The sequence below is a fragment of the Natrialba sp. INN-245 genome, from assembly GCF_009807105.1.
GTDB lineage: Archaea > Halobacteriota > Halobacteria > Halobacteriales > Natrialbaceae > Natrarchaeobius > Natrarchaeobius swarupiae.
Genome location: NZ_WUBV01000026.1, coordinates 114,467 through 172,137, shown reverse-complemented (window position 1 = coordinate 172,137; position 57,671 = coordinate 114,467). Strand labels below are relative to the sequence as shown.

Sequence of the window (57,671 nt, the reverse complement as noted above, 5' to 3'; positions counted from 1 at the left end):
GAACCACTGTGGTTTCCGCCGCTCGGGGAGTGTCGCAAACTGCTGTGATCGATACGATCAGGCGTGGTTCGACAGCCAGCCGTCGAATCGGCTCTCGAACTCCATCTTCCGGTGCATCCGCCACTGGACGAGTATCATCGGCAGCGGGAGTACAGTAAGCGCTGGAAACAGCCACACCGACGGCATTCCGCTCGTGAAAACCCACACGAAAACGGCGATTCCGACCGCGCTCTCGAGCAGCGAACCGGTGAAGTAGGCGATCCAGAGCCGCCGCGCTCGCGTTCGCTGTTCTTCCGTGTAGATGCGACACCCGTTCAGCCCGCCCAGAACACCGCTGATGGAGAACACGAGCGCCAGAAAGAGCGTCCCCGTTTCGATCATGTGAACGAAAATTGTGAGTGGGATGACGAAAGTGTTGTGTGACGACCGCCATGGGTCTCGAGTGACGGCGGTTGGATCACCCCGAGAGATCCTCGAGAACGGCCTTCGCCGCCTGGCGACCGCTCTCCATCGCACCCTGGATCGACGACCAGCGGGTGTAGTCACCGGCGAGGTAGACCGCCCCGTCGGGGTCGCACACGTCGGGAAGTCCGGCGTGGAAGCCGGGTGGCTGTACGAACTGCGCGAACGGAATCCGGTCGGTGTGCTCCAAGGAGAACCCGTCGAACGCCCGTTCGGGATACCACGACTCGAGGGTATCTCGGGTGGTCTCGGCGAGTTCCTCGTCCGTTTCGGTTCGGTCGCCAAGATACGTCGCGCTTATCAGCGTCACGTCCTCGGGTGCGTACTCGGGTGCGACCTCGCTCGTCGGAACGACGTGATTCGGCCCCGCGGAGTCGGGATCGGCGTTCAACACGATCCGTCTGGCGCTTCCGATTCCGGAGTCGGCCGGGAGCGCGTAGTACTGGGTCACACAGCCTCGCGCGTCCGTGGGGATCGAGTCGACACCAGTAATCGATCGTGCCGTGGGCGGATCGGTCGCGACGACGGCGGCGTCGGCGTTGTACGTCCCGTCGGTGGTTTCGACGACGACCGTCTCATCAGCGGGGTCACTCGCATCGACATCCGTCCCAGACCTCGAGGCGACGTCGGTCGAAACCGACTCGACTGCCGCGTCGGTCTCGATCGTCGCACCCTCGGCCTCGGCGAAATCAGCCAACTGACCTGGAATCGCCTCCATTCCCGCCGCGGGGACCGCAGTGTCGCCCGCCGACAGCGCTTTGAACGTGTACTCGAAGATCCGCTTGGACGTCGACAGCGATCGGTCGAGCGTGATCCCGCCGTAGAACGGAGCGGCGAAACGCTCGAGAAATCGGTCCGAGAATCCCATCCCACGGAGATACGCGTCGATCGAGCTATCGCCGGGAGACTCGAGGAGTTCGTCGAACGTGCGGTTCCGGAGCGCCCACCTGAGCTTCGCCACGCGGAGTTTGTCCCCGAACGTGACGTCGGGGGTGAACAGCGCGGCCGGGAACGCCCTCGGTGCACGGAGCGGATCGACCAGCGGCGATCGGTGGCCGCCCCGAGCGATCGTTGCACCCGGCGCGAACGGACGAAGATCGAGCGCCTCGAGATCTAACTCTCGACGAACCGCGGGATAGGCAGTAAAGAGGACCTGAAAACCGTCGTCGAACCGATAGCCGTCCCTGACCGTCGTCCGTACTCGTCCGCCGAGCGACGGCCTGCGCTCTGTGAGCGTGACGTCGACGCCACCGCCAGCGAGGTGACGCGCAGCGACGAGACCGGCGAGCCCGCCGCCGACGACGACCACTCTCGGAGTCGATTTCATACCCGTGTATCGGTCGACGAACGGATAAACGCTCGACCTACCGTAGTTACCCACAGCCCGGAACACATCGGTCCCGGCGAGTCCACGATCAGCCTTCGGGGTCACGACCGCCAGGATACAGATCCGTGAGACGGATTGCTGTCCCGGTCTCCCGGCGAACCCGCCCCAGGAGTCGCGAGCCTACCGACACTGACGGACCATAGATTGCATCACATCCCGGCAACCACCCTGAGCACGACGCCGGTGAGAATAACCAGCACGCCGAGGATGGTCGCGATCGGTGGAATCGGAACGAAAAGCAACACGATGCCGGCGAGGATGACGCCCGTCGAGAGCCGAACCATACACGTCCATCCACGACGGGACGGGTATCGGTGAGCCATGCATACCCAGACGGCATATATACCGGTCGTGTTGTCGTCCCGGCTCGTCGCTCCGCCGACAGAGACTCGAGATCAGTGGCTCGAGGAAACGATCTCACCGATATCGGCGTCGGGATCGATCAGGTGATACTCGTCATCTTCGAGCGTCACGACGCCTTCGTGGCGCAAGTGGTCGAGATGAGCGTACGCCTCGCCGGGGCCGTGGAGGATGTGAATTCCCTCGAGGTCGCCAAACAGGTGGTCGCTGACCGTCCAGGCGTCGGCCGGGCCGTGTTCCGTGAGTACCTCGAGGACGTTTTCGGTCCGCTCGCGGTGGTGGTCACGGATCGTCAGGGCCCGCGCGGCCGGATCGTCGATTGGATCGCGATGTCCCGGCCAGAGGCGAGCGTACCCCCGGTCGACGATCGTTCGGAGCGACGCCAGGTACGTCTCGAGCGGTCGCTCGACGCGGATATCCGCGCCGCCGACGTTCGGGGTGTAGACCGGAAGGATCGCATCGCCGACGAACGCCTCGGTCCCAGCGTGGGCGGCGTCGTCGCTCCCCGAACGCGTTTCCGACGCGCCGTCGATCTCGAAACAACAGAGGCCAGCGGTGTGGCCGGGCGCGTGAACCGCCTCGAGCGTTCGCCCGCCGACCGCGACGACGTCACCGTCCTCGATCGGCGTCGCGTCGACCGGTTCGCCGTCGACCCCGCTCGTCGCCTCGAGAAACGCGAGCAGTTCCTCCCTCGCCTCGGCCGGAACGCCCCACTCTGAGAGGGACTCGCGACGCAACTCCTTGAGGGCCGTCACCGCGTCGGGATCAGCCTCGACGAGGGGCGCGTCGGCCTCGTGGACGTAGACCGTCGCGTCGCTTTCGGCCTGGATTTCGCCGGCCAACCCTGCGTGGTCGGGATGGTGGTGCGTGAGAACGATGTCGTCGACGTCCGCGAACTCGTATCCGCGTTCGGCCAGCTCTTCCCGAAGTTGTACGCGACAGTCCGGCGTCGCGACGCCGGTGTCGACGAGCGCGAGGCCGTCGTCCTCATCCGCGAGTACGTACGCGTTGTTCCGTCCCTCGAACTCGTCGTTTCCCAGCGAGATCCGATCCATATCTGTACCAGAGTCGCCGATCGCTCATAATTTGCCGGGTCACGGAACCGTTCTCGCCGACGTCGACGCGCCGTCCCGACTCACGGGTACGCGTCTCAGTCCTCGAGTTCCGCCCGCAACAGCTGGTTTACGTCGCCCGGATCCGCGCTACCGCCGGTCTTTTGCATGACCTGACCGACGAGGAAGTTGATCGCGCCGTCGTCGCCCGATTCGTAGTCCTCGACGGCCCCCTGATTCTCGTCGATCGCTTCGACGACGGCCTGTCGAACCTCGTCCTCGCCAGTCTTGCCCAGCCCCTCCTCGGCGACGACCTCGTCCGGCGTCCGCCCGTCGTCGAGCATCGAGCGCAGCACGGTCTCGCGGGCGTTTTTCGCCGTGATCTCGTCCTCGTCGACGAGCGCAACGAGTCGTTTGACCTCCTCGAGTCGCCCTTCGATTTCGGTGATCTCGATGTCGCGGTAGTTGAGTTCGCCCAGCAGGTTGTCGGCGACCCAGGTCGCCGCCAGGTCTGGGTCGAACTCGCCGGCGACGTCCTCGTAGAAGTCCGCAACCTGCTTCGTCGAGGTGAGCTTGGAGGCAGCCTCCTCGTCGAGACCGTACTCGTCGCCGAATCGCTCCCGTCGGGCCGAGGGCAGTTCCGGGATCGCGATCTCCTCCTTCCAGTCCGAGACGCGAAGCGGCGGGAGGTCGGCCTCCTCGAAGTACCGGTAATCTTTCTCCTCTTCTTTCGACCGCATCGAGACCGTGATACCCCGAGCCTCGTCCCAGTGGCGCGTCTCCTGTTCGACCGCGCGACCGCGCTGGATGGCGTTCTTTTGTCGGGTCTCCTCGTAGGCCAGCGCCTTCTGTGCGCCCTTGTGACTCGAGATGTTCTTGACCTCGGTGCGGTTGGCTGCCTCGAGTGCGTCCGCGCCGATCTCGTCTGCATCGTCGCCGTCGATCTCCGCTTCGGGGATGATCGAGAGGTTGGCGTCGATCCGCAGACTGCCGTCGCGTTCGGCGTCGAAGACGCCCAGATACTCGAGTACTTCCTCGAGTTCGGCGAGAAACGCCCGCACTTCGTCGGGACTGCGGAAGTCCGGCGCGGTGACGATCTCCATCAGCGGCGTGCCGGCACGGTTGTAGTCGACGAGCGTGTAGTCGGCAGTGTCGATCCCGCCGCCGACGTGCTGGAGGCTTCCCGGGTCCTCCTCTAAGTGCGCCCGTTCGATCGTTACCGAGCGGCGGGTGCCCTCGACGCTCACCTCGAGTTCGCCGTCGGCACAGATCGGCTCGTCGTACTGCGTGATCTGGAAGTTCTTGGGGAGGTCGGGGTAGTAGTAGTTCTTGCGGTGAAAACGGGTCTCCTCGGGGATGTCGGCGTCGATCGCCTTCCCGATTTTCACCGCCGCCTCGACGGCACCCTCGTTCAACACCGGCAACGCACCCGGGAGGCCGAGACAGACCGGACAGACGTTCTCGTTGGGCTCGTCGGTCTGCTCGGTCGAACAGCCACAGAAGATCTTCGTGTCGGTCTCCAGCTGGACGTGGACCTCGAGGCCGATGACGGTCACGAGGTCGCCCTGCTGGACGGTTTGTGCGGTCATTGCGCCCCGATTCGGGGCGGGTAGGGTAAAACGTAACGGGACAGAGTTGCGCGTCGGATCGGATTCAGAACGATGTACGTATTGCTCGCACTCGAGGGCCAACGTTGGCTGTGCTCACCGCTGGTTCGCAAGCTGGAGTGCGATGAAGTTTTCACCGACGACGAGAGACCTCGAGACGTAGAGGATGGACTTCGACTGCTGACCGGTCGGCCGCCACCGACGGTACGTCGGAGGACGTTCTCGGTCGAACGATCCACTCGAAGACGACCGATCAGAATACGTCCGGGAAGAGCACGTAGACGAAAATCAGCGTCAAGAGACCGACGAAAGCGGTGTAGTACACCAGCGGAATGAGGTTCAACCGAATGACGCGCCCCTCTTTGCCGACGAGGCCGACGGTCGCCAGCGCGGCGACGACGTTGTGGATCGCCACGAGGTTGCCGATCGCGCCGCCGACGGCCTGAGCGCCGACCACGAGTTCTCGTGAAATGCCGAGCCGTTCGGCGGCGATGAACTGGAACGGACCGAAGGTGATGTTGCTAACCGTGTTCGACCCGACCAGCGCCGCACCGAGGGCACCGATGAGCGCCGCAACCATCGGATAGACCGGACCGAACACGTTGGCCGTGGCCGTCCCGAGTACGACGATCATACTCTCGGTACCGGACGCGTGCGATCCGGACTGGAGCATGACGTGAGCCATCGCCAGGACGAACACGAGCGCGATCAGCGGCGAGGCGAGTTTCGACGTGGCACCGAGCCAGGCTTCCGACACTTGCTGGCGAGACATACCGAAGATAGCGATCGCCGCGACGGCGCTGACGAGCAACCACATCCCAGGCACGTAGGTCAAGTTGATCCCGTTGCCGAGGGTGGTTCCGAGGATGTTCGTCCACTCGAACAGAAATACCCCGACGGTTATCTCGCCGATTCTCGTCGCGAACGTGCCGAGAGTCAGCGAAACCTGTGTCCCGAGGAGCGTAATCGACTCGCCCTGCAACAGCGCGGGTAGCGGTTCGACGACGCGGGTGATGAGCAAGAGGACGACCAACAGTAGATACGGCGACCAGGCCCGCAGGATCGAAATATCGTGGGCGGCGTCTACCATCGGACTGACGTCGCTTGGTTCGATCGAGCCGAGCCAGTGATCCGGCCACTCCGACTGCTCCGGAAAGGTCCACTCGTCTTCCGGCAGGAAATACCCCGCTCGGAGCGCGCTGATCACGATGGCTGCGCCGACCATCGAGCCAATCAGCGCCGGGAACTCGGCACTGATGTACCACGCCGACAGCCAGTAAGGGATCGCGAACGCGAACCCCGCAAACAGACAGAGCGGCCACACCTCGAGCGCCGGCGCGATCGACCGGTCCGCCGGATCGTCGAAGAAGTAGACGATCATTCCCACGACGAAAAGCGGCATGATGAATCCCACGAGGAGATGGTACGTGGCGGCCCACGCGGCCACGTTGATAGCGAATTCGGTCGCGGTCATGCCCTCGGCTTCGATCGCCGTTCGTATGCGCGAGACGCCTGCCATCGGCTCTCTGATCCCGACCATGATCGGCGTCCCGACCGCGCCGTAGGTGACGGCGATGATGTGGCCGATCAGTGCAGCAACGACTGCCGCGAGCGCAGGGAAGCCGAGTCCGAGCAACAGCGGTGCCACGACCGCGGCTGGCGCGCCGAATCCGGCCGCGCCTTCGATGAACGTCGAGAGGAAAAACGCGACCAGAACGATCTGTACGCGTCGGTCTTCGCTGATCGTCGCGAATCCGCTGTTGAGAACGTCGAACGCCCCGGCCCGGAGCATCGTATACAACAACACGAGCGCCCCGAAAACGATGAAAAGAATCTGGACCGCCGTGAGCAGGCCTTCGATCGTCGCCGCGATAATCCACGAGGGAGGCATTCCCCAAACGAAAAAGCCGACGAGAACTGCCGACACCCACGCGATTGGCATCGCTCGAGTCGCAGGCCAGAGGAGACCGACGAGGAGCACGCCAACGACGATCAACGGTGTCGCTGCCAGCACGACTGCGACCGCATCAGCAAGCATCGCTGCTCCGATCGTCCCTCCGTCCACTCCACGTAGTCCGCCGTGGATCACTCATCACACACATTATTTTGTGGAGATATCCGATTTATAAGTTTGGATGGGTGTTGGTATCTGGCTTCTCGACGGAACTGGCCGGCGTCGATCCGACGAAAGGATGTGGCACCATCTGGAACGTCCTCCACGAAACCGTCGTATCCCCACGCTCGGATAACAGCCACCGCTGTTCGTGCTGGCGGCCGATTCGCGAGCGGGAGTACGATGCTGGTCACCGACTCTCATCGCTCTCCGAGACCTCGTCCGCTCGAGAGAGTTCACCCACTTTCTCCTGTAACTCGACGACGGTCCGTTGTTGAGTCGTCGTCTCGTCGATGATCTCGCTGGCGGCGTCGGTGACTTCTCGAGAGTGAGTTTCGGCGGTTTCGACCATCGCGAGTACTTCTTCGACGCTCGAGGCCTGATCGTCGTTCGCCTTCGCGACCTCGTCGATCTGTTCGGATGCGGAGCTGACCGATTCTTCGATATGTTCGAACGAGTCGACGACGTCTTCGATCGAGCCGTCCATCGATTCGATCTGTCCGTGTGCCTGCTCGACAGCGGTGACGGTCTCGTGGGACATTGACTGGAGCTCGCGGATGTAGTCGGTGATCTCGTCGGTGTGTGACTGCGTTTCCTCGGCCAACGATTTGATCTCGTCGGCGACGACGGCGAATCCGGCTCCGTCATCGCCTGCGGTGGCGGCTTCGATCGAGGCGTTCAACGCGAGCAGGTTGGTCTGGTCGGCGACGCCGTCGATGATTTCGACGACCTGTTCGATCTCTTCGAGGTTGTCGGAGAGGACGGTGATGGTGTCGACGAGTTCTTCGCTTACGTCCGCGACGTCGCCGCCGACGCGTTTGGCCTCGCTACTCGCGTCGACGCCAGTTTCGACGCGCTCCTGTGCGCGCTGGGCGGCGTCGGCGACTTCCTTCGACGTTGCGGCGATCTCTTCCATCGTCGCACTGTAGGACTCGACCTCGTTTTTCGTCTCCCGGAGCGCGTCGTTCTGTTCGTCGAGTGTCTCCTCGACAGTGTCGGCCGACGCCGCAGCGTCGTGGATCGAATCCGCGAGCTGATCGGTCGTTTCGTTTACGTCGTCGACGAGCGTCTGGAAGCTGCTGGCCATCTCGTTGACTTCGTTGACGATGTCGAGCAGTTCTTCGCCGACGACGTCGTGTTCGTCCTCGTAGTCGACGCGAGCTGCCAGTTCGCCGTCGCCGATCCGCTGGAGGACGTCGGTCACGTTCTCGACGAGGTCGGTCATCGCCTCGTCACGTCGAACTTCCTCGGTCTGATCCCGGATGATCTCGAAGACGGCCTGGAACTCGCCGTTCTCGTCGAAGATGGGGACGGCCCAGAACTCGACTTCGATCGTCTCGTCGCCGAGCGTCGTCGCGGTACTCGTATCGTAGAAGACCGGTTTTTCGGAGTAAGGAGTGTCGTAACGCTCGACGCCGTACTCCTCGTCAGCGCTGCGAGGATGTTTCACGACCTTGTCTGCTAACGTGAGCTTTCGGGCACCCTCGCTGTAGGTCGCTTTCACGACGCTGTTTTGTGCGGTCTTCCCCATCGCCTCCTCCCGTTCCATACCGACGAACGCCGTGTGGCCGTAATTCCAGCCGACGACGCGGTGGTCCGCATCGAGCATGTAGACGGGAAACGGAATCGCCTCCAGAACCGCTTCGATCGTCAGATACGAATCGGCGTATTCGTCCGTCCGTTGCGCTCCGAACCCCTCGACAGCCGTCGCGACGTCGCCGAGCATCGTTCCCAATCCCGCTCGAAGTTCGGATTTCACCGCCTCAGCACGACCGCCCTCGAGACGGTCGAACGCCTCCTCGAGCAGCGAATCGACGATCACCTCGTAGGAACGGACGAACTCCTCCGGCGAACACCCCTGTTTCATGTACCGCTCGCTTTCGGCCGTAACGGTATCGGCGTCCCACTCGGAGTCGTCGGATATCACCGTCGAAAGGCGGTTCGCTCGATCCTCCTGTATCGCTGTCGGAACCTCTGTGTCGTGAACGCCGTCTAGCTCGTCAGGTGAGACGTCGATGCTGAGATCGAGAGCCCCGTGATCGCCTTCCGGCGGTGATGGCGACGTATTCGAATCCGACGGTTCCAGCTGTGGGTCCGACTCGCCGCTCGATCGGGAACTCTTGTTTCGTATATTGAAATCCACCATGCCAAAATATACCAAGGAACCGCCCGATAAAATACGTTATCGCCGACCGAACGGGCAGCCGATTCGGACTGCGTGGTCGAAGCTGGTTCGTCCCTTCCTGGCTGGTGTCGCGAAGCCATCTGGAGGCGATTCCCCACTCGTCTACCCGACATCGATTCGGTCGACTTTCCGGAACCCCCGACAGTCAAGGCAAAAGCATTTGCAGTCGACTGTACTGGTGGGATACATGGGGAGCGACCGAGAACGAAACGATCACGGGCAGTACGCCGATCGAATCCTGCCGGAAGCCGCCCTCGAGCCCTTCGAGAAACGAGAGGATCACGGCCGACCGCTCACCGCGAGCGACGTCATGGAGGCACTCGATTGTTCCAGGCGCACTGCCCACAACAAACTCAACGACCTGGTCGAACGGGGTGAACTCGAGACGCGAAAGGTCGGCGCCCGCGGCCGCGTCTGGTGGATTCCAATCGAGGCGACACCCGACGCTGTTCGTGCCGGTTTCGAAACCGACCACGAACCGGACGGAACCGAGCGAGACGAGACGACGCCGTCCGTAGAAGAGGCGATTCGGACGGCCGACCTTCCCGGCTCCGGCGCGACACTCGAGGCGCGACGCGACGCGTTGCGGGCGGCCTACGAGTACATCGTCGACAATCCGAGTGCGACGAAATCTGACTTCCTCGAGCACGTCTACCCCGATTACCCCGCCGATTTCGAGACCGAGGAAGGCTGGTGGAACGCAATCCAACCGGCCTTAAAGGAGTTGCCTGCGGTCGATCCGCCCGAGGAACGGGGTCACATCTGGAACTTTCTCGGCGACGATCGGTTCACGCCGACGCTCGGCTGAACGTCGTCACACTGGACCGTCTCTCGGTCGATCTCGGCTCGCTACTCGCACACTCGGATCCGTATTCGGCCGGCGTTCGACACCGTGACGTGATAGTCGTCGATCGCGACCGAGACGACGACGTCGCCGTCACCGTCGGACACGATTCGATCGAGCGCCTCGGGGTCGACGTGCTCGTAGAGCACGAACCCGACCTCGTCCGGCGTCAGATCGGTCCCCTCGAGTGTACTGAGTTCGTCGACGATCGCGACGCTCGCTGGCGTCCCAGGATCGTACTCTCGCTCGATTATCATCGTTTCTTGATTTTCTCGCAGTAGCTGTCTGGTCGACGCACGAAGCGATCGAAACCGGGTCCTAGAAGAGACCCGGGAAGACGACGTAGCTGAACACCGTCGCGACCAGCCCCACCCCGATCGCGTAGTAGGCGAGTGGGATCAGGTTCAATCGCATCACACGACCCTCCTGTCCGACGAGGCCGACGGTCGCCAGCGCGGCGACGATGTTGTGGATCGCCACGAGGTTCCCGATTGCACCGCCGACGGCCTGTGCGCCGACGATGAGCTGGGTTGGTAACTCGAGCTGTGAGGCGGCTTCGAACTGGAACCCGCCGAAGGTGATGTTCGACACCGTGTTCGAGCCAGCCATCGCAGCCCCGAGCGCGCCGATGAGTGCGGCGACGAACGGATAGGCAGGACCGATGGCGTCTGCGGTCGCCTGTGCAAGGACGAAGATCATGCTCTCGACGCCCTCGGCGTGTGCGCCGGACTGGAGCATCACCTGCACCATCGCGATGACGAACACCAGTGCGATGAACGGTGCGACGAGCTTCTCGCCTGCTTCAGCCCAGGCGGCTTTCACCTGCGTGCCGGACATTCCGTAGAGCGGAATCGCGATCAGCGCACAGAGGATCAACCAGAAGCCAGGGACGTAGACCCATTCGATACCGCCGGAGAGGCCGGTTCCGAAAATCCCTTCCCAGGTCGTCGTAAACAGCATCTGGTGGGCCGTGATCGTGGTTCCGGCGACCTCGACCGGTTCTCCCTGCAGGAACGCCGGGAGCGGGTCGACGACTCGCGTGATCACGAGCAAGGCGACCAGAAGAATGTACGGCGTCCAAGCCCGAAGCAGCGACATCTGGGAGCCAACGCCGCCGTCGGTAGTCGCCGCCCCGTCGCCGGTCGTCTGCTCGACGCCCGGAGCGCTGGCCTGTCCGGGTTCGATCGTGCCGACCCAGTGGTCGGGCCACTCCTCCCGGTCCGGGAACTCCCACTCCTCCTCGGGGACGAGGTAGCCCGCTTTGAGCACACCGACGACGATCGCACCGCCGACCATCGCGCCAATCAAGGCGGGGAACTCGGCGCTGATCTGTGCGGACAGCCAGTAGGGAACCACGAACGCGACCCCGGAGAACAACGCCAGCGGCGCGACGTCCCACGCCGGCTGGAGGCTACGCTCGTCACGGTCGCCAAAGAAGTAGACGACCATGCCGACGGCGAAAAGCGGCATGACGAATCCGACGAGGGCGTGGTAGGTCGCCGCCCAGACCGCGACTTCGATCGAGTACGCCTGGACGGTAAATCCGGCGTCCGTGATCGCCGTATTCGTCGATTCGGTCGTCGCAAGTGGATCCTCGATCCCGATGATGATCGGCGTCCCGACCGCGCCGTAGGTGACGGCGATGATGTGCCCGATCAGTGCCGCGATCACCGCCGCCAGTGCCGGGAAGCCGAGTGCGAGCAACAGCGGGGCGACGACCGCCGCTGGCGTCCCGAACCCGGCTGCCCCCTCGATGAACGTCGCGAGGAAGAACCCGACCAGGATCACCTGCACGCGGCGATCGTCGCTGATCTTCGCGAATCCTTCGTTGATTCGATCGAACGCGCCGGCCTGCATGAGCGTGTACAGGAGTAACAGCGCGCCGAAGACGATCCAGAGGATCTGGATCGCAGTCATCACCCCGACGATCGACGCTGCCCCGACGTAGTCGCCTGGCATGCCCCAGAAACCCCACGCGATCAGCGCCGCCACAACCCACGCGATCGGCATCGCCCGCGTTGCGGGCCACAGCAATCCGACGAGCAAGACACCCACGAGTACGAGTGGCGTGGCTGCGAACAGTATCTCGAGCGCGCTAACCATCGACCTCACCTCGACAGTTCTCCCGGCCAGTCAGTGCCGGGTGGTCAGTACCGATGCCATGTGGAATCACATCTGGCATGGACGCAGAACTGTCTAAACAATATTTATAATCTTCGACCGTTCGAGTCGTACGTCTCTCTGAAACGGTGATGGAGACGCCTACTCGGATAATTTCTACCACTTACTGGGTAATAAATAGGGGAATCGCCAGACTGCACCGGGTTCGAGAGGGACGGGTACGATGAGAACCGCTGGTTCGATAGCTCGGTAAACCTATACAGTTGTGTATCCCGGTTCTGTCTGCTGGTTATCGGAACAGTGTACACGCACACTCGCTCGAGGAGCCACCGAAATCCACTGTTTCAGAGGGCGAGCGGGAGTCGACGATATCCTATACATTCGTGTATATAGGGAATGCATACGTGTATAGAGGCCAGTGCAGTTGAGTACGGCGGCCGGGGCGGCTGGCACGCGCTTACAAGACACACGTGTCGCCGCCGAACCTATCGGAAAGAAAGGTATCTCGAGCCTGATCTCGCTATGATCGCTGTCGGCAATAGCGGGCTGTAGATCCTCGTTTCTGTCCGTGTCTACCGGCGGTCGTTCTACGACGTGTCGGTGGATCGGTGTGAACGAACAGAACAATCAAATAGGCACAGTCGAAGGTCCGTGTCATGAGCGTCGACACAGGGTCTACCACCCAGCGGTTCGAAGCCGCTCTCGCGGACCTCGAGGTTCCGGTCACGTCTACCGACCCGTCGAAGTTCGAACACACACTGGAACGCATCGCGGGCGAACCCGCGATCGGAACGTCCCTCCCGTTCCCGTCGGTTTCACTTCCCGACTGGGTCGACGACGAGCCGACACCCCCGGACCTGGAGTCTGCGACGACCGGGATTACGGCCGCCTCGATCGGCATCGCCGACTACGGGAGCGTCGTCCTCCCAGCGACGCCCTCGGGAGCCGAACAGGTGAGTCTCTTTCCGGATTTGCACGTTCCGGTTCTCTGCGAGTCGGACCTCGTCGCGGACATGCCGACCGCGATCGAGCGACTCGGGCCCCAACTGCGCGAAGGCCACAGCGCGATCGTCGCGACCGGACCAAGCGCGACGGCGGATATGGGATCTCTCGTAAAGGGCGCACACGGGCCAAGGGACGTCCACGTCCTCTTGCTCGAGGAAGCCGGTGAGGACGATGAGTAGCGACGCCGACCGCGAGGCGAAAGCCGACCACATCCGTCACTTACTCGAGACCGAAGGCGAGGCCGTCGAGACGAACACCCTCGGATTCAACCAGGGACGGTACGACTCGGTCGCCGGCCTCGAGGACTACGATGCGCTGAAACGAACAGCCCGCGCGATCAAAGAGGACGCCATCGAGCGACTGCCCGAGTTGCTCGAGGAGCTTCGCGAGATGGTCGAAGCAAACGGTGGGACGCTCTACCTCGCCGACGACGCCGCAGACGCAAACCGGTACATCCGCGAGGTCGCGAGCGAGAACGAGGCCGACCGCGTCGTCAAGTCCAAGTCGATGACCACCGAAGAACTCGAGGTCAACGAGGCCCTCGAGGGAGACGGCGTCGACGTCGTCGAGACGGACCTCGGTGAGTGGGTGCTCCAGGTCGCCGACGAGGCACCGTCACACATCGTCGCGCCGGCGATCCACAAGTCCGAAGACGAGATCGCCCGCCTGTTCAACGCCGAGTTCGATCCAGAGAGACCACTCGAGACCGCCGAGGAGCTGACGATGTTCGCCCGCGAACAACTGGGCGAGTTGATCCGCGAAGCCGACATCGGGATGACCGGCGCGAACTTCGTTACCGCTGACTCCGGCTCGATCATGCTGGTGACGAGCGAAGGGAATGCCCGGAAAGTAGCGGTCGTGCCGGACACCCACGTCGCTGTCGCCGGCGTCGAGAAGATCGTCCCGTCGGTCGAGGATCTGGCGCCGTTTATCGAGCTGATCGGGCGCTCGGGGACGGGTCAGGATATCACCTCCTACGTCTCGCTGTTGACGCCACCCGTCGACTCACCCGTCGTCGATTTCGACGAGCCCGACGTCGCGTTCGCCGACCGCGATGACGACCGGGAGTTTCACCTCGTGTTGATCGACAACGGCCGCCTCGAGATGCGCGAGGACGACCAGCTTCGCGAGACGCTTTATTGCATCCGGTGTTCGGCGTGTGCGAACACGTGTGGAAACTTCCAGTCGGTTGGCGGCCACGCCTTCGGCGGCGAGACGTACTCCGGCGGCATCGCCACCGGCTGGGAAGCCGGCGTCCACGGCTACGAAAGTGCCGCCGAGTTCAACGACCTCTGTACCGGCTGTAGTCGCTGCGTCGAGGCCTGTCCCGTAGAGATCGACATTCCGTGGATCAACACCGTCGTCCGCGACCGACTCAACCGGGCGGGCGACGACGGCCAGTTCGAGTTCCTCTACGACGAACTCGTTCCCGACGCGGAACCCAGCGGTCTCGACCTCCAAAAGCGGCTGTTCGGCAACTACGAGACGCTCGCGAAACTCGGCTCTGCGACCGCGCCCGTCTCGAACTGGGTTGCGGGACTCGGGCCCGTCAGGACGCTCATGGAACGAACCGTGGGCGTCGACAGCCGACGCTCGCTGCCAGCGTTCCAGCGCGAGACACTTCAGGACTGGTACGTCCGGCGCGGCCCACGCCGCCCCGCATCCGACGCAGACCGGGAGGTCGTGCTCTATCCCGACACCTACACGAACTACATCGACGTCGAGCGCGGAAAGGCGGCGATCCGGGTCCTCGAGGCGCTGGACGTTCACGTCCGGCTGCTCGACGTTCCCGGCAGCGGCCGTGCCCCGCTCTCACAGGGGATGATCGAGACGGCGGATCGAAAGGCGAGTCGCGTCTACGCGACCCTCGACGAGCATCTCGATGCCGGCCGTGACGTCGTCGTAATCGAGCCGAGTGACCTCGCGATGTTTCGCAACGAGTACGAGAAGCTCTTGCCCGAGCGATCGTTCGAACGCCTCCGTGACGGGAGCTACGAGGTCCTCGAGTACGTCTACGGGCTGCTCGAGAACGGGGCCGACGCCTCGGAACTCCGATCCGGCAACGGCGGACCCGACGTCGCCTATCACTCTCACTGCCAGCAACGCACCCTCGGCCTCGACGTCTACACGCGAGCGGTCTTCGAGGACCTCGAGTACGACGTCCTCGAGAGCGAGGTAGAGTGTTGCGGGATGGCCGGCAGCTTCGGCTACAAAGAACAGTACTTCGAACTGAGTATGGACGTCGGGGACCGACTCGCCGAGCAGTTCACGACGCCTGAGGCGTCCGACCGTCAGGTCGTCGCGAGCGGAACATCGTGTGAGGACCAACTCGAAGACCTGCTCGGCCGCGACGCCGTCCACCCCGTCGAACTGCTCGATCCACGCTCTCGACATCACTGAGCGCCGTCTTCGGGTCGTGATCACACCGGAAATAACGCGGCCAAGAGATCTCCCGTGCTGTCGACCGGTCGGCGGCGGGTTAGCGGGCGTCCTCGAGTGCCTCGAGTGCCGCCGGGTTCTCGATGCTGCTCATATCTCCGAGCTCCTCGCCGGTGTAGGTCGCCTCGATGGCCCGGCGGATGATCTTGCCCGACTGCGTTTTGGGGAACTCGTCGACGAACAGTACCTCGCGCGGCCGGAACGGTTTGCCCAACTCCGCGCCGACCTGCTCGCGCAACGCCTCGCGGAGGTCGTCGGTCTCCTCGTAATCGGGCTCGAGGACGACGTAGGTGACGACCGCCGTCCCCGTGGTCTCGTCGGGTGCGCCGACCGCGGCGGCCTGGTTGACCGCCTCGTGGTCGATGAGCGCCCCCTCGACTTCGGCGGGACCGACCTTGCGCCCGGCGACGTTGAGCGCGTCGTCGGCGCGGCCGTGGAGGAACCAAAAGCCATCGGCGTCTTTCTGGGCCCAGTCGCCGTGATCCCACAGCGGCGGATCCTCGAACGTCGACCAGTACTCCGTTACGTAGCGCTCGTCGCCCGACCAGAGCGATTTCGTCATCGACGGACAGGAGTCACGAGCGACCAGGAACCCGCGCTCGTTGTCCTCGCTGATCGAATTCCCGTCCCGGTCGACGATGTCGACGTCCATCCCGAGTCCCGGTCCGCCGAGGGAACAGGGTTTCAGCGGCTGGTTGGGCATCGGCATCAGGAAACAGCCACAGATCTCGGTTCCCCCGGAGATGTTGATTATCGGGCACTCGCCGTCGCCGACGTTCTCGTAGAACCACCGCCAGGATTCGGGATCCCACGGCTCGCCCGTCGAGCCCAGGATTCGAAGCGAGGTGAGATCGTGGTCCTCGAGCCACTCATCCCCGTGCTTTCGCAACGCACGGATGGCGGTCGGCGAGATGCCAAACTGGGTGAGTTCGTGACGGTCGATCATCTCCCAGAACCGGTCGGGTCCCGGATAGTCGGGCGCGCCCTCGTACATGAAGACGGTGCCGCCGAAGGTGTGGACGCCGATCAACGTCCACGGGCCCATCATCCAGCCGATGTCGGAGACCCAGAAGAACCGATCCGCGGGCTTCAGGTCGAATCCGAAGTAGAGTTCCTTGGCACACTGAATCTGAACACCCGCGTGGGTGTGGACGATCCCCTTCGGTTTCCCCGTCGTCCCCGACGAGTACAGCAGCATCGATTCCTGACTCGAGTCGAGGGATTTCGTCCCGTAGGCGTCGTCCTGTGGTTCGACGGCGTCGGCCCACCACTCGTCGCGGTCGTCGGTCCAGGGGATCTCGCGTTCGCTGTGTGTGTTACTCGAGCCGAGTCGATCGAAGACGATCACGTCCTCGACGTGATCCGCCTGCTCGATCGCCTCGTCGGCCGACGATTTGAGGAAGACCGGATCGCCCCGGCGGTAGAAGCCGTCGCCGGTAAACAGCACCGAGCACTCGGCGTCCTCGAGGCGGGTCGCGACGGCGTCGACGCCGAACCCGGAGAAGATCGGAACGGCGATCGCGCCCACCTTGAAACAGCCGTAGAGGATCGAGACGACCTCGGGGACCATCGGCATGTAGAGACCGACGGTATCGCCGGTGTCGATCCCGCGTTCCTCGAGGGCGTTCGCCACCCTGTTCGCCTCCCGGTGGAGGTCGTGGTAGGTCACCTCCCGGACCTCGCCGTCTTCGCCCTCCCAGATCGTCGCGACCGCGTTACGTCGAGGCTCGTCGACCGCCGCGTGTCGATCGACGACGTTGTGGGCGACGTTGAGTCGCCCGCCAGGATACCAGTCCGTAAACTGCGGCCCGTCCTCGTCGTTTCGCACCCGGTCGTACGCCTCGTCGAACTCGATTCCGAGATAGTCGACGACCTCGTCCCAGAACCAGTCGACGCCGCTTTCGGGTTCACCGTCGATATCGCTCGTCGTCCGCTCGATCAGTTCGCCGTAGTCGTCGATCCCGTACTCGCGCATGAAGGCCGCGACGTTCGTCGACTCGGCGAACGCCTCGTCGGGATCGTGGACGACCTCGTCGACGTCCTCGAGAGTGCCATCTCTTGACATAGTTACTGATAGGTAAGCGTCATACCACCATCAAACAACAGGTCGCCCCCGTCCAGGTGTCGCCCCAGATGAGAAAAGCCGATCGCGAACAGGTTGGCGACGTCGACCGGCTCCATCATCTCCGTGACACGCGACTGGCCGAGCATCACGTCCTCGATCACCTCCTCGACCGAGATTCCGCGTTGCTGTGCGGTGTCCTCGAGTTGGTTCGTCACGAGCGGCGTCTTCACGTAGCCCGTGCTGACGGAGAACGACCGAATCTCTCCCTCGCCCTCGGCGGCGATCGACTGGGTGAGTCCTCGAAGGCCGAACTTCGAGACGTTGTACCCGACCTTGTCGCTCGTGACGTAGTGGCCGTGAACCGACGCCATGTTGCCTACGCATCCGGTTCCATCGGCGGTCTCCCTGAAGTGTGGGATACAGAGTTTCGAGAGGTAGATCGGTGCGCGCAACATGATTCGGTGGATGCGGTCGTAGGCTTCCATCGGGAACTCGTCGATCGGGTCGATGTGCTGGATCCCGGCGACGTTCGCGAGGTACTTGACGTCACCGAGTTCGGCGGCCCGGTCGACGATCCGCTCGAGGTCCTCGTCGTCGGCTAGATCCGCGACGATGGGTTCGACGCTTCCCTCGAGGTCGAGTTCCTCGCTCCGGTCGACCGTTTCGCGCAGTCCGTCCTCGTCGACGTCCGTGGCCGCGACGGTGAGACCGTTTCCGGCCGCGACGAGCGCGGTCGCCCGGCCGATTCCCGACCCGCCGCCGGTCACGAGGCAGACGTTCCTGGCGGTGAACGATCCGTCGTCGATCCTGTGAATCCGCTCGTCCGTCACCGGCGGCGGTGTAACCCGATCCTGAGCCATGATCCGTTCACGATATACGTTAGCTCGAAGCACGCTAAACGACCGCGTTAACATATCAACGTCGAACCGACCACGCTCTCTCGCCCATCGTCGTAGTTCGATGGCTCATACGGGCTGTGATGGGTCCCTCCCGGTCGATCGTAGATAGGCAAGCGATCGACCGGCAATCAGTCATCGCAAACCGTCTCACGCATCGCGACTCGCCGCTCGACCCGTCGGAATCCGTCGGCGTCGTTCGATCACTGTGTGGGCTGTACACGCCCGACACAACCGATTCGGGTTCGAACCCCGTGCGCCAAAGATTACCGAGGCGTATTAGGGCGGATGGAAAATATTAAGCGTCGGTATAGCCTAGCCCGAGCCACGATGACTGAGTACGCATCCACCACGACGGGGCTCTATCCGCTCCCGGACTGGGCGAAAGACGAACTCTCGAGCCTCAAAGGTCACCAGAAACACGACCTCATCGGTGGCGACGAGGGCGAAGAGATCACGACGGCCTACGAGGAGGCACGCGAAGAAGTGGTCGACGTTCAGCGAGAGACCGGCCTCGACCGCGTCGTTGAGGGCCAACTTCGCTGGGACGACATGCTCGCACACCCGCTCGCGGTTCACGACGCCGTCGAGACCCGCGGCATCGTCCGCTACTACGACAACAACAACTTCTACCGCGAACCGGTCGTCCAGGACGAACTGGACGTCTCGGGCGACGTCGCCGGCGAACTCGAGTCGGCCGCCGACCTCACCGACGACTTACAGGCCGTCCTCCCCGGTCCGTACTCGCTGGCCGAACTCGCGACCGACGAGTACTACGGTGACGACGCCGACTTCCTCGCGGCGATCGCCGACTTCCTCGCGGGCGAACTCGAGGCGTTCCCGGCTCACGAGACGCTGTATCTGCTCGAGCCGTCGCTCGTCGAAGACGCTCCCGGCGACGGCGAGGACGAGCGTGCCAGCGAGGCGATCGACCGGGTCGCGAGCGCGACCGACGCGGACGTCGTCGTCCACCCCTACTGGGGGGCACTCGAGGAGAAAGTCTACGCGCACCTGCTCGACGCCGATATCGACGCGGTCGGCTTCGACTTCGTGGCGAACCAGGAGGACAACCTCTACAACGTCCAGGAGTACGGCACGACCGACGACGTCTCGCTGGGTCTCGTCGACGGCCAGAACACGCTCCTCGAGGAGCCCGAAGCGATTCGGGACCGCGTCGACTGGGTCGAAGACCAGCTTCCCGTCTCCGAGTTCGAGACGGTCTATCTGACGACCAACACCGAGACGTTCTACCTGCCGTACAACAAGTACGAAGCCAAGCTCGAGGCGCTCGCGGAGGCTGCGGCGCTCGCGAACGCGGAGGTGACCACGACATGAGCACGAACGAGAACAGAGACCAGTTTCGACCCGAGGATCACGAGAACGACCACTTCCTGCTTTCGACCGTCGTCGGCAGCTACCCCAAGCCGAAGTGGCTGAACCGTGCGAAAGAACTCTACCAGGATCCCGATCACAGCTTCGACGACGACGACTGGCAGGAGGCCAAAGACGACGCGGCCCGCCTGATCACGGCCGAACACGAACGAGCGGGTCTCGACGTCGTCGTCGACGGCGAGATGCGACGCAACGAGATGGTCGAGTTCTTCGCCCACCGCATCGAGGGCTACGAGTTCAACGGCCCGGTCAAGGTCTGGGGACACAACTACTTCGACAAACCCTCCGTCGTCAGCGAGGTCGAGTACACCGACAGCTGGCTCGTCGACGAGTACGAGTTCACCGCCGCGGCGGCGAACCGCCCGGTCAAGGTGCCGATCACCGGCCCGTACACGCTCGCAAACTGGTCGTTCAACGAGGCCTACGAGGACGACGACGAACTCACGCTCGCGGTCGCCGACCTCGTCAACGAGGAGATCGAAAAGCTCGTCGAGGCCGGCGCGCGCTACATCCAGATCGACGAGCCTGCGCTCGCGACGACGCCCGACGACCACGCCATCGTCGGCGAAGCCTTAGAGCATATCGTCGCCGACATCCCCGAGGAGGTCCGCATCGGTCTCCACGTCTGTTACGGCGACTACTCCCGTATCTATCCCGAAATTCTGGACTTCCCCGTCGACGAGTTCGACTTAGAGCTCGCAAACGGCGACTACGACCAGCTCGACGTCTTCAAAGACCCCGAGTTCACTGCGGATCTCGCACTCGGCGTCACCGACGTCCACGTCGCCGAGGTCGAGTCCGTCGAACAGATCGAGCGAAACATCCAGAAGGGACTCGAGGTCGTCCCGCCGGAACAGCTGGTCGTCTCGCCCGACTGCGGCGTCAAGCTCTTGCCTCGCGAGGTGGCTTACGGCAAGATGGCGAAGATGGTCGAAGCCGCCCGCAACGTCGAGGCCAAACTCGACGCCGGCGAGATCGACGTCGAACGCGGTGCGCCGACGCCCGCCAACGACTGAGACGGGTTACTGTACGTCGCTTTCAGCCAGACCGTGACGAGTCGGCGATCGGCCGGAAGTAGCACACACCAGTCTGCGACGTTCTGCCGTCGATTTTCCGACCTCGAGCGTCTCGTTTCTCGAGAAGGAGACAGCCACGACACGTCGCCGTGTCACACGTGGACAGTCGCCGACGACACGGACGTCACCTGGTGACTATCATGTCCGGGAACGTACATATGGATCGGGTTCGAACGATCGGACGATGCAAGAAACCGCGAACCGACGTGCCGAACTGGACGACGAAGTCGCCGAACACCGCGATCCCGACCACGACGTCGACCCGCTGTTCGTCAACCGCTGGTCACCGCGGGCGATGACCGGCGAGAGCCTCGAGGAGGCGGAGTATCTCCCGCTGTTCGAAGCAGCGCGGTGGGCGCCGTCGGCGTTCAACAACCAGCACTGGCGCTTTCTCTACGCGACCCCCGAGGACGAGGAGTGGGAGACGTTCGTCGACCTGTTGAACGACGGCAACGCGTGGGCGGCCGACGCGGGCCTACTCGCCGTGATCGTCTCGAAGACGACGTTCGACCACAACGGCGAACCGGCACCGGTCCACTCCTTCGACACCGGCGCTGCCTGGCAGAACATCGCGCTCGAGGGTTCGCGACGTGGACTCGTCGTCCACGGGATGTCCGGGTTCGACTACGAACGAGCAGCCGAGGAACTCGACGTGCCGGAGGAGTACGTCGTCGAGGCCATGTTCGCCGTCGGCGAACGGGCACCGCCGGAGACGCTCTCCGACGAACTTCGCGAGCGCGAACAGCCGAGTGATCGCAAGCCCGTCGACGAAATCGTCCACCGGGGTAGCTTCGAGTAGGACACCTCGATCACCGGCGGCTCTTCTTTCCGGTCTGCTGTCCGATTGCCGGCGCGAGCACGAGACGATCACGAGTGGGCCGGTCCATCAGGACAGCAATCCGTCTGACACCAGCGCGTATTATAGGTGCAGTCGCGGCGACTATGGAATCTCCTCGAGCGGGGTCCGCAACACATTATTCGCGGCTGGAAAAAGAGGATCGTATGAGCCACGAGATACTCGTCGCCGGTGAGACGCTGATCGACTTCCTCCCCGAGCAGCCGGGCCCCATCTCGAGTGTCGACGGATTCGAACGACGACCCGGTGGCGCGCCGGCGAACGTCGCCGTCGCGCTCGCTCGTCTCGAACACGTGCCGCTGTTCTGGAGTCGGGTCGGCGACGATCCGTTCGGCGACTACCTCCTCGAGACGCTGGCCGAGTACGGCGTTCCCGGCCGATTTCTCGAGTCCGATCCGAGCGCGAAGACCTCGCTCGCGTTCGTCACCCACGACCAGTCGGGTGACCGGAGCTTCTCGTTTTACCGCGACGACACCGCCGACACCCGCATTGAGCCGGGACGGATCGACGACTCGGTTCTCGCCGGTCTCGAGTGGGTCCACGCGGGCGGCGTCGCGCTCTCGAGTGGCCGTTCGCGCGAGGCGACGCTCGATCTGCTCGAGCGAGCCGCGGCTCGAGGGTGTAGGGTCTCGTTCGATCCGAACGCCAGGACGGAGCTGTGGCCCGACGAGGCGACGTTCCGTCAGGTCGTCCGGGACGCACTCGCTACCGTCGACGTTCTGAAGGCGACTCGCGGGGAACTCGAGGCGCTGGGCTTCGGAGGCGAATCGACCGAGGCTGTCGCCCGCGAGGCTCTCGCGGCGGGGCCACACACGGTGCTCGCGACGCGGGGTGGGGACGGCTCGATCGCGGTCGCGGACGACGACGCACCCTGGTCGGCAGAGGTCGCCGAACACCCCGGGTACGCGGTCGATGTCGTCGACACGACGGGCGCGGGTGACGCGTTCGTCGCCGGTTCGATCGCCGCCGTTCGGGACGGACGAACGCTCGAGGAGACGCTCGCGTTCGCCAACGCGGTCGGGGCCGCCGCGACGACGGCACCGGGTGCGATGACGGCCCTCCCCAACCGGGAAGCAGTGCGGGAGATCAGTCGTAGGTGAACAGCCGGGCGTCACAGTCCGGACAGATCAGCTTCTCTGCCGGCGTCTCTCCCGCGGGGGTCACCTCGCCACAGCAACTCGAGCGGGTGATCGTCAGCTGGCTGTCGCAGACCGGACACCGCTCGAGGAGCGACCGCAGCGGACGGCCGGCGGCGAGTCGAACCGCGGTATCGGCGATCCGGGACTCGAGCGCCCGCGCGGCGGCGAGTTCGGAGACGGCTTTGTGTTCCGTAAGCGAGGCCGCGCCGTTTGGCCCCTCGAGTAGGACAGTCGTGGAACGGCCGCGCCAGTCGCGTCCGATTCGGGCGTCGATCGACGGTCCCGTCAGATCGTCGATTTCGTCGGCGAGAGTCGCGAAATCGAGATCACGGATCGTCGCCACCTCCTGGTGCCACTCCTGGCGAAACGGCTCGGCGAGCGCGAGATCGTCGCCGTTCGGGACGACGACGCCCGCCTCGAGCAACGCGGTGACGACGTCCTCGCCGGTCGGTGTCGAGGCGGAATCAGCGTCCGTCTCGTCGGCCGAGGTGATCCCCGACAGCGATCCGTCCTCGCGATCGTCGTGGTCGAACGCCGAGATCGGAAGCCGATCGACGAGTTGCGGTGCGAACCGGGGCGTGTACGGAACGAGGTACCCTCGAACACCGATCGCGGCGACGCCGACGCCGGCCACGAGGGCCGCGGCCAGCCGCCGACGGGCGAGCGCGAGAACGACGACGACGGTCGCCACGAGCAGGCCGTTCGCGATCGTACACGGCCAACACCGGTTGGTTCCGGTGTGCGCCGGCTGCCGGAGTCGCTCGAGTGTGTCGATCATGCGACGCCCGTTTCGATTCGATCGTCTTGAGTGTAGCGACGCAGACAGCCTTTTTTACAACGGGTGTGATACTCCACCCGGATGAACGTAACTGCGACCGTTCCCGGTGAGACCGAATGGATGCCGACGAACTGATCGAAACGCTCGAGGACGCGGGGCTCTCGCCGTACCAGGCGGACGCGTTCGTGACGTTGCTCGAGCTGGGATCGGCGTCCGCGACCGACGTCGCCAGCGCGAGTTCCGTCCCGGACCCGCGGATCTACGACGTGTTACGCGGACTCGAGGAGCAGGGGTACGTCGAGACGTACGAACAGGATAGCCTCCACGCGCGGGCCCACGACCCGGCGGAGGTGCTCGCGGATCTGCGCTCGCGGGCCAACCGGTTCGAGACCGCAGCCGAGGAGATCGAAGACCGGTGGAGTCAGCCGGACATCGAGGAACACAAGGTGAGCATCGTCAAGCGCCTCGATACGGTCCTCGCGCGGGCCGACGAGCTGATCCGGGCGGCCGAATACCAGGTCCAGATCGGACTGACGCCCGCACAGTTCGACGAGCTTTCCGACGCGCTCGAGACGGCCCGGAAGAATGGGGTAGACGTCAGACTCTGTCTGTTTCCGGAAACCGCAAGCGATCTGGCGATTCCACCGATCGAGACGCTGGAACGGACGTGCTCGGAGGCACGTCGCCGTGACCTTCCCTCGCCGTTCGTCGCCCTCATCGATCGATCGTGGACGTGCTTTTCGCCGTACGGTGGTTCGACAAACGAATACGGCGTCATCGTCAACGACTGGACTCTCGCGTACGTCTTCAACTGGTATTTCATCACTTGCCTCTGGGAGGTTCTGGAGACGGTGTATACGGACCGACCGGACGAGCCGCCGTTTACGTACGCCGACCTTCGGCAGTGTATTCGTGACATCGAGCCGCTGCTCGAGGACGGACTGACCATCGAGGCGACGATCCGCGGCTTCGACACCGAGACCGGCAGAGAGGTGACCAAACGCGGAACGGTCGTCGACCTCACCTACGCCGGCGTCTCGATGGACGACGACCAGTCCGCGCCACTTTCCCAACTGGCCGGTGAAACGTCGCTTACGCTCGAGACCGATGACGGGACGTACACCGTCGGCGGCTGGGGCGCGTTCATCGAGGACTTCGAGGCGATGCGGGTTACGGTCGAGGCGATCGACTGATACGGATTACTGTAGCGATGGTGAGACCGCGACCCGGACGGCGGTCTCATCGGAACTGATCTACAGTATAAACCGTATGAGGACCTTTCGCCCGGAACCTGGACCGGAGACAGTATCCAAACGATCCCGTCGTCCGAGACCAGCCATCGTCGTTTTCGTCTCTCGCGATTCCCCGACCGATTTCGAGTGCAACGATCCATCCTCGAGTCTCGAGTCGATCGATCGTCGTCCCGCCAGTTCCCCGAGCGCCGACTATCGGCGGCCACGAGGACGATTCGCCCAGGAGAGCCATTCGGGCCAATCGGTCGATAAAGCGGGTACCAGCAGGCGATATTACTTGACCAACTGATTAACTACACCTGTTGTACCTAACCGGTAGTTATAAATATTAAAGACCATCATATTTTTTCGCATGAGTGGGAGACACTCACGGAAGGGCGATCGAACCGACTCGAGCGTCTCGCGGCGGACGTTCGTCAAGGCGGCCGGCGCGAGCGGGGCAGCGGTAAGCCTGGCCGGTTGTATCTACGGCGACGAGACGGCCGACGAAGCGGTCGTCGTCGGCGCTGATCCGAACATGATCGACGCGGTCGGCGACGAGGTCGTCGAACTGTTCGGCGATAGCGGCGCGGACGGGATCGAGATCAGGTTACAGGCCGGCGACGAGGACACGGGCGACCGTCGAGACACCTATACGAACCTGCTCCAGGCCGAGGAGACGGATCCCGACCTGCTGCTCATGGACAACGGCTGGGTGAACGTCTTTATCCAGCGTGGTCAGATCGCGAACCTGAGCGACGCACTCGGCGACGACGACCTCGCACAGATCGAGGACGAGTACTTCGAGTCGTTCACCGCCACGGCGCGGGAACCCGAGACGAACGACCTGTTCGGCGTCCCGATCTTCCCGGACTATCCGACGATGCAATACCGGAAGGATTACGCGCGGGAAGCCGGCTACGGCGAAGACGACTTCGAGGAGTGGGCGACCGAACCGATGACCTGGGCGGAGTGGGCCGAACTAACCGAGGAGATCGTCGAGGCCTCGGACGCAAGCTACGGCCTCGCGACCCAGTGGGACATCTACGAGGGGACCGCCTGTTGTACGTGGAACGAGGTCATGTCATCGTTCGGCGGCGCGTACTTCGGCGGCTTCGACAACCTCTTCGGACCGGTCGGAGACCGACCCGTGACGGTCGACGAACCGGAGTTCGTCGACGCCCTGCGGATGATGCGGACGTTCGTCGCCGACGAACACGACGAGTACACGGACGAGGAGTACCCAACAGGCATCGCGCCCAACTCGATCCTCGGCTGGCAGGAGGAAAACGCCCGGGAGGCGATCCTCAACGGCGAAGCCGTCATGCAACGCAACTGGCCGTACGCGATCAATCTGAACGTCCAGGAGGCAGACGACCCGCTCGACGTCGACGACTACGGCGCGATGCCGATCCCCTACGCCGTCAGCGAGGGGGACGCGAACCAACCCGGAACCGGCGGCTCGACGGCCGCACTCGGCGGCTGGCACCTCACTCTCAACCCCAACTCCGAACGGACCGACGACGCGGTCGAGGTCCTCCGTGCGGCGATGACCGACGAGTTCAACCTCGGCATGTTCGACCTCTGGGGCTGGATCCCGCCGAAGCCCCACCTGTTCGACACCGAGGAAGCCGAACAGGTCGAGCCGATGGGTCACTACATGGACACGCTTCGGGTCGCCGGTGAGAACGCTATGCCCCGACCCGTCACGACGGTGTGGCCGGATCAGTCCGAACTCATCGCCGAGGAAGTCAACGCGGCCGTCTCCGGTGACAAGAGCCCCGAGGACGCGGCCACCGACTTACAAGACGGACTCGAGGACACCGAAGCCTAGCATGGCCACCGATGACCGGACGGCCGGCCCCGCCCGCCGATCGAACCGATCGGGGCCGGTCGTCGCGATCACGCGCTGGATGGAGAACCTCGGGGAGACAGGGTTCGCCTACCTGCTGTTGACCCCAGTGGTCGTCTTGCTGGGGGCGATCGCGCTCTACCCGCTGTTGCGGACGTTCGAGCTGTCGCTGTACCAGAACGTGCTGTCCGATCCCGAGTTCGTCGGCCTCGAGAACTACGCACAGCTGTTCACCGGGAACGCCGACGCGCGGATGCCGGGAACCACCACGTTCCTCCCGGAGGTCACGACCAGCGGGAGCTTTCCGTACGTCCACGTCGACGGCCTGTTGCGGAGCGCGCTTGCGGTGACGATCATCTTCACGGTCGTGAGCGTCTTCTTCGAGACGATCATCGGTTTCGGCCAGGCGCTGGTGCTCGACCGGGAGTTCCGCGGTCGGCGGTGGGTGCGGGCCGCGATCATCATCCCGTGGGCGATCCCGATCGTCATCCAGGGAATGATCTTCTACCTGATGTTCCACCCGGACACCGGCTTCCTGACCGAGTATCTCGCCAGCTGGGGTCTCGTCGCGGAGACGAACACGCTCAACGATCCGGCGAGTTCGTTGCTGATCGTTACCGTCGCCGACATCTGGAAGACGACAGCCTTTATGGCGCTTTTGATCCTCGCCGGACTCCAGAGCATCGATCGGAGCCTCTACGACGTCGCCGAGGTCGCCGGGGCCAGCAAGTGGCAACAGTTCAAGCTGATCACGTTCCCGCTGGTGCTTCCCGCACTCGGGATCGCGATCCTGTTCCGGACGATCGACGCGATGCGGGTCTACGGTCTCATCGATTCGGTGTCGGGCTGTACCACGGTCCCGTCGCTTTCGTGTATGGTCGTCGAAACGTTCAACACGAACCGGGGGCTCGCTTCCGCGATCGCGTTCGTCACCGCCGGCATCATCGCCGTCGCCGTGATGGGCGTTATCTATCAGCAGTACAAGGAGGGTCTCTGAGATGGCGACCGCACCCGAACCCGCGACGCAGTCGGGCGACGACGAGAACAAGGGACCGCTCGAGCGCTGGACTAACGGCGTCGTCAACGACCCTGACAAGCGCAACCGGCTCTACCGAGCGCTGTTCTACGTTGCGTGTGGATTCTTCCTCGTCACCACGCTGTTTCCCTTCTACTGGCTGCTGGTCCTCGCGTTGACGCCGAACACGCAGATCCTCGCCGGCGACTGGGAGGTCACTGTTCCGCTCGTCGGGGCGGAAGTGCCGTTCCCGACGCCACAGGGATTCAACGTTTACGCGTTCGTCGAGGTGTTCCAGCAGGTGCCGTTTCACCTCTACGTCTTCAACAGCTTCGTGCTCGCGAGCGTGACGACGGTTATCGTCATCGCCCTCGCGAGCCTCGCGGGCTACGTCTTCGGGCGACTCGAGTCCCCCGGACGCGGGCTGATGATGCTCGCCGTCCTGGCGATCTCGTACTTCCCGCCGGCGGCGTTTCTCATCCCGCTGTTCGACGCGTTCCTCGGGAACGCGATCGTCGTCCCGTTCCTGGGGATCGAGCTGTTCGCGCCGCCCCGACTGGTCAACACGCCGGGGTCGATGATCATGCCCTTCAGCGCGCTGTTCCTGCCGCTCGCGATCTTCATCCTCACGACGTTCTACGGCCAGATTCCCGACGGACTCGAGGACGCGGCTCGCGTCGAGGGAACGACCCGGCTGGGGGCGCTGTTTCGCGTGATCATGCCGCTTTCGGCACCCGGCGTCGCGACGGCGGCCGTGTTGACGTTCATCGCCGTCTACAACGAGTACTTCTTTAGCTCGATCATGGCGCTACAGAACGAACCGAACCAGTGGTCGCCGCTAGTCGGCGGGATCCTGAGCTATCAGACCCAGTATACGACCGACTTCAACCTGATGGCGGCGGCGAGCATCGTCGGCGTCTTGCCGATGTTGATCCTCGTCGTCGTCGCCCAGGAAAAGATCGTCAGCGGACTCACAGACGGAGCACTCAAGGAGTAAGCATGGCACGAGTAACACTAGATAACGTCACGAAACGCTACGACGACGTCGTCGCGGTCGACGACATGAACGTCGAGATCGAAGATGGCGAGTTCATCTGTCTCGTCGGTCCCTCGGGCTGTGGCAAGTCGACGACGATGGAGACGATCGCCGGCCTGACCAAGCCGACCGAGGGGACGATCACGGTCGGCGAAACCGACGTCACGAACCTGCCGCCAAAGGACAGGGGCGTGTCGATGGTCTTCCAGAACATCGCGTTGTTCCCCCACATGGACGTCTACGAGAACGTCTCGTTCGGCCTTCGCCTGCGCAAGTACGACAAAGACGAGATCGATCGTCGCGTCGAGCAAGCGGCCGAAATCGTCCAGCTCGAGGGGATGTTAGACCGCGAGCCCAACGAACTCTCGGGCGGACAACAACAGCGCGTCGCGATCGCCCGCGCGATCGTCCGCGAACCCGCCGTCTTCCTGATGGACGAACCGCTCGCGAACCTGGACGCGAAACTGCGCGTCCACATGCGAACCGAACTCCAGCGGTTGCACAAACAGCTCGATACGACGATCATCTACGTCACCCACGACCAGGCGGAGGCGATGACGATGTCCGACCGGATCGCCGTCATCAACGCCGGCGAACTCCAGCAGATCGCCCCGCCACTTACCTGCTACAACGAGCCCGCAAACCGGTTCGTCGCCGGCTTCATCGGCTCGCCGTCGATGAACTTCTTCGAGGGCGAACTCACGGAGACCGGGCTCGTGACCGACCACTTCGACCTCGAGTTCGACGTCGACGGATTCGATCTCGAGACCGGGAGCGAGGTGACGATGGGCGTCCGACCGGAGGATATCTATCCCGTCGAAACGGCGGAGTCGATCTCGAGTTCGTCGGCGGTGATCGACGCGACGACGGACGTCTTGGAGCCGATGGGCGACGAGATTTTCGTCTACCTCTCGCTCGAGGACTCACAGGCGGCCACGATGACGACCGAGGAGGCCTCGAGCGCCTCGAACCAGTTGCTGATGAGCGTCGATCCCGACTCGAGGATCGAGGAGGACGAGCGGGTGAGCGTCGTCCTCGACCGGTCGAAGATCCACCTCTTCGAGACCCGATCGGGCGACGCGCTCGTCCACGGCATCGAGGACGTCACGACGGCAGCTCGAGGGGAGGCGACGGACCGCCGCGCACACGCCGAGATCGACTCGGGTGGTCGCAGTGAGTGAACTCGTCCCGCTCGTCTACTACGGCGGACTCTCCGTGTTGTTTTTCTTCTGGATCTACGGGATCGTCTCGTTCGGTCTCGACCTGAAGAACAAGATCGTACCGGCAATCAGACAGTATCGTCGCGGACGAACGCGACGCGAGCAATCAACGGACACTCAGAATGAACGATCGGAACGAGAAGAGCAGTTGTACTGAATCGACGAACGGCGACCGCCCCATCGGTCGTGTCGGAAGCAGGTCTCCGTCCGGACCGGAGAACGGACTCGAATCCAAGACGGAGAGCGAGACCGCCCCCGTCTCGACGGAGGGATCCCGATGAGTACGGGCCAGGAACCTGTCCGAGTCGGACTCGTCGGACTCGGGAACATCGGCCACCACCACGTCGACCGGCTTCTCGAGCAGGAACTCGAGGTCGAACTCGTGGGAGGGATGGACGTCGCATCGGAGGCCCGTGAGCGCTTCGCGGACCGGTACGGCGTCGAGGTCTACGACGACCACCACGACCTCTACGACGCGGCCGACGCCGTGATCGTCACGACGCCCAACCGCTTTCACGAGGAGTACGCCGTCGCCGCCCTCGAGCGCGACCTGCACGTCCTCCTCGAGAAGCCCCTTGGACACACCCTCGAGAGCGCCCGCCGGATCGCGGCCGCGGCGGCCGACTCGACCGGCCTCACGATGGTCGGGTTCAACAACCGGTTTCTGAACGCCGTGGCGGTGCTTCGCGATCGGATCGGCCGCGGCGAGTTCGGCGAGGTCACTCACGTCGAGGCCAACTACGTGCGCCGGCGGGGGATTCCCGGTCGCGGCTCCTGGTTCACCCGAAAGGAGGTCTCGGGCGGCGGCGCACTGATCGACCTCGGCGTCCACGCAATCGACCTCGGGATGTACCTGCTCGACTATCCCGACCCCGTCGAGGTCTCCGGGGTCACCCGCTCGCAGTTCGGCCACCGGGAGGACTACGCCTACCTCGAGATGTGGGGCGACGACGCAGGCCCGGACGCGTTCGACGTCGACGACTCCGCGAGCGCGTTCGTCCGCTGTGGCGACGACCGGACGATCAGCCTCGAAGTCGCCTGGGCGACGAACCGGCCACCGACCCACGAGTTCGTCGTCCGTGGCACCGAGGCCGCCGCGATATTCGACCTGCTCACCGACGAACTCACGATCTACTCGGCGAGCAAGAGCGGCGGTGATCATACGATCGACGAGACGATCGAGACCCGGGAAAACGACAGCCACGCCGACGAGCAGGCGGCGTTTCTCGAGGCGATCCTCGCGAACCGCTCGGGAACGCGACGCGACGCCGAAGGCCGAACGCCGGCCGGAACCGTCGAAAACGGCCTGATCGTCCAGCGGATCGTCGACGGCATCTACCGCTCGAGCGACCGTGGGGGGACGATCTCACTCGAGGCAAGCGGCGAATCCGTCCCGCTGAAAGGAGTCGAGGACGAATCCGTCCCGCTCGAGGAACGTCAGGACTGATCCGCCACCCACCAGCGACTCGAGCGGACGCCAGGGTGAAGCGCCGTCGGAGCGCGAAACTCGAAGCCGTTACTCGCTTCCGGAATAGGAATTACTTTGGCTGATGCCGTGGTATCACACCGTATGGACATCGGTGTTCACACCCCACCGCTCGCAGACGAATCGCTCGAGGGAGCGCTCCAGTATCTCTCGGATCTCGGCGTCTCCGCGATCGAACCCGGCGTCGGCGGCTTTCCCGGCGACGATCACCTCGACCGTTCTGAGTACCTCGGCAACGAGGACGCCCAGGCCGAACTCACCGAGTTGCTCGAGGAGTACGAGATGCACGTTAGCGCACTCGCGGTCCACAACAACCCGTTACACCCCGACGACGAGCGGGCGGCGAAGGCAGACACCGAGTTGCGCGAAGCGATCGAACTCGCCGGCCAGCTAGACGTCGACACCGTCACCGGCTTCTCCGGCTTGCCGGCGGGGAGTCCGAACGACGAGACGCCAAACTGGATCACGGCCCCGTGGCCGACCGAACACGCCGACGCCCACGAGTACCAGTGGGAAGTCGCCACGGAGTACTGGGGAGAGTTAGCCGAGTTCGCCGACGACCACGGCGTCGACGTCGGCATCGAGATGCACCCGAACATGCTGGTGTACGAACCGAAGGGGATGGCCCGCCTGCGCGAAGAGACGAACGACCGCATCGGCGCGAACTTCGACCCCTCTCACCTCTACTGGCAAGGGATCTCGATCACCGACGCGATCCGCTTTCTCGGCGAGCGCGATGCGATCCACCACTTCCACGCCAAGGACACTCGCGTCTACGAAGAACAGGCGCGCCTGAAAGGTGTCCTCGACACCGCACCCTACGACGACGAACTCAACCGCTCGTGGCTGTTCCGCTCGGTCGGCTACGGCCACGACGAGTCCCACTGGAAGGAACTCGTCTCGACGCTCCGAATGGTCGGCTACGACGGCACCTTGAGCATCGAACACGAAGACTCGCTGACCAGTTCCCGTGAGGGACTCGAGAAGGCGATCGATCTCCTCCAGCGGGCCGTCTTCGAGACCGAACCCGGCGAGGCCTACTGGGCCGAATAACGGGTCGAACGCCTCGAGCGATCTCCGCCCGACCGACCCGCCGGGACGGAAACTTCTAACTACAGCTATTGTGAAGGTTTAGGTATGACGCTGCAAGTCGGAGTCCTCGGCTACCGATTCATGGGCAAGGCACACGCGAACGCGATGGCGCGGCTTCCGATGTTCTTCCCGGACGCGCCCGACGTCGAGCGAAGCGTCCTCGTCGGCCGCGACGAGGAGGCGCTGTCGGCGGCGGCCGACCAACTCGGCTTCGAGTCGATCGCGACCGACTGGGAATCCGTCGTCGACGACGTCGACGTCTTCTACAACCTCGGACCGAACCACGTCCACGCCGAGCCGTCGATCGCGGCGCTCGAGGCCGGCACGCCGACGTTCTGTGAGAAACCGCTCGCGCCGACGCTCGAGGAGGCGGAGGAGATGGCCGAGGCGGCCCGCGAGGCCGGGAGCGACGTTCCTGCCGGCTGTGCCTTCAACTACCGGTTCGTCCCCGCGATCCAGTACGCCAGGAACCTGCTCGAGGCGGGCGAACTCGGCGAGATCCACCACGTTCGCGGGCGATACCTCCAGGACTGGCTGGTCGACCCCGACGCGCCGTGGTCCTGGCGCAACGACGAGGAACTGGCCGGCTCGGGCGCGCTCGGCGACCTCGGTGCACACACCGTCGACCTCGTCCGCTTTCTGGTCGGCGACGACGACCTCGCGGGCGAAATCGAGCAGGTCAGCGGCCACCTGCAGACGTTCGTCGAGGAACGGCCGGTCGAGGGCGGAGACGAGAGCCGTCCAGTCACCGTCGACGACGCCTACTCCGCCCAGCTGGCGTTCGAAAACGGCGCGATGGGAACGCTCGAGGCCTCGCGGTTCGCGACCGGCCACAAGAACGACCACACGATCGAGATCCAGGGCTCGAACGGCAGTCTCAAATTCTCCCTCGAGCGCCTGAACGAACTCGAGGTGCTCCGAGAGGGCGACCGGGGCTACCAGACCATTCTCGTGACAGACGAGGACGACCCGTACGTCGACCACTGGTGGCCGCCGGGCCACGTCGTCGGCTGGGAGCACACGTTCGTCCACGAGAACTACGAGTTCCTGCGAGCGGTCAGTGAGGGGACCGGGTTCGAACCGAGCTTCGAGGACGGGCTGGCCGCCCAGCGCGTGCTGGCGGCGATCGAAGAGAGCGACGAGCAGGGCGAGTGGGTGTCGCCGGCGTAGGATTTTTACACCGACTCGAATCGTCCATCCGATCGCCGAGCGGGGCCATAGTCGGACGAAGCCACCCCTTCGGGCGCCGGTCGGACGACTGACATCGACGGGTCTTTGGAATCGTCCCGCCACCGATCGATATGCAACTCGAGCGGAGTTCCTGGACGGCGATCGACGAGGCGGCCCCGACGACGGCGCTCGTGCCGGTCGGAAGCACCGAACAACACGGCCCACACGCGCCGGTCGGAACGGATACCACCGTCGCAAACGAGATCGCGGTCGCGGCGGATGGAGAAACCGACCGCGAGACCGTCGTCGTGCCCCCGATTCCGGTCGGTATCGCTCCCTATCACGGCCGCTTTCCGGGGACGCTTTCGGTATCGCCGGAGACCCTTCGACGCTACGTTCGCGACGTCGTCACCTCGTTTTCGGGGACGAGCGTCGAGACGGTCGTTCTCGTCAACGGCCACGGCGGAAATGGAGGCACGCTCTCACACCTCTCACGGGAGGTGACCGCCTCGGACTCGACCGATCTCGACGTCTACGCGTGGGAGTGGATGCGCGCGATCGAGGATCACGTCGGCCACGCCGGCGAAATCGAGACGTCCGTCCTCTTGTATCTCTGTCCGGAGGACGTCGGCGAGCCGGTCGACGGAGACGCCGCGGAGTGGGACACCGTCGTCGACGGCGGCGTCGTTCGCCACTTCACCGACGAGTTCAGCGAGAACGGCGCGGTCGGCGACGCGACCGGTGCGACGGCCGAGCAGGGCGAACAGGTGTTCGAGACCGCCGTCGACGCGCTGGTTTTGTACCTCGAGCGACTCGAGTAGTCGATCGCGGCGTAGAATGCGCTCGGAGTCGAGAGAACGAGGTCGGACGAGAAAACGGGATCGGGGTTATTCGGCGTCGATTTCGACCTGCTCGAGCCCGTACCGTGACTCGGTCGGGTGCGGTCGGTAGTTGCTGACCTCCGCGGACGTGGCGACGACGTTGGTGTAGCTCGTGAGAACCGAGATCGGCGCCTCGCGAACGACGATCGACTGGACCTCGTGGTATCGCCCCCTTCGTTCCTCCCGATCGTCGAGTTCCCGGGCCTCCTCGAGCAGTTCGTCGACCCGATCGTTCGCGTAGCCGTGGTGTAACGTGGCGCCACTCGAGTGGAACATATCCGAGAGTCGATCGGGATCGGGATACCAGAGCGTTCCCCAGGAGGTGAGGTAGGCGTCGAACGACTCCTGGCCGACCCGGTCGACCATCGAACTGTACTCGGTTGTGGTCAGATCGACGTCGACGCCGACCGTGGCAAGTTGGTCCTGGAGCACTTCGGCGATCAGGGGCAGGCTTCGTGCGTCGAACGTAACGATCTCGATGGAGAGCTCCTCGCCGTCCCGGGTTCGAACGTCTCCCAACTCGAGCGCCCAGCCGGCGTCGGCCAGCAGTTCACGCGCCCGGTCGATGTCGTGTTGGTGGCCCTCGAGATCGGGGTTGGCCCACGCCGTGATCTCGGGGGAGAACGGGCCGATCGCCGGGTCATCGATCCCGCCGAGGATGGAATCCGTGATCGCCTCGCGATCGACGGCCTGAGAGACCGCCCGACGGACCCGTTCGTCGTCGAACGGCGGCGACTGGGTGTCGAACGTGAGAAATCGGATCCGAGGAATTTCGGGGGTGTACACCTCGAGACCCGGTTCGGATTCGAGGGGCTCGACCATCTCGATCGGCAGGGTGCGAGCCATCTCGAGTTCGCCGTTCTCGAGTTTGACGCGCCGGGTCTGGTCGTCCTCGACGACCTCGTAGCGGACGGACTCGATCGACGGCGACTGGCCGTAGTAGTCGTCGTTCCGGCTCGCGCGAAGCTCCGCTCCCGTCTCGAGGCCCTCGAAGACGAACGGCCCGGTCGAGACCGGTGTCTCGATCGCCCCGTCGGTCTCGAGCGTCGTGGGCGAGAGGATTACGGCCTCGTTTCGCGAGAGGTGTGCCAGCAGTGGCGCGAACGGCGTCTCGGTTTCGACGATCACCGTCGACGCGTCGTCGGCCTCGAGACGGGCGATCGGGACGTCGGCGAACGCCGCGGAGTCGGCCGTTCGCCGGAGGGAGTCGACCGCCGCCGCCGCGTCGACGGGCTCGCCGTCGTGAAACGTGACGTCTTCGCGGAGGTCGAATTGCCACTGGCGGTCGTCGATCCGCTCCCAGTCGGTCGCCAGACCCGGTTCCGGATCGGCGTCGTAATCGACGCCGACCAGCGCTTCCGTGATGCCGAGCCGTCGGAGCAAGCTCCCGCCGTCGAGCGGATCCCGGTTCGGTTTCCACGGGCCGCCGATCCGGAAGTCGGTGCCGTCGTCGGCACTCGAGAGACAGCCGGCGAGTGAGAGGGCGGTCGTCCCCGCCAGCGTGTTCAGGACGGTTCGTCTGTTCGGCGTCGTGGGTCGGTCGGTCGCGATTCGAGCGTCGATGTCGTCGATTTCGTGTGTCATTCGTATATTGTGGAAGTCGTTTCACCGGCCGTCCCGCCCTGTACGAGCCACGCCGGGTTCGGTACGTTCGCTGTTCGTGATGAATTGGGTCTCGGTCGCGTCCGCGTCGCCGGCTGATCGCTGGCTGTCGTCGGATCGCCACTCGCCGGCGTAGAGACACCGCGTTCGGCCGCCGTCGACCGCCTCGAGTGGCGGCTCCACTCGCGTGCAGTCCTCGGAGGCGACCGGACAGCGCGGGTGAAACGCACAGCCGTCGGGCGGCGAGGTCGGACTCGGCGGCTCGCCCGCGAGTGCCTCGCGGTCCCACTGGCGACACTCCTCGGCTTCGTTCCCGGGAATCGCATCCAGAAGCGTCTGCGTGTACGGGTGGGTTGGGGCCGACAGCACCCGGTTTGTCGGTCCGACCTCGACGAACTGTCCGAGATACATGACCGCAACCCGATCGGCAATGTGGCGGACCACCGCGAGGTCGTGGGAGACGAACAGGTAGGCGAGATCGAGGTCGGCCTGGAGGTCGGCGAGGAGATTCAGGATCCTCGCTTGCGTCGAGACGTCGAGTGCGGCGGTCGGTTCGTCGAGAAGCACCACCGACAGCTCGAGCGCGAGCGCGCGAGCGATCGCGACCCGCTGACACTGCCCACCCGAGAGCTGGCGGGGGTACCGCGTCGCGTACTCCACCGGGAGGTCGACCAGGGAGAGCACCTCTTCGATGCGATCCTTGCGGCGAGATTCGTCCCACCCGGCTTCGAACAGCGGTTCGGCGATCGTCTTGCCGACGGTTCGCTTCGGATTCAGACTCGTCGTCGGGTTCTGGAAGACGACCCCGATATCGGCGAGCTGGTCGTCCGTCCGCGAGTCGGCGTCTCCGATCCGCTCACCGCGAAGCCGGATCTCGCCGGTGGTCGCCCCCTCGAGGCCCGCGATCAGTCGGACGAGCGTCGACTTTCCACAGCCGCTCTCGCCGACCAGCCCGACCGTTTCGCCGGCTCGAAGCTCGAGGGAGACGCCGTCGACCGCCGGAACGCGCTCGTCTCGTCCGAGCACCCGATCGACGAGCGCGTCGGACTGTCGGAAAGCCGCGGCGACGTCCTCGAGTTCGACGATCGATCCATCGACGCCTCGATCGGAACCGGAACCGCCGGTTTCGCCGACCCCCCGTGTCCATCCTCGATCCCCGGTGGCCGTCGTTCCGCCGTCGACTGCGGTCCGGTCCGTCTCGAGGACTGTACCCTGTAAAGGGGACTCGTCGGACCGGGAGGGGCGATCGTCGGCCGGGGGCCACTCCGCCGTCGGGAGCCGCGATCCAGGTTCCGATTGGTGAGGGAGACAGGCGAGTAACGCCTTCGTGTACGGGTGTTCCGGATCGGAGCGGACCGACTCGGCAGGGCCGCACTCGACGACGGTGCCGTCGTACATGACGACGACGCGATCGCACAGCTCCGAGACGACGCCGAGATCGTGACTGATCAGGAGAATTTCCATCCCCCGCTCGGCGTTGAGTCGAGCGAGCCGCTCGAGGATCGCGGCCTGGGTCGTCGTATCGAGGGCGGTGGTCGGCTCGTCGGCGATCAGAAGCGAGGGACGGCGTGCGAGTGCCATCGCGAGCGCGACGCGTTGGCACATGCCGCCGCTGAACTGGTGGGGGTAGGCGTCGATACGTTCGTCGGCCTGCGGGATGCCGACCGTCTCCATCAGCTCGAGCACCTCGGATCGTCGCCGACGGGTGCGGAGCCGGGAGCTGACGCCAGCGGCGAGTTCCGCGAGGAACGGCTGTCGGCCGGGGTTCTCGCGGATGCGGATCGCCTCGGCGATCTGCTCGCCGACGGTGTACACCGGGTTGAGCGTCGTCGACGGGTCCTGGAAGACCATCGCGAGTTCCCGCCCGCGAAGGCGGCGAAGCGTCCGGTCATCGGCGCTCGTCAGCTCCCTACCGTCGAATTTGATCGAGCCGTCGACGATCTCGCCGGGCGACTCGAGGCGGACGATCGACCGGGCAGTGACGGACTTTCCGCTCCCGCTCTCGCCGACGAGACCGACGACCTCACCGGGGCCGACGGTGAACGACGCGCCGTCGACCGCGTCGACCGTCTCGGAGCGGGTTCGAAACCGAACGCGGAGGTCGTCGACGACCAGTTCCGGTCCCATCGTCAGGTTCGCCTCCGTTGGGTATCCTCGAGATAGTCCGGATCCAAGACGTCCCGCAGACCGTCCCCGAGCAGGTTGAAGCCGATGACTGTAAGCGCGATGGCGATTCCGGGCGCGGTGATGAGCCACGGGGCCGACCGGAGGTAGTTTCGCCCGTCGTCGATCATCGCCCCCCACTCAGCCGTCGGTGGCTGTGCGCCGAGTCCCAGAAACGAGAGTCCAGCCGCCGCGAGCACGACGGTTCCCAGGTTCAACGTCGCGAGGACGGCGACCGGACTTACGACCGTCGGGAGAAGGTGACGGCGGACGAGACGCCGCCAGGGGGTTCCGTACAGTTTCGCCGACTGGACGTAGGGCCGACGCTTCACCGAGAGGACGCTGCCGCGAACGATGCGGGCGTAGGAGGCCCAGCCCACGAGCGAGAGTGCGAGGACGACGTTCCGAAGACTCGGTCCGAGCACGCCGGCGATGACCAACGCGAGGACGAGCCCCGGAAACGCGAGTTGAACGTCGACGAGTCGCATCAGTACGGCGTCGACGAGCCGTCCGCCGGTCGCCGCAACCAGCCCGATCGTCGTGCCGATGACGAGACGAAGTCCCGTCGCGACGACCGCGAGCGCGAGCGAGATTCGGGCCCCGTAGACGAGTCGAGTCGCCACGTCACGACCCAGCGCGTCCGTCCCGAGCGGATGGGCGAGCGACGGTAACTGGAGTCGGGCCTCGAGCGCCTGTGTCGTCGGATCGTACGGGGAGACGACTGGTCCGACGATCGCCGCGAACACGAGGACACCACAGATCCCACCGCCGAGGCGAACCAGCCCGTTGGCTCTGACTCGCGGCGGGAAGGCTGTTCGGACGCGACGACGGCTCGTCTCGAGAAGATTCGTCCGACCCAATCCTGTGTACGATCGCCCGGGTTCGTCGCCGCTCACGCACGATCACCCCCACGGTCGACGCGCGGATCGAGCGCGACGTACGCGAGGTCGACGAGCTGGTTCGTCACGACGAAAACGAACGCGGTCACCAGGACGACGCCCTGAACGATCGGGTAGTCCCGCGCGAACACGGCGTCGACCAGGAGCGTTCCGAGCCCCGGTCGCTGGAAGACGACCTCGACGATGACCGCTCCGTTGAGGACGAATCCAAACTGGAGGCCGACGATCGTCACGACCGGAACGAGCGCGTTCCTGAGTGCGTGTTTGTAGACGACGAGGCGCTCGCGAACGCCTTTTGAACGTGCGGTCCGGACGTACTCCTCCTCGAGAACCTCGAGCATCGACGTTCGAACGAGTCGGGTGACGACCGCCGCAAGCCCCGTTCCGAGCGTGATCGCGGGCAAAACCAGGTGGCCGAGCGTTCCTGATCCGGCTGCCGGCGTCAGTCCGAGCCAGAGCGAACAGACCAGAATCAACAGATAGCCCAGCCAGAAGTTCGGCATCGAGACGCCAAGGAGGGCGACGAGCTGGCTCGTCCGATCGATCCAGGTATCGCGGTGGACCGCACTCGCGACCCCCGCCGGGACGGCCAACAGAAGCGAGACCCCCATCGCCGCGACCGCGAGTTCGAGCGTGTTCGGAAGCGACTCGAGCAACAGCGTCGTGACTGGCTCCGAGGTGTAGTAGGAGGTGCCGAGGTCACCGCGGAGTGCCTCCGAGAGCCACGAGACGTACTGCACCACGAACGGCTCGTCGAGCCCGTGATCGGCTCGGAACGCGGCGACTTCGGCGTCCGACGGGGGGCTCTGGCGCTGGGCGCGTAGAATGGTGTATGCCGGGTCACCTGGCGTGAGTGAGACGAACCCGTAGCTCACCAGCGACACTCCGAGCAGGACAGCCGTGAGCGAGCCCAGCCGCTCTATGACCGCCCGTATCATCCTACACCCACCTCGTACCGTCGGTTTCCCGACCGGTGGTTCGACCAGGGACGACGTGGATCGAATCGAACATCAATCGAGCTTTATCTAATGAAATATTAGTTGTAAAGGTTTTGAATCCGCGGCGATCATCACGTCGGTTGTCGGGAGCAGATCTCGCTCGATTTCACTACCTGCACGATAGTATCTGAGGAGAACATATTATTAATTCTTACTATTATCTTTAATCAGTTAATATAGTAGCGCTCACCGGGATCCGTCCGCAGCCACGGGTGACCGGGTCACCAGTGCTACCGGAGCCCCGGAATTCGCGAAAACGAGGTCGTGGCAGTCGTCGACTCGCGACCGACCGGTGGCTTACGCCGAGTCGAGTCTGGCTATCGTGTGGATCTCGTCGTAGCGGACGCTTCCCTCTCCGAGGGAATTGCCGTCGAGTTCGAGGTAGCCAGCTTCGATGCCGGTCACCCCACCAGTCAGTTGGGGATCACCGCTCCCGGTTCGGTCGGCCTTGCGAACCTCGACGTCGTCGCCGACCGTTACGTGCTCCTGGACGAGTCTCGTCGCTTTCTGCTCGTCAGCATCGGGTGGAATCGTGAGCTCCGTCATCGCCCGCATTGACGGCGGCTACGGCGGTAAACGACGACGCGTCAGACGACGGGCGCTTAAATACCGGCCGCTACTCGTCCCACTGCGTCGAAACGTACAGCAAGGCGATCAGACAGAGGATGACGATCACGAACAGCGCGATCGTCATGAGTTGCGGAACGCTCATACCGAGGTGTACACGCGCGAGGTGGAAGTCGGTACCGATCCCGAGCCGTTGGACAGCCGACGGTTTTTGTACGAACCGGCCGAAACGACGGCAATGAAAGTCATCAAGGACAGCGTCCACGACCACATTCAGGTCGGCGGCGTGGCGCGCGATCTCATCGATACACCCGAACTCCAGCGACTCCGGCGGATCAGACAGCTCGGCACCGTCTCGCTCGTCTATCCCTCCGCGAACCACACCCGATTCGAGCACAGCCTCGGAGTCTACCACCTGGCGTGTGAGGCGCTCGAGCAACTCGGCGTCGACGGGCGGCGCGCGAAGCGAGTCCAGGCCGCTGCGTTGCTCCACGACGTCGGTCACGGTCCTTTCAGCCACAACCTCGAGGCGCTGACCCACCGTCGAACCGGACGCTATCACGACGACGTTCACGAGCTTCTCGTCGAGGGGGACGTCGGGAACGTGCTCCGAGAACACGACTTAGCCCCCGGACCGATCGCCGATCTGATCGCCGGGAACGGTCGGTTCGGACAGCTGGTTTCGGGGGAACTCGACGTCGATCGGATGGACTATCTCGTCCGTGACGCCCACCACACCGGCGTTCCGTACGGGACGATCGACCACGGCCGACTCGTCCGGGAACTGACGTTCGTCGACGGCGAACTCGTCCTCGCCGAGGGAAACGTCCAGTCAGCCGAAAGCTTACTGGTCGCCCGGGCGCTGATGAACCCGACCGTCTACAGCCACAGCGTCGCCCGAATCAGCAAGGCGATGCTTCGCCGAGCCGCCGAAACCCTTCTCGAGTCGACCGACACCGACGCCGAGACGCTCCAGCGGATGGACGACGCCGATCTGCTCGTCGCGTTGCGATCGGCCAACGAGACGGCGGCGTTCTCCCGACGACTGGACCACCGAAACCTGTTCAAACGAGCAGTCTGGGCCGAGATCGACGACGTCCCCGGCGGCGTTATCGAAGCCGACCACGATACGATTCGGCGGTTCGAACGCGAGATCGCCGCGGAGGCGAACGTCGATCCCGACGCCGTCATCCTCGACGTCCCGAGTCGGCCGACGATGACTGAATCGAGTTCTCGAGTCGTCGTCAACGGCGAGATCAGAGGCCTCGAACAACAGTCGCCGCTCGTCGAAGCGCTCCGGGCGGCCCAGTACTCACAGTGGCGTCTCGGCGTCTACTCGCCGCCGACGGTGCTCGAACGGGTCGGTCGAGCGGCCGTCGACGTTCTCGAGTTGGATATCGAGGGTGCGCTGGTGACCGAAGTTCGAAACGGGTTGGACACGACGCTAGATCAATTTACTGAATAGTATTGGTTCCCTACTGAAACCCAGATATAGTTTTAATTCGATGATTAGAGTACAACGGATGATAACACAATCGATCAGTTAGTACGCGGCGGTTATTACTCGTTAATAGTCGTGAGATTCCCTACCTACACGTTAACCGATTGCCACCAGCTAAAATGAATCGGAGATCAGCAATGACTGTGGAAAAAGCAATTTAACCGCCGATAGGGCCGTCAAGGGTCGATACATCCAGAGACACCCGAAATACGTCTCGAGATGAAGCCACATAAAAATACATACATGTATAGTTAAAATATGTATGTTCGAATGAGTATGACCGACTACTCATGCTGCCCGTATCATGGATAGCCACCAGTTATCCGACTCGCTTACGCTGATGCGGACTGGAACTGACAACCGTCGTCGGTTCGGACCCGGTTAACAATCACAGCCTCCCTGCTCGAGGAGGTCGCGGATCGTATACTGCTGTCGACAGTCCTTACAGGAGACGGTCACGTTAACCAACACGTCGAACTCGCCGACGTCGAGGACGTCGTTTCTGGCAAGTTGTGCGACCGTATCCTCGGTGACGGCAGCAGTTCGGTTGCGAAGCGCACCGAGTTTGTCCCGGCTCCGTTCGAGACGCTCCTCGTCGCTCGGCGATTCGAGCGATGCCTCGAGACAGTCCGTCAGGTGGTTGTAGACGGTCTGGTGGGAGACGAAGTCGCTTTCGACCTCGTCGATCGGGATGGAATCACGCTCGAGTTCTTTCCGAGTCTGCACCTGTGTACCGCTGCTGACGTCGTCGCCAGTAAGCAGCCGGTACGTGTTCTCGACTTCGCCGTCTTTGTACTGCAAGCCGGCTTCGTCGAGTGCCGATTCGAGAATGCGCTGGTTGACGTGTTCGGCGAGGTCACGGGTACTGTACCGTTGGTCCGTTCTGTCGGTCCAGTAGCGGACGAGCTCGTCGTCGAGGCCATTGAGATCGTACCGTTGGGTGATCCGGCCGACTTTACAGCACGCCGTACTCGACTCAGTAGGGCTCGTTTTACTCACTGTTTTCTCTAGTCGGTTTACATTTAAAAACGTTCCGAACAGCGACCCTCGTCGGGGCCCGACGGCTCGAGAGCCCTGAAAGCGTCCACCAGCGGGCGTCGTTGTTTACATCCATATGAACGTAATTACGTTCGGGACACTGCTTTTCCGCCGTCGGACTGGTGTCGTCTGGCGGTGTCACAGGAATACGAGGAACCCCTCATATCCCAATAACAACTGCGGCGCATCCGAGCCCATCGGCACCGAAATCTGCCCCATGCGGGACGGTCTCACGACCTGCCGGTACGGTAGTGGACGGTCGCGTCGCCCCAGAATTGACGGATAAGAGTCCGTCTCAGTCTGTCACAGCTCCGTACCCTGGGCTTCGACGACCGCAATCGCAGCGAGGTTGACGATGTCTTTGACCTCGTCGTCCCGCTGAAGGACGTGCACCGGCTCCGCCATCCCGGCGAGCATCGGACCCACGGCCTCGGCCCCACCCAGCCGCTGGAGGAGCTTGTACGCGATGTTCCCCGCCTCGAGATTGGGCAAGACGAGGACGTTCGCCGGCGACTCGAGGTCGGTGAACTCGTAGGTCCCCTCGAGCATCTCCTCTATGACCGCCGTGTCGGCTTGCATTTCGCCGTCGACGGGAAAATCGACGGTCGGATCCGTCCGGAGCCGGCGTGCCGCCCGTCGTGGTTTGCGGGTCCCCTCGTTGTCGACGCTTCCGAAGTCGGAGTACGACAGCAGGGCGGCCCTCGGTTCCACGTCGAATCGGCGTGCGATTTCGGCGGCGTGGCAGGTCACCTCGGCGAGTGTCTCCTCGTCGGGATCCTGGTTGACCGTCGTATCCGCGAGAAAGACGACTCGGTTTTTGAACGTCAACATGTAGACGCCTGCTGCGTAGTCGACGTCCTCGGCCGTCCCGATCACCTGCAAGATCGGACGCAGCGCCGATGGATAGTTGTGGGTCAGCCCCGTCAACATCGCGTCGGCATCCCCACGGTCGACCATCACCGACGCGAAGTAACTGCTGTCACGGATCAGATCCGCCGCCTCTGTCCGCGTGATCCCCTTTCGCTGGCGGCGCTGATAGAGATCCTCGACGTACGCCTCGTACTCGCCCGCACCGGGATCGACCACCTCCGGATCGAACTCGAGCCCGAGGTCGTCGGCGAGGCGTTCGATCCGCGACTGGTTACCGATCAACACCGGTTCGGCGATCCCACGGTCGGCGAGTTGGGAAGCTGCTCTGACGATTTTCTCGTCGCCGCCCTCCGCGAGGGCGATCCGCTTCGGGTCGCTTTTCGCTTTGTTGAGCACGATCCGCATCATCTCACGGGACTTGCCGAGGCGAGCCTCGAGTTCCTCCTCGTAGCTTTCGGGGTCGATCCCGGTTCGTGCGGCACCGCTGTCGATCGCCGCCTGTGCGACCGCGGGTGCGAGTTCGAACAGCACCCGTGGATCCATCGGCTTCGGGATGATGTACTCGGGGCCGAACTGGAGCGGTTGGTCGCCGTAGGCCTTCCGGACCGCGTCGGGAACGTCCTCTTTCGCGAGGTCCGCGAGTGCCTCCGCCGCGGCAACTTTCATCGCCTCGTTGATCTCCGTCGCGCGGACGTCGAGTGCGCCACGGAAGATGAAGGGGAAGCCGAGGACGTTGTTGACCTGATTCGGATAGTCCGACCGGCCCGTCGCCATGATCACGGTGTCCTCGCGTGCCGCCTTCGCCGCCTCGTAGCCGATCTCCGGATCGGGGTTGGCCATCGCGAAGACGATCGGATTCTCGTTCATCGATCGGACCATCTTCTGGGAGACGATCCCGCCGACCGAGAGGCCGACGAAGACGTCGGCACCCGCGATCGCGTCGGCGAGATCCCCCTCGGGAACGTCCCTGGCGAACTCCCGGCTGTACGGATCGAGATCGCCCGCCTCCGCCCGCTCCGTGGTAAGAATACCGTCGATATCCACCATCGTCACGTTCTCCCGGCGTACGCCGAGTGAAACGTAGAATCGAGCCGTCGCCAGCGCCGCGGCACCCGCACCGGCGAACGTTACCTCGAGATCGCCGAGATCCGTGCCAACGAGTTCGGCGGCGTTCAACAGCGCCGCGCCGCTGATGATCGCGGTCCCGTGTTGGTCGTCGTGGAAGACGGGGATATCCATCCGTTCGCGCAAGCGCTCTTCGATGACGAAACAGTCCGGTGCGGAGATATCCTCTAAATTGATACCGCCGAACGTCGGTTCCATGCCGGCGACCGACTCCACGAACGTATCGAGATCGTCGTGGTCGAGTTCGACGTCGAAGATGTCTATGTCAGCGAACCGTTTAAACAGAACTCCTTTCCCTTCCATGACTGGTTTCGACGCCTGCGGGCCGATGTCGCCGAGACCGAGCACCGCGCTCCCGTCGGAGACGACGCCGACGAGATTTCCCTTGCCCGTGTACCGGTAGGCGGCGTCGGGGTCCTCGGCAATCTCGCGGCAGGGGCCGGCGACGCCCGGCGAGTACGCGAGACTCAACTCTCGCTGGGAGTTCGTCGGTTTCGTCGTCGTGATCTCGACCTTCCCAGGGGGATCAGTAGCGTGATACTCGAGTGAGTCGTCTTCCAGTGACATACCCCACGTTTTCAGCATACGGGCAAAAATCTGTGGGAATCGCGTACGACCTACAAATTGTCTCCCGAATCGACCTTACGTCCGACGGTTGACGACAGTAATAACATACAGTAAACAATCATCCCTATCTGAAAGATTCTCGAAACGAATCGGAGATGAGACACTGTCTACAGGCGGAACAGGCTGAGTTCATCGAGGTCGTACGAAGCTCTCTTTCGTGACTGAGCGGAGCGAATTCTGCGATGTCCGCAAGACCGGTGTTCGCACACCTGGCGCTCGAGGAGTACGTCGGCCGACGCCGTGATCCTCGGATGGCCTCGTCACGTGGTACACCATCGCACGACCTCGAGTCGCTGTCTCCGGCTAGCACTTCAGGACACTCGTCGCGTTGTATCCGTACACGAGTGTGTCGTACGGGGACGTCCCAACGGACCCGTGGGAGACCTGCCCATGATCGATACCTACTCCCGAATGGGTCCTGTTGGAATCCGTATGGACCGATCCATCGTCGACGATCGACTCGAGCGGGTACGGTCGGCTCTCGAGCGTGCAGACGCCGAAGCGCTCGTCTGTTTTCCGAGTGCGAACATGCGCTATCTCTCGGGGTTCGACGACGAGCCGATGGAACGGCACCTCTTTCTGTTCGTCACCGACGGCCAGGCGGCGTTTCTCGCACCCGAACTGTCCGGCGAACAGATCCGGGCCGAGTCCCCGATCGACGACGTTCGGACGTGGAGCGACGGCGAGGAGCCGACCGCCACACTCGAGTCGATCGGCACCGACCTCGGCCTCTTGACCGGGAGACTCCTGGTGGACGATCGGATGTGGGCACTGTTCACGCAGGACCTCCGCGCGACGTTTCCCGACGCGGCGTTCGGGTTGGCGAGCGAGGTGCTCGCCGACCTTCGAATGCGGAAAGACGAGACCGAACTCGAGGCGCTTCGCGAGGCGGCCACGATCTCGGATGCGGTAAGCGAGGCGGTCCGTCGGCTCGGGCCCGACGCGGTCGGGATGACGGAGGCCGAACTCGCAGCGGAGATCGAGAATCGCCTCGTCGCGGAGGGGGGAGCGGGCGTCTCGTTCGACCCCATCGTAGGCTCCGGACCGAACGGCGCTCGACCACACCATCGTCACGGCGATCGGACCATCCAGCCCGGAGATCCGGTCGTCCTCGACTTCGGGACCGTGGTCGACGGCTACGCCGGCGACCAGACCCGAACCGTCGTCTTCGACGGGAACCCACCCGACGGCTACGAGGCGGTACACGAAGCGGTACTCGCGGCACAGTCGGCCGCCGTCGACGCGGTCGAGCCGGGCGTGGCTGCCCGCGAGGTCGACCGGGCCGCACGTTCCGTTCTCGAGCAGCGAGGCTACGGCGACCGCTTCGTCCACCGAACCGGCCACGGCGTCGGGCTCGATCTCCACGAGTCACCGTACATCGCGGCCGACAACGATCAGCAACTCGAGCCGGGAATGGTCTTCAGCGTCGAACCGGGCGTCTACCTCGAGGACGAGTTCGGCGTACGTATCGAGGACCTGGTGGTCGTCACCGAGGACGGCTGTGAACGGCTGAACCACTCGCCACGGACGTGGCGGCCGTTGCCAGAAGAGTGTTAATCGAACCGACTGAGCGGTTTCGAGCGTCCAACCGTACGAGTGATCGGTCCTGGACGTCGACCGTTCGTGCAACTCGTCGTCCGCAGGTCCACTCGAGCGGGGGACGGTCGTCGGTTCCCCGTCGCCTGGCCGTTGCAGGCGCCAGTTACTCTTCTCCAGTACTGGAACTACTGCACATGTGTGCCACCTTCTCGGAAGACGATCAGGGCAAGACGGTCGAGAACGCACGCGGTGACTCGGTCGGGACGATCGCAGCCGTCGAGGGAACGGTCGCGTACGTCCGACCGAAACAGGGGATCCTCGATACGATCAAGTCGACGATCGGCTGGGACAGCAGGACCGACGAGTCGATCCCGCTCACGGCGGACTCCGTCACCGCGATATCCGACGAGGCGGTCCGACTCGAGGGAGGGCTCGAGGATTCGAAACCTGACGGCACAAACGCTGGAACCGACGACGAGACGGGCGTCGATCGGACGAAATCCGCAGGCGAGCCAGGCGGACAAGACGAGACCGAATACTCGGACGGGCGAAGCGGCGAATCGGACTCGAACGATAGTAGCACGGAGTCAGAGGAGACACACGACCGCGGCCTCGAGGCAGACCCGACGGAACTGACCGACGACGACTCGGGCCTCGAGGTTCATCCCGACGACGTCGACGATCGGAGCGATGCAGCCGTCGATCCGGCCGACGAGACCGATTGATCGGATTACCGCTCCGGCCGTCCGGGGCGACTGCAGGCCACCCGCACCCGCACGGAACCGACGAAAGCGGTCAGTGCGACGGTATCGTCGTGGCGAGATCTCGGTGTGCCAGGCGAAGCCGCGGACGACGGGGGGACGGGTCGTCAGTACATTTACCACGGCGGTTCCTGTACTCCCGGGTATGGGTTCCGAAGGAGAGCGAGAGTTGATCCGTGAGACGGTCGCGGCGTTCGTCGAGCGCGAGGTCGAACCCGCGGTGGCGGAGGCCGACGCCACCCAGACGTTCCCGGAAGACGTCTGGGATGGCCTCGCGGAGATCGGTCTCACCGGACTCACGATTCCGGAGGCCTACGGCGGCTTCGACGCCGACCGGGTGACCGAAAGTATCGTCAACGAGGAACTCGGTGCGGGTCACCTCTCGCTTGCGACGGCGCTCTCGGTCCACTGTCTGGCGGCTTCCTGTATCCGAGAGTTCGGCTCCGAGACTTACCGGGAGGAGTGGCTCCCGGCGATGGCCGAGGGGAGACCCGTCGGTGCGTTCGCACTGTCGGAGGCCGAGGCTGGCTCGAACCCCGCGGAGATGACCACCGAGGCCCGACTCGAGGGCGACGAGTACGTCATCGACGGGCGAAAACAGTGGATCACGAACGGCGAGCGCTCGGGCGTGGTGATCCTCTTCGCGAAAGTCGACCGCGACGACTCCGACACGATCACGCAGTTTCTCGTCCCGAAAGACGCCGACGGGCTCACAGTCGGCAAGAAAGAGGACAAACTCGGTCTGCGAGCGAGCGATACGACGGCGCTGATCCTCGAGGACGTCCGAATCCCCGAGGAGAACCGGCTGACGCCGGTCGGCGAGGGGTTGAAGGCGGCCTTTTCGACGCTGACCGGCGGCCGGATCGCGATCGCAAGTCAGGCCGTCGGCGTCGCACGGTCGGCGCTCGAGGACGCCCTCGACTACGCGGAGGAACGCGAGCAGTTCGGCCAGCCGATCGCGGACCACCAGGCGATCGGGCACAAACTCGCGGAGATGGGGACGAACGTCCGGGCCGCCAGATTGCTCACCCGCGACGCCGCACGCAAGAACGAGAACGGCGTCGATCCGATGGCCGCGAGCATGGCGAAGTACTTCGCGAGTGAAACGGCAGTCGAGGTAGCAAACGAAGCGGTCCAGATCCACGGCGGCTACGGCTACACGACCGACTTCGACGTCGAACGCTACTACCGCGACGCCAAGATCACGACGATCTACGAGGGGACCTCCGAGATCCAAAAGGAGATCATCGCGCGTCACTTGCGGGAGTGACCGCCCGCGCTGGACGGTGTACCCCGGACGTATACGCTCGTGTACTGTCACGGCGTGCGACGTGGTACCAACACTTTAGGCTCGTCCCCCCGTCGGATAGGGTATGTTCGACCAGGACGACCTCGAGGGAATCCGCCAACGACGCGAGCGCTGGGAGGAAGAGACGCTCGAGCCGGTTCTCGAGGCCCACGGCGAACGCCGCGACCGGTTCGCGACGGTGTCGAATCACGAGGTCGATCGGCTCTACACGCCCGAAGACGTCGCGGACATGGAGTACGAAGACGATCTCGGATTCCCCGGTGAGCCGCCGTACACGCGGGGGCCGTACCCGACGATGTACCGTGGGCGGACGTGGACGATGCGCCAGTTCGCCGGCTTCGGCACCGCCGAGGAGACGAACGAACGGTTTCACTACCTCATCGAGCAGGGCCAGACGGGGCTCTCGACGGCGTTCGACATGCCATCGCTGATGGGGATCGACTCCGACCACCGAATGAGCGAAGGCGAGGTCGGCACGGAAGGCGTCGCCGTCGACACCTTACGTGACATGGAGATCCTCTTCGACGGCATCGACCTCGCCGAGGTGTCGACGTCGTTTACGATCAACCCCTCCGCACCGGTCATCTACGCGATGTACGTCGCACTCGCCGACCAGCAGGGCGTCCCTCGCGAGGAGATCCGCGGCACCCTCCAGAACGACATGTTAAAGGAGTTTATCGCCCAGAAGGAGTGGGTCATCCCCCCAGAGCCGTCGCTCGAGGTCGTTACCGACACGATCGAGTTCGCCGTCGACGAGACACCGACGTTTCACCCGATCTCGATCTCGGGCTATCACATCCGTGAAGCCGGCTCGACCGCCGCCCAGGAAGCCGCGTTCACGCTCGCCGACGGCTTCGCGTACGTCGAGGACTGCCTCGAGCGCGGGCTGGACGTCGACGACTTTGCACCGCTTCTCTCCTTTTTCTTCAACGCCCACAACTCCATCTTCGAGGAGATCGCGAAGTTTCGCGCGACTCGACGGGTCTACGCCCGCGTGATGGCCGACCGATACGGCGCATCGAAGCCACAATCGCGACGACTGAAATTCCACACACAGACCGCCGGCCAGTCGCTGACCGCCCAGCAACCCTTGAACAACATCGTCCGAACCACCGTTCAGGCGCTGGCCGGTGTCTTCGGTGGCACCCAGTCACTGCATACGAACAGTTTTGACGAGGCGCTGGCGCTCCCGACGGAGAAGGCGGTCCGCGTCGCGCTACGGACTCAGCAGATCATCGCCGAGGAGTCCGGTGCGGCCGATATCGTCGACCCGATGGGCGGAAGCTACGCGATCGAGGCGCTCACCGAGGAGATGGATGCGAAGATTATGGCCTATCTCGAGGAGATCGAGGAGATGGGCGACGGTTCGATTCGCGACGGCGTCCTGGTAGGTATCGAACAGGGCTACTTCCACCGCGAGATACAGGACGCGAGCTACGAGTACCAGCGGCGGGTCGAACGCGGCGAGGAGGTCGTCGTCGGCGTCAACGAGTACACGATCGACGAGGATACTGCCCCGGAGATCCACCAAGTCGACGAGACGACTCGCGACCGCCAGCTCGAGCGTCTCGAACGTGTCAAAGCCGAACGCGACGATGCGGCGGTCGAGACGACCCTCGAGGCGCTGTCGGACACGATCGAGGCGGGAGAGAACGTCATGCCGCCGATCGTCGACGCGGTGAAGGCGTATGCGACGATGGGCGAGATCATGCAGGTACTCGAGGACCATCACGGATCGTACCAGGAGACGGCCAGCCCGGTCTAACGTTTTGCTGTTGGGCTAAACGTATGCCCAAATGTATATCACGTCTCTCTGTGGAGATATATCATGGATAGACGATCACTCCTCGTAGAAACGGCCGTGGTGCTCCCGGTCGTCGGTGCGTTGGCCGGCTGTCTCGACGACGAGGGCACGGGGAACGACGCTCGCGACGACGAACCCGGTGTTGACGAACCAGAAAACGCCGAAACAGCATCGGAGACGGCATCCGACGACGAACCGGTCGACACCGTGGATACCGAGAGCGAAGGGACCAGCGACGATTCGACGAGCGCCGACGATTCGGCGAACGAGTACGACCTCGAACCGCCGGATCCGGAGACAGCGACCATCGATCTCTTGCCGGATACCGACGAGTGGCCACTCCAGGAAACGAACGACGTCTCGGTCGCCTATCTCGAGGCAAACGAAGGAACCGAAGGCCGGTATCTGGCCGGCGACGACGACTACTCCTTTCACGTCCTCCGCCACGACGACCCATCGACAGCGGAGTATACCGCGAACTCGACGTACGGAAACTATCAGATGTCGTTTGGCTTCGGCGTCTTCACCTTCGCGATGTTGGGTTCGGACGGAGAGACCGCACACGACCTCCTGATCGCCTCCCCCGGCTTGGACCGGGAGGTCGTCGAAGGCGAAGTACCACTCGCCTCCGCGCCGCCTTGAGATTCTCTCGTGTTTTGTCGAAGACCGGCACACCCGAGAGACGAGCGACGGATAGCCGCTGACTTACAGGGATACCAGGAGAACGCCCACGACTGTAGTCGTGCGGATGAATCCGTCACTTCTGAATACAACCACGAACTGGATCCAGTGCTGTAATCCCAACGTTTACAATATACTAGGTTGACACTAAATCCGTGAGCAGCCGACCACAACGCACGAACGAATACATCGCCGAACCCGCCACCGAACGGTACCGGCAGTGCGTGTTCGAGTGGTTGGCCGCCCACGCCCCGTTGTGGAACCAGATCAACTACCGACGTCCCCAGAACGAAGTTCTGGTGTGCCATCCAGACGCAAAGCGTCTGGAGACGTCGACAACGGTACTTCCAAGAAGACGGCGACGTCTGGGACGCCGAGTACACCGACCTCTACGACACGTACGCACCCATTCTGGGGAAGGCGGCGTGCCAACAAGTCGCCCGGAAAAACAGCGAGGCATGGCGGAGCCACTTCCGCCTCCTCGAGAACTACCACGACGACGCAGACCCCACGGTGACGGAGAAACCGTCCCCACCCGGGTACTGGGGTACCCGTGAAGACGGCTACGAACTCCACGGCCTCGTCCGCAACGATCTCTACACCTTCGACTGGGACGAGAAGCGGAGTACCCTCGAGTTCGGCGTCGGTGACGTCCTCGAAGAGAAGTACGACTTCGAGTACCAAGAGCGCATCACACTGGACGTTCGCGGTAATCCACAATGGAACGGTGATGATAGCAGGTTAGAACTCGTCTACGACGAAGCAGCAGACAGCATACGTGTCAAGCATCCGGTTCGCATTCGGCCAGACCGATTGCAGGAACAGCGACTGGATGCCTTCACTCACACACTCGAGCCCGAGAACACGACGCATTCTGCTGCTATCGACGTCGGCGCGAACAACACCCTTGCCATCGTCACGACCACTGGAGAAACCACTGTGTACCACGCTCGACCGGAGTATGAACGCTTCCGTGAGTTGTCCGGTCAGATTTCCGAGTTGCAATCACAACTTCCCGACGACCGATATACGAGTAACCGGATTCAACGTCTGTACGACGACCGATCGCGCAAGCGCGACCACAGTCGTGATGCAGCGGTGAAGCACGCTGCGGATTGGCTCTTAGCGCGCAACATCGATACGGTGTACGTTGGTGATTTGACCGATGTGTTGGAGGGGCATTGGTCTTCAGTGGTGAACGAGAAGACCCATTCGTTCTGGTCGCACCGACAACTCGTTGCCCGCCTCGAGCTCACACTCGGTGACAGTGGCATTCACGTCGAGCAAGTGAGTGAGGCTGATTCGAGCAGTGAGTGTCCCGACTGTGGAAGCGAGGAAGTATCTCGGGATGGCGATGCGTTTCGGTGCCACGATTGCGAATTGGACGCACACAGCGATATTGCAGGGGCGTGGAACGTGTTGCAAAACGAGGTTGGGCCGATGGCGCGGCCTGCTGCCCTCTCTGCTGAACGCGAGGGGGACGCACCCGAATCAGGGGCGTACTGGGAGTGGGATGGACACGACTGGACACCCGCCCGGTTTGGGGAACAGTCGGGTCCGGTCGACCAAACCAGCGTCGGCAAACCCGCAAGTTCACAGCCGGGGTAATCTGCTGGTCGGATTGCCCACGGAGGAATCCCACGACTTCAGTCGTGTGGAGGACGTCAACGCAACGGCAACTTTTTCAGTTGTGCTGGACAGATCGAAGACGAAATGGACCTTCAGATCGACGGAAACGCGGCACTGGTAACGGCATCCTCGAGCGGACTCGGAAAGGCATCGGCGACGGCGCTCGCCCGCGAAGGGGTAGACGTCGTGATCAACGGACGGGACGAGGATCGGCTCGCAACGGCGAGAGACGAGATCGCGGACGTCGCGACGGGTGACGTGGTCACACAGCAAGGTGATCTCACCGACGAAGACGACATCGCGGCGCTCGTCGAGACGACCGTCGACGAGTTCGGGGGACTCGACCACCTCGTGACGAGCGCCGGCGGACCGCCGTCGGGACCGTTTCTCGAGACCGACGACGAGGATTGGTATGCAGCATACGATCTGCTCGTGATGAGCGTCGTTCGTCTCGCACGCGAAGCCGAGCCCCACCTGCAGGAGGGAGAGGGCGGTACGATCGTCAACATCACCTCCCGGAGTGTAAAAGAGGCGATCGACAGCCTCGTGTTGTCGAACTCGGTTCGGATGAGCGTCATCGGCCTCGAGAAGACGCTCTCTCAGGAGTTCGCACCCGACGTGCGCGCAAATGCCGTCCTCCCTGGGCCGCACGAAACCGCACGGATCGAGGAACTCGTCGAGCAGGGTGTCGAGCGCGGCGAGCACGACTCCTACGAACAGGGGATCGAAGACGTCGCGGACAATCCGCTGGAACGGGTCGGCGATCCGATGGAACTGGGCGATACCGTCGCTTTCCTCTCCTCGCCCCGATCGGGATTCATCAACGGACAGAGCATCGTAATCGACGGCGGAACGACGGGGGCGAACCTATGAGTGCGTTCGTATCGCCCGGTAGAGACCGATGAAGTACCTCGCTCGCACCCTCGAGGGGCGTCCACTACTCGGGAGCGAGGACGGCTTCGTCCCGCTTTCTGCTGCGGATCCGGATCTCACGACGGCCATTGAGGCACTTTCGCGCGCGGCCGACGGTGGACTCCCCGATGTCGCCGACGCCCCGGCGGAGCCGGTCGACCGGGAGTCCATCCAGTTCGGCCCGCCGCTGGCCGAGTTCGGCAAACTCTGGGGTATCGGCCTCAACTACGCCGAACACGCCGGGGATCTCGACGAGGCACGGCCGGATGCACCCGCGAGTTTCTTCAAGCCGACGAGCGCCACCACCGGTCCGGGTGGCCCGATACGGCTCCCGCCAGTCGAACGGACCGACCGTGTCACGGCGGAGGCCGAACTCGCCGTCGTAATCGGTCGAACGTGTCGGGATCTCGATGATGGTGCGGTCGACGACGTAATCGCCGGCTACCTCCCCGTCCTCGATATGACCGCCGAGGACGTCCTCCAGCGAAACCCGCGCTTTCTGACGCGAGCGAAGAGCTTCGATTCGTTCCTCGTCGTCGGATCCGCGATCGCCGTCCCCGAAACGCCGCTCTCGCTCGAGGAGCTGTCGGTTAAGACGGTCGTCAACGAACGGGTCGTGGCGGAAAACCGGATCGGGAACATGCTGTTCCCGCCGCGAGAACTCGTCGCGTTTCACTCCAACGTCGCCACGCTCGAACCCGGCGACGTGTTCAGTACGGGGACGCCGGGTGCCGAACCGATCGAACCCGGCGACCACGCACGAGCGGCGGTCGAAACGATCGGTTCGGTCGAGGCACCGGTCGTTCGGTGACGAAGGTCACGCCGCCGCTTGAATTTCGAATATCTCCTCGTACAGACTCGCGGCGAGCTGATCGAGATCCGCCTCGGCCTCGCTTGCGTCCATGGAGTCGCCGACCCCCTGCCACTCGACGGAGAGGCGAGCGATCGGAACGAGCGCGACCCCGCCGATCGTAACGGTTCCGTTCGGTGTCCGAACCGTCCACTCGGTTCGCATCCCCTCGGAAGACCGCGTTACGTCCTCGATCTCCGCACCAGAACTGGCCCACCGTTCGACGAGGCCGTCGGTGATCCGGCGGAGCTTTCGTTCGCCGAGAACGTGGACGACGACGCCGATCGCCGCGAGGACGCCGAACGCTGCGACGGCGAACGCGACTCCACCGTACGGGACGTTCAACGACGCCGCGAGCGCGGCGGTGACCCCGACGAAGCCGAGAATTCGACTGTCGAAGGCGTTCGGGACCGTCCCGTTCCAGCCCATCTCCCTGGCGGGTTGCTCCAATTGCATGCTCACACGGGCCTCGGGACGGGACGCCGGTAGTTGTTCACCTGTCCAGGTGTGGACTTTATCCCGTACCGTCACTCGTACTCGAGCAGTTCATCGTCGCCGTGTCTCGAGCGCAGGTTCTCGAGATACGATCGCTGTTCCTCGAGTCTGGCGGTCGGTTCCTCGTACGTGTACTCGAACATCTCCCGCGGATCGGCTTCGGTGGACTCGGCTCGATCGATCACGGACGACAGCGTCCGTTCGATTTCGGCTTCGATCTCCTCGATCAGTTCGTCGTCGAGGATCCACCGGTCCCGCAGGTACGATTCGAATCGCGCGATCGGATCGCGCTCGCGCCACTCTTCGACTTCGGCTTCGTCACGGTAGACGGACGGATCGTCCGCCGTCGTGTGTGCGCCAAATCGGTACTGAACTGCCTCGATTAGCGTCGGCCGGAGCCGATCGGTGTCCGGATCGATCGCTTTCGTCCGGGCCACGTTCGTGACGACGTACGTCGCGAGCGGGTCCATCCCGTCGACCTGAACGCCGTCGAACCCGTACGCGTCGGCCTTCTGGGCGAACGTCGCGCTCGCGGTCTGGCGCTCCTGTGGAACGGAGATCGCCCACTGGTTGTTGTTACAAAAGAAGATCGTCGGCGTATCGACGACGCCGGCAAAGTTCATCGCCTCGTGGAAATCACCCTCCGACGTCGCGCCGTCGCCGAAGTGGACGACGGTGACGTTCTCCTGATCGTCGAGTTTTTCGGCCCACGACCAGCCGACGGCATGGGGAAGATGGCTCCCGATCGAAATGTTGAGTGGGAAGACACTCACGTCGGCGAGTGCGGCGTTTCCGTCCTCGTGACCCATCCAGTAGAGCAGATACTCCCACGGAAGGTCGCGAGCGACGACGGCTCCGTGTTCCCGGTACTGGTAGGAGATCGTATCGTCGGCCCCGAGGGCGTACGTCGATCCGATCTGGGACCCTTCCTGACCCGCAAGCGAGGCGTACGTCCCTATCCGGCCCTGTCGCTGGAGGCTGATAGCTCGCTCGTCGAACCGACGGGCAAAGCGCATGTCACGATACATCGAACGCAACGTCTCCGGCTCGAGTTCGGGCTCGAGTTCCGGCGCGACGACGTTTCCGTCGGCGTCGAGCACCCGAACCCTGTCGTCGGGTGCTCGATCGAAGAGATCGTCCTCGAGTACGTCCGGTGTCATACCTTCACTCTCGAACTCGTTCCACATAACAGTAGCTGTGCATGTACTACGGACGTTTAAATAGATAGCTTATCAAACATTATCTCGATAGTATTCAAATACTGCTATTTCTGACGCACGGTAGAGGAGAGAGAAGAAAGCAGCCATTATAAGCCTCAAAACACCATATATATCGATTTCTGGCGGTAATCGCAGACTTGTTACCAGCGCCCCAGTATTTAAATACACCGCCGTATAGATGCCCATACGGCTAATTTTATCCTCTCGCGGAATAATTGCGTCTAATAACCAAAATACTACAGATATGTATGTGAATCTGATTACTAGTGGTCAACGAGACGACCGTCTCACGGTCGAACGGTTTGCCAGAAGGATCGTGA

The 57,671-nt window shown here is 63.6% G+C and carries 49 protein-coding genes (1 of these 49 cut by a window edge); 27 read left to right on the top strand and 22 right to left on the bottom strand.

Features of this window, described 5'->3' with window-relative positions; all coding sequences use genetic code 11:
* Positions 1–48: the 3' portion of a metallophosphoesterase gene (locus GRS80_RS09265; RefSeq protein WP_343161512.1), read on the top strand. The gene continues 666 nt to the left of window position 1, outside the view; 48 of the gene's 714 nt are visible here — the last part of the coding sequence; the start codon falls outside the window, past its left edge; it ends in the stop codon at positions 46–48.
* A 9-nt stretch (positions 49–57) separates the two neighbouring features.
* On the opposite strand, the gene GRS80_RS09260 is transcribed toward GRS80_RS09265, so the two are convergent.
* The 7 genes from GRS80_RS09260 to GRS80_RS09230 all read right to left on the bottom strand — a co-directional run bounded on the left by GRS80_RS09260 (position 58) and on the right by GRS80_RS09230 (position 9,127).
* Positions 58–381 (bottom strand): hypothetical protein, encoded by a 324-nt coding sequence (locus GRS80_RS09260; protein WP_160047297.1) that lies wholly within the window; start codon positions 379–381, stop codon positions 58–60.
* Between the two features lie 76 nt (positions 382–457).
* Positions 458–1,789, bottom strand: a complete 1,332-nt coding sequence (locus tag GRS80_RS09255) for an NAD(P)/FAD-dependent oxidoreductase (RefSeq protein ID WP_160047296.1) — start codon at positions 1,787–1,789, stop codon at positions 458–460.
* Between the two features lie 209 nt (positions 1,790–1,998).
* Positions 1,999–2,133, bottom strand: coding sequence for a transporter (locus GRS80_RS09250; RefSeq protein WP_160047295.1), 135 nt, complete (start codon positions 2,131–2,133; stop codon positions 1,999–2,001).
* 111 nt (positions 2,134–2,244) lie between these two features.
* Positions 2,245–3,264 (bottom strand): MBL fold metallo-hydrolase, encoded by a 1,020-nt coding sequence (locus tag GRS80_RS09245; RefSeq protein WP_160047294.1) that lies wholly within the window; start codon positions 3,262–3,264, stop codon positions 2,245–2,247.
* Positions 3,265–3,359: 95 nt separating this feature from the next.
* A complete protein-coding gene (gene gatB, locus GRS80_RS09240) occupies positions 3,360–4,850 on the bottom strand; it encodes an Asp-tRNA(Asn)/Glu-tRNA(Gln) amidotransferase subunit GatB (RefSeq protein WP_160047293.1) in 1,491 nt (496 codons plus the stop codon).
* Positions 4,851–5,121: 271 nt separating this feature from the next.
* Positions 5,122–6,906 carry an L-lactate permease gene (locus tag GRS80_RS09235; protein WP_160047292.1) on the bottom strand — a complete coding sequence of 595 codons (1,785 nt, stop codon included), beginning with the start codon at positions 6,904–6,906 and terminating at the stop codon, positions 5,122–5,124.
* 265 nt (positions 6,907–7,171) lie between these two features.
* Complete coding sequence (locus tag GRS80_RS09230) at positions 7,172–9,127, bottom strand: methyl-accepting chemotaxis protein (protein ID WP_160047291.1); 1,956 nt, start codon at positions 9,125–9,127, stop codon at positions 7,172–7,174.
* A gap of 226 nt (positions 9,128–9,353) precedes the next feature.
* Between GRS80_RS09230 and GRS80_RS09225 the strand changes: the two genes are divergently transcribed.
* Positions 9,354–9,974, top strand: coding sequence for an HTH domain-containing protein (locus tag GRS80_RS09225; RefSeq protein ID WP_160047290.1), 621 nt, complete (start codon positions 9,354–9,356; stop codon positions 9,972–9,974).
* Positions 9,975–10,015: 41 nt separating this feature from the next.
* On the opposite strand, the gene GRS80_RS09220 is transcribed toward GRS80_RS09225, so the two are convergent.
* Together GRS80_RS09220 and GRS80_RS09215 are read right to left on the bottom strand one after the other, a co-directional pair.
* On the bottom strand, positions 10,016–10,267 hold the full coding sequence (locus tag GRS80_RS09220; RefSeq protein ID WP_160047289.1) for a HalOD1 output domain-containing protein: 252 nt from the start codon (positions 10,265–10,267) through the stop codon (positions 10,016–10,018).
* Positions 10,268–10,328: 61 nt separating this feature from the next.
* On the bottom strand, positions 10,329–12,113 hold the full coding sequence (locus GRS80_RS09215; RefSeq protein WP_160047288.1) for an L-lactate permease: 1,785 nt from the start codon (positions 12,111–12,113) through the stop codon (positions 10,329–10,331).
* Between the two features lie 674 nt (positions 12,114–12,787).
* Between GRS80_RS09215 and GRS80_RS09210 the strand changes: the two genes are divergently transcribed.
* Both GRS80_RS09210 and GRS80_RS09205 read left to right on the top strand, forming a co-directional pair.
* A complete protein-coding gene (locus GRS80_RS09210) occupies positions 12,788–13,315 on the top strand; it encodes an LUD domain-containing protein (RefSeq protein WP_160047287.1) in 528 nt (175 codons plus the stop codon).
* The gene (locus GRS80_RS09205) at positions 13,308–15,536 is read left to right on the top strand and encodes an LUD domain-containing protein (RefSeq protein WP_160047286.1); all 2,229 of its coding nucleotides are present in this window, start codon (positions 13,308–13,310) and stop codon (positions 15,534–15,536) included. Before GRS80_RS09210 ends, GRS80_RS09205 begins: the two co-directional genes overlap by 8 nt.
* A gap of 79 nt (positions 15,537–15,615) precedes the next feature.
* On the opposite strand, the gene GRS80_RS09200 is transcribed toward GRS80_RS09205, so the two are convergent.
* Positions 15,616–17,640 carry an AMP-binding protein gene (locus GRS80_RS09200; RefSeq protein ID WP_160047285.1) on the bottom strand — a complete coding sequence of 675 codons (2,025 nt, stop codon included), beginning with the start codon at positions 17,638–17,640 and terminating at the stop codon, positions 15,616–15,618.
* A 2-nt stretch (positions 17,641–17,642) separates the two neighbouring features.
* On the bottom strand, positions 17,643–18,500 hold the full coding sequence (locus tag GRS80_RS09195) for an SDR family NAD(P)-dependent oxidoreductase (RefSeq protein ID WP_160047284.1): 858 nt from the start codon (positions 18,498–18,500) through the stop codon (positions 17,643–17,645).
* Positions 18,501–18,866: 366 nt separating this feature from the next.
* Between GRS80_RS09195 and GRS80_RS09190 the strand changes: the two genes are divergently transcribed.
* From GRS80_RS09190 to GRS80_RS09175, 4 genes are all read left to right on the top strand, one after another.
* Complete coding sequence (locus GRS80_RS09190) at positions 18,867–19,871, top strand: 5-methyltetrahydropteroyltriglutamate--homocysteine methyltransferase (protein WP_160047283.1); 1,005 nt, start codon at positions 18,867–18,869, stop codon at positions 19,869–19,871.
* The gene (locus GRS80_RS09185) at positions 19,868–20,944 is read left to right on the top strand and encodes a methionine synthase (protein WP_160047282.1); all 1,077 of its coding nucleotides are present in this window, start codon (positions 19,868–19,870) and stop codon (positions 20,942–20,944) included. The genes GRS80_RS09190 and GRS80_RS09185 overlap by 4 nt, the downstream gene beginning before the upstream one ends.
* 244 nt (positions 20,945–21,188) lie before the next feature.
* Entirely contained in the window at positions 21,189–21,803 is a 615-nt protein-coding gene (locus tag GRS80_RS09180) for a nitroreductase family protein (protein WP_160047281.1), read from the top strand.
* A gap of 203 nt (positions 21,804–22,006) precedes the next feature.
* Complete coding sequence (locus tag GRS80_RS09175; RefSeq protein ID WP_160047280.1) at positions 22,007–22,960, top strand: carbohydrate kinase; 954 nt, start codon at positions 22,007–22,009, stop codon at positions 22,958–22,960.
* Here the strand turns inward: GRS80_RS09175 and GRS80_RS09170 are convergent.
* Entirely contained in the window at positions 22,947–23,777 is an 831-nt protein-coding gene (locus tag GRS80_RS09170) for a hypothetical protein (protein ID WP_160047279.1), read from the bottom strand. The two genes, GRS80_RS09175 and GRS80_RS09170, sit on opposite strands and share 14 nt — an antisense overlap.
* Positions 23,778–23,893: 116 nt before the next feature.
* On the opposite strand from GRS80_RS09170, the gene GRS80_RS09165 reads away from it, so the two are divergent.
* From GRS80_RS09165 to GRS80_RS09120, 10 genes are all read left to right on the top strand, one after another.
* Positions 23,894–24,970: a TrmB family transcriptional regulator gene (locus GRS80_RS09165; protein ID WP_160047278.1), complete on the top strand. Its 1,077-nt coding sequence runs from the start codon at positions 23,894–23,896 to the stop codon at positions 24,968–24,970.
* A gap of 412 nt (positions 24,971–25,382) precedes the next feature.
* Positions 25,383–26,843, top strand: a complete 1,461-nt coding sequence (locus GRS80_RS09160) for an extracellular solute-binding protein (protein ID WP_160047277.1) — start codon at positions 25,383–25,385, stop codon at positions 26,841–26,843.
* A gap of 1 nt (position 26,844) precedes the next feature.
* Positions 26,845–27,858 carry a sugar ABC transporter permease gene (locus GRS80_RS09155; protein WP_160047276.1) on the top strand — a complete coding sequence of 338 codons (1,014 nt, stop codon included), beginning with the start codon at positions 26,845–26,847 and terminating at the stop codon, positions 27,856–27,858.
* A gap of 1 nt (position 27,859) precedes the next feature.
* On the top strand, positions 27,860–28,873 hold the full coding sequence (locus GRS80_RS09150) for a carbohydrate ABC transporter permease (RefSeq protein ID WP_160047275.1): 1,014 nt from the start codon (positions 27,860–27,862) through the stop codon (positions 28,871–28,873).
* A gap of 2 nt (positions 28,874–28,875) precedes the next feature.
* Positions 28,876–30,093, top strand: coding sequence for an ABC transporter ATP-binding protein (locus tag GRS80_RS09145; protein WP_160047274.1), 1,218 nt, complete (start codon positions 28,876–28,878; stop codon positions 30,091–30,093).
* A complete protein-coding gene (locus GRS80_RS09140) occupies positions 30,086–30,289 on the top strand; it encodes a hypothetical protein (protein WP_160047273.1) in 204 nt (67 codons plus the stop codon). Before GRS80_RS09145 ends, GRS80_RS09140 begins: the two co-directional genes overlap by 8 nt.
* 120 nt (positions 30,290–30,409) lie before the next feature.
* On the top strand, positions 30,410–31,579 hold the full coding sequence (locus tag GRS80_RS09135; RefSeq protein ID WP_160047272.1) for a Gfo/Idh/MocA family oxidoreductase: 1,170 nt from the start codon (positions 30,410–30,412) through the stop codon (positions 31,577–31,579).
* A 123-nt stretch (positions 31,580–31,702) separates the two neighbouring features.
* Positions 31,703–32,671, top strand: coding sequence for a sugar phosphate isomerase/epimerase (locus tag GRS80_RS09130; protein ID WP_160047271.1), 969 nt, complete (start codon positions 31,703–31,705; stop codon positions 32,669–32,671).
* Positions 32,672–32,755: 84 nt separating this feature from the next.
* Positions 32,756–33,880 (top strand): Gfo/Idh/MocA family oxidoreductase, encoded by a 1,125-nt coding sequence (locus GRS80_RS09125; RefSeq protein ID WP_160047269.1) that lies wholly within the window; start codon positions 32,756–32,758, stop codon positions 33,878–33,880.
* A gap of 131 nt (positions 33,881–34,011) precedes the next feature.
* Positions 34,012–34,701: a creatininase family protein gene (locus tag GRS80_RS09120; protein ID WP_160047268.1), complete on the top strand. Its 690-nt coding sequence runs from the start codon at positions 34,012–34,014 to the stop codon at positions 34,699–34,701.
* 66 nt (positions 34,702–34,767) lie between these two features.
* Here the strand turns inward: GRS80_RS09120 and GRS80_RS09115 are convergent, their stop codons facing one another.
* The 5 genes from GRS80_RS09115 to GRS80_RS09095 all read right to left on the bottom strand — a co-directional run bounded on the left by GRS80_RS09115 (position 34,768) and on the right by GRS80_RS09095 (position 40,969).
* Positions 34,768–36,345 (bottom strand): ABC transporter substrate-binding protein, encoded by a 1,578-nt coding sequence (locus GRS80_RS09115; protein ID WP_160047266.1) that lies wholly within the window; start codon positions 36,343–36,345, stop codon positions 34,768–34,770.
* A 21-nt stretch (positions 36,346–36,366) separates the two neighbouring features.
* Positions 36,367–38,490 (bottom strand): ABC transporter ATP-binding protein, encoded by a 2,124-nt coding sequence (locus tag GRS80_RS09110; protein ID WP_160047265.1) that lies wholly within the window; start codon positions 38,488–38,490, stop codon positions 36,367–36,369.
* Between the two features lie 2 nt (positions 38,491–38,492).
* Positions 38,493–39,422 (bottom strand): nickel transporter permease, encoded by a 930-nt coding sequence (nikC, locus tag GRS80_RS09105; RefSeq protein WP_343161511.1) that lies wholly within the window; start codon positions 39,420–39,422, stop codon positions 38,493–38,495.
* Positions 39,419–40,363: a nickel ABC transporter permease gene (nikB, locus tag GRS80_RS09100; RefSeq protein ID WP_160047263.1), complete on the bottom strand. Its 945-nt coding sequence runs from the start codon at positions 40,361–40,363 to the stop codon at positions 39,419–39,421. The genes nikC and nikB overlap by 4 nt, the downstream gene beginning before the upstream one ends.
* Before the next feature lie 357 nt (positions 40,364–40,720).
* The gene (locus GRS80_RS09095; RefSeq protein ID WP_160047261.1) at positions 40,721–40,969 is read right to left on the bottom strand and encodes a hypothetical protein; all 249 of its coding nucleotides are present in this window, start codon (positions 40,967–40,969) and stop codon (positions 40,721–40,723) included.
* Positions 40,970–41,228: 259 nt separating this feature from the next.
* On the opposite strand from GRS80_RS09095, the gene GRS80_RS09090 reads away from it, so the two are divergent.
* Positions 41,229–42,455 (top strand): HD domain-containing protein, encoded by a 1,227-nt coding sequence (locus GRS80_RS09090; RefSeq protein ID WP_160047259.1) that lies wholly within the window; start codon positions 41,229–41,231, stop codon positions 42,453–42,455.
* A gap of 417 nt (positions 42,456–42,872) precedes the next feature.
* Here GRS80_RS09090 and rdfA read toward each other — a convergent pair whose 3' ends face one another.
* Both rdfA and GRS80_RS09080 read right to left on the bottom strand, forming a co-directional pair.
* Positions 42,873–43,490 carry a rod-determining factor RdfA gene (gene rdfA, locus GRS80_RS09085; protein WP_343161510.1) on the bottom strand — a complete coding sequence of 206 codons (618 nt, stop codon included), beginning with the start codon at positions 43,488–43,490 and terminating at the stop codon, positions 42,873–42,875.
* 342 nt (positions 43,491–43,832) lie between these two features.
* Positions 43,833–46,091, bottom strand: a complete 2,259-nt coding sequence (locus GRS80_RS09080) for an NADP-dependent malic enzyme (protein WP_160047258.1) — start codon at positions 46,089–46,091, stop codon at positions 43,833–43,835.
* Positions 46,092–46,583: 492 nt separating this feature from the next.
* Between GRS80_RS09080 and GRS80_RS09075 the strand changes: the two genes are divergently transcribed.
* The 8 genes from GRS80_RS09075 to GRS80_RS09040 all read left to right on the top strand — a co-directional run bounded on the left by GRS80_RS09075 (position 46,584) and on the right by GRS80_RS09040 (position 55,597).
* Positions 46,584–47,708, top strand: a complete 1,125-nt coding sequence (locus GRS80_RS09075; RefSeq protein ID WP_235019692.1) for a Xaa-Pro peptidase family protein — start codon at positions 46,584–46,586, stop codon at positions 47,706–47,708.
* Between the two features lie 176 nt (positions 47,709–47,884).
* Positions 47,885–48,415, top strand: coding sequence for a hypothetical protein (locus tag GRS80_RS09070; protein ID WP_160047256.1), 531 nt, complete (start codon positions 47,885–47,887; stop codon positions 48,413–48,415).
* A 181-nt stretch (positions 48,416–48,596) separates the two neighbouring features.
* A complete protein-coding gene (locus GRS80_RS09065; RefSeq protein ID WP_160047255.1) occupies positions 48,597–49,721 on the top strand; it encodes an acyl-CoA dehydrogenase family protein in 1,125 nt (374 codons plus the stop codon).
* Positions 49,722–49,824: 103 nt separating this feature from the next.
* Positions 49,825–51,525 carry a methylmalonyl-CoA mutase family protein gene (locus GRS80_RS09060; RefSeq protein ID WP_160047254.1) on the top strand — a complete coding sequence of 567 codons (1,701 nt, stop codon included), beginning with the start codon at positions 49,825–49,827 and terminating at the stop codon, positions 51,523–51,525.
* Positions 51,526–51,588: 63 nt separating this feature from the next.
* The gene (locus GRS80_RS09055; RefSeq protein WP_160047253.1) at positions 51,589–52,206 is read left to right on the top strand and encodes a hypothetical protein; all 618 of its coding nucleotides are present in this window, start codon (positions 51,589–51,591) and stop codon (positions 52,204–52,206) included.
* A 552-nt stretch (positions 52,207–52,758) separates the two neighbouring features.
* Complete coding sequence (locus tag GRS80_RS20675; protein ID WP_343161509.1) at positions 52,759–53,853, top strand: transposase; 1,095 nt, start codon at positions 52,759–52,761, stop codon at positions 53,851–53,853.
* 105 nt (positions 53,854–53,958) lie between these two features.
* Complete coding sequence (locus GRS80_RS09045; RefSeq protein ID WP_160047252.1) at positions 53,959–54,747, top strand: SDR family oxidoreductase; 789 nt, start codon at positions 53,959–53,961, stop codon at positions 54,745–54,747.
* Between the two features lie 28 nt (positions 54,748–54,775).
* On the top strand, positions 54,776–55,597 hold the full coding sequence (locus tag GRS80_RS09040; RefSeq protein ID WP_160047251.1) for a fumarylacetoacetate hydrolase family protein: 822 nt from the start codon (positions 54,776–54,778) through the stop codon (positions 55,595–55,597).
* Positions 55,598–55,603: 6 nt separating this feature from the next.
* Here the strand turns inward: GRS80_RS09040 and GRS80_RS09035 are convergent, their stop codons facing one another.
* The 3 genes from GRS80_RS09035 to GRS80_RS09025 form a co-directional block, all read right to left on the bottom strand.
* Entirely contained in the window at positions 55,604–56,092 is a 489-nt protein-coding gene (locus GRS80_RS09035) for a hypothetical protein (RefSeq protein WP_160047250.1), read from the bottom strand.
* A 71-nt stretch (positions 56,093–56,163) separates the two neighbouring features.
* Complete coding sequence (pdhA, locus tag GRS80_RS09030) at positions 56,164–57,291, bottom strand: pyruvate dehydrogenase (acetyl-transferring) E1 component subunit alpha (protein WP_160047249.1); 1,128 nt, start codon at positions 57,289–57,291, stop codon at positions 56,164–56,166.
* A gap of 72 nt (positions 57,292–57,363) precedes the next feature.
* Positions 57,364–57,537 carry a hypothetical protein gene (locus tag GRS80_RS09025; RefSeq protein ID WP_160047247.1) on the bottom strand — a complete coding sequence of 58 codons (174 nt, stop codon included), beginning with the start codon at positions 57,535–57,537 and terminating at the stop codon, positions 57,364–57,366.
* Positions 57,538–57,671: the final 134 nt, after the last annotated feature.

What these genes read in the sequence shown, in the direction of transcription:
- GRS80_RS09155 (WP_160047276.1), top strand. Translation starts at nt 26,845, where the DNA reads ATGGCCACCGATGACCGGACGGCCGGCCCCGCCCGCCGATCGAACCGA.
- GRS80_RS09250 (WP_160047295.1), bottom strand. Translation starts at nt 2,133, where the DNA reads ATGGTTCGGCTCTCGACGGGCGTCATCCTCGCCGGCATCGTGTTGCTT.
- GRS80_RS09225 (WP_160047290.1), top strand. Translation starts at nt 9,354, where the DNA reads ATGGGGAGCGACCGAGAACGAAACGATCACGGGCAGTACGCCGATCGA.
- GRS80_RS09065 (WP_160047255.1), top strand. Translation starts at nt 48,597, where the DNA reads ATGGGTTCCGAAGGAGAGCGAGAGTTGATCCGTGAGACGGTCGCGGCG.
- GRS80_RS09205 (WP_160047286.1), top strand. Translation starts at nt 13,308, where the DNA reads ATGAGTAGCGACGCCGACCGCGAGGCGAAAGCCGACCACATCCGTCAC.
- GRS80_RS09230 (WP_160047291.1), bottom strand. Translation starts at nt 9,127, where the DNA reads ATGGTGGATTTCAATATACGAAACAAGAGTTCCCGATCGAGCGGCGAG.
- GRS80_RS09110 (WP_160047265.1), bottom strand. Translation starts at nt 38,490, where the DNA reads ATGGGACCGGAACTGGTCGTCGACGACCTCCGCGTTCGGTTTCGAACC.
- GRS80_RS09160 (WP_160047277.1), top strand. Translation starts at nt 25,383, where the DNA reads ATGAGTGGGAGACACTCACGGAAGGGCGATCGAACCGACTCGAGCGTC.
- GRS80_RS09060 (WP_160047254.1), top strand. Translation starts at nt 49,825, where the DNA reads ATGTTCGACCAGGACGACCTCGAGGGAATCCGCCAACGACGCGAGCGC.
- GRS80_RS09125 (WP_160047269.1), top strand. Translation starts at nt 32,756, where the DNA reads ATGACGCTGCAAGTCGGAGTCCTCGGCTACCGATTCATGGGCAAGGCA.
- pdhA (WP_160047249.1), bottom strand. Translation starts at nt 57,291, where the DNA reads ATGACACCGGACGTACTCGAGGACGATCTCTTCGATCGAGCACCCGAC.
- GRS80_RS09210 (WP_160047287.1), top strand. Translation starts at nt 12,788, where the DNA reads ATGAGCGTCGACACAGGGTCTACCACCCAGCGGTTCGAAGCCGCTCTC.
- GRS80_RS09185 (WP_160047282.1), top strand. Translation starts at nt 19,868, where the DNA reads ATGAGCACGAACGAGAACAGAGACCAGTTTCGACCCGAGGATCACGAG.
- GRS80_RS09245 (WP_160047294.1), bottom strand. Translation starts at nt 3,264, where the DNA reads ATGGATCGGATCTCGCTGGGAAACGACGAGTTCGAGGGACGGAACAAC.
- GRS80_RS09130 (WP_160047271.1), top strand. Translation starts at nt 31,703, where the DNA reads ATGGACATCGGTGTTCACACCCCACCGCTCGCAGACGAATCGCTCGAG.
- GRS80_RS09255 (WP_160047296.1), bottom strand. Translation starts at nt 1,789, where the DNA reads ATGAAATCGACTCCGAGAGTGGTCGTCGTCGGCGGCGGGCTCGCCGGT.
- GRS80_RS09070 (WP_160047256.1), top strand. Translation starts at nt 47,885, where the DNA reads ATGTGTGCCACCTTCTCGGAAGACGATCAGGGCAAGACGGTCGAGAAC.
- GRS80_RS09190 (WP_160047283.1), top strand. Translation starts at nt 18,867, where the DNA reads ATGACTGAGTACGCATCCACCACGACGGGGCTCTATCCGCTCCCGGAC.
- GRS80_RS09035 (WP_160047250.1), bottom strand. Translation starts at nt 56,092, where the DNA reads ATGCAATTGGAGCAACCCGCCAGGGAGATGGGCTGGAACGGGACGGTC.
- GRS80_RS09150 (WP_160047275.1), top strand. Translation starts at nt 27,860, where the DNA reads ATGGCGACCGCACCCGAACCCGCGACGCAGTCGGGCGACGACGAGAAC.
- GRS80_RS09170 (WP_160047279.1), bottom strand. Translation starts at nt 23,777, where the DNA reads ATGATCGACACACTCGAGCGACTCCGGCAGCCGGCGCACACCGGAACC.
- GRS80_RS09040 (WP_160047251.1), top strand. Translation starts at nt 54,776, where the DNA reads ATGAAGTACCTCGCTCGCACCCTCGAGGGGCGTCCACTACTCGGGAGC.
- GRS80_RS09195 (WP_160047284.1), bottom strand. Translation starts at nt 18,500, where the DNA reads ATGGCTCAGGATCGGGTTACACCGCCGCCGGTGACGGACGAGCGGATT.
- GRS80_RS09120 (WP_160047268.1), top strand. Translation starts at nt 34,012, where the DNA reads ATGCAACTCGAGCGGAGTTCCTGGACGGCGATCGACGAGGCGGCCCCG.
- GRS80_RS09145 (WP_160047274.1), top strand. Translation starts at nt 28,876, where the DNA reads ATGGCACGAGTAACACTAGATAACGTCACGAAACGCTACGACGACGTC.
- GRS80_RS09200 (WP_160047285.1), bottom strand. Translation starts at nt 17,640, where the DNA reads ATGTCAAGAGATGGCACTCTCGAGGACGTCGACGAGGTCGTCCACGAT.
- GRS80_RS09095 (WP_160047261.1), bottom strand. Translation starts at nt 40,969, where the DNA reads ATGACGGAGCTCACGATTCCACCCGATGCTGACGAGCAGAAAGCGACG.
- GRS80_RS09260 (WP_160047297.1), bottom strand. Translation starts at nt 381, where the DNA reads ATGATCGAAACGGGGACGCTCTTTCTGGCGCTCGTGTTCTCCATCAGC.
- GRS80_RS09220 (WP_160047289.1), bottom strand. Translation starts at nt 10,267, where the DNA reads ATGATAATCGAGCGAGAGTACGATCCTGGGACGCCAGCGAGCGTCGCG.
- GRS80_RS09115 (WP_160047266.1), bottom strand. Translation starts at nt 36,345, where the DNA reads ATGACACACGAAATCGACGACATCGACGCTCGAATCGCGACCGACCGA.
- GRS80_RS09080 (WP_160047258.1), bottom strand. Translation starts at nt 46,091, where the DNA reads ATGTCACTGGAAGACGACTCACTCGAGTATCACGCTACTGATCCCCCT.
- GRS80_RS09175 (WP_160047280.1), top strand. Translation starts at nt 22,007, where the DNA reads ATGAGCCACGAGATACTCGTCGCCGGTGAGACGCTGATCGACTTCCTC.
- GRS80_RS09045 (WP_160047252.1), top strand. Translation starts at nt 53,959, where the DNA reads ATGGACCTTCAGATCGACGGAAACGCGGCACTGGTAACGGCATCCTCG.
- GRS80_RS09025 (WP_160047247.1), bottom strand. Translation starts at nt 57,537, where the DNA reads ATGGGCATCTATACGGCGGTGTATTTAAATACTGGGGCGCTGGTAACA.
- GRS80_RS09055 (WP_160047253.1), top strand. Translation starts at nt 51,589, where the DNA reads ATGGATAGACGATCACTCCTCGTAGAAACGGCCGTGGTGCTCCCGGTC.
- gatB (WP_160047293.1), bottom strand. Translation starts at nt 4,850, where the DNA reads ATGACCGCACAAACCGTCCAGCAGGGCGACCTCGTGACCGTCATCGGC.
- GRS80_RS09215 (WP_160047288.1), bottom strand. Translation starts at nt 12,113, where the DNA reads ATGGTTAGCGCGCTCGAGATACTGTTCGCAGCCACGCCACTCGTACTC.
- nikB (WP_160047263.1), bottom strand. Translation starts at nt 40,363, where the DNA reads ATGATACGGGCGGTCATAGAGCGGCTGGGCTCGCTCACGGCTGTCCTG.
- GRS80_RS09235 (WP_160047292.1), bottom strand. Translation starts at nt 6,906, where the DNA reads ATGCTTGCTGATGCGGTCGCAGTCGTGCTGGCAGCGACACCGTTGATC.
- GRS80_RS09090 (WP_160047259.1), top strand. Translation starts at nt 41,229, where the DNA reads ATGAAAGTCATCAAGGACAGCGTCCACGACCACATTCAGGTCGGCGGC.
- GRS80_RS09180 (WP_160047281.1), top strand. Translation starts at nt 21,189, where the DNA reads ATGCAAGAAACCGCGAACCGACGTGCCGAACTGGACGACGAAGTCGCC.
- GRS80_RS09165 (WP_160047278.1), top strand. Translation starts at nt 23,894, where the DNA reads ATGGATGCCGACGAACTGATCGAAACGCTCGAGGACGCGGGGCTCTCG.
- GRS80_RS09135 (WP_160047272.1), top strand. Translation starts at nt 30,410, where the DNA reads ATGAGTACGGGCCAGGAACCTGTCCGAGTCGGACTCGTCGGACTCGGG.
- GRS80_RS09075 (WP_235019692.1), top strand. Translation starts at nt 46,584, where the DNA reads ATGGACCGATCCATCGTCGACGATCGACTCGAGCGGGTACGGTCGGCT.